General features: G+C 37.0%; 32 protein-coding genes and 1 pseudogene (1 of these 33 running past the window's edge). 5 read left to right on the top strand and 28 right to left on the bottom strand.

The features are described 5' to 3' along the window. The 7 genes and pseudogenes from GGR32_RS10005 to GGR32_RS10035 all read right to left on the bottom strand — a co-directional run. Nucleotides 1-728, bottom strand: a pseudogene (locus tag GGR32_RS10005) (hypothetical protein); the annotation flags it as partial. A 321-nt stretch (nucleotides 729-1,049) separates the two neighbouring features. Further along, nucleotides 1,050-9,380, bottom strand: a complete 8,331-nt coding sequence (locus GGR32_RS10010) for a T9SS type B sorting domain-containing protein (protein WP_183478068.1) — start codon at nucleotides 9,378-9,380, stop codon at nucleotides 1,050-1,052. A gap of 400 nt (nucleotides 9,381-9,780) precedes the next feature. Continuing rightward, nucleotides 9,781-11,679 (bottom strand): OmpA family protein, encoded by a 1,899-nt coding sequence (locus GGR32_RS10015; protein ID WP_183478069.1) that lies wholly within the window; start codon nucleotides 11,677-11,679, stop codon nucleotides 9,781-9,783. 22 nt (nucleotides 11,680-11,701) lie between these two features. Then, nucleotides 11,702-12,616, bottom strand: coding sequence for a PorP/SprF family type IX secretion system membrane protein (locus tag GGR32_RS10020; protein ID WP_183478070.1), 915 nt, complete (start codon nucleotides 12,614-12,616; stop codon nucleotides 11,702-11,704). Between the two features lie 61 nt (nucleotides 12,617-12,677). Beyond that, the gene (locus GGR32_RS10025; RefSeq protein WP_183478071.1) at nucleotides 12,678-15,446 is read right to left on the bottom strand and encodes a T9SS type B sorting domain-containing protein; all 2,769 of its coding nucleotides are present in this window, start codon (nucleotides 15,444-15,446) and stop codon (nucleotides 12,678-12,680) included. 64 nt (nucleotides 15,447-15,510) lie between these two features. Continuing rightward, nucleotides 15,511-19,656, bottom strand: a complete 4,146-nt coding sequence (locus tag GGR32_RS10030; protein ID WP_183478072.1) for an Ig-like domain-containing protein — start codon at nucleotides 19,654-19,656, stop codon at nucleotides 15,511-15,513. A 72-nt stretch (nucleotides 19,657-19,728) separates the two neighbouring features. After that, entirely contained in the window at nucleotides 19,729-26,868 is a 7,140-nt protein-coding gene (locus tag GGR32_RS10035) for an Ig-like domain-containing protein (protein ID WP_183478073.1), read from the bottom strand. Between the two features lie 354 nt (nucleotides 26,869-27,222). Here GGR32_RS10035 and metK point away from each other — a divergent pair, with 354 nt between their 5' ends. From metK to GGR32_RS10055, 4 genes are all read left to right on the top strand, one after another. Further along, on the top strand, nucleotides 27,223-28,482 hold the full coding sequence (gene metK, locus GGR32_RS10040; protein ID WP_183478074.1) for a methionine adenosyltransferase: 1,260 nt from the start codon (nucleotides 27,223-27,225) through the stop codon (nucleotides 28,480-28,482). A 158-nt stretch (nucleotides 28,483-28,640) separates the two neighbouring features. After that, nucleotides 28,641-28,796 carry a C1orf53 family protein gene (locus tag GGR32_RS10045; protein ID WP_183478075.1) on the top strand — a complete coding sequence of 52 codons (156 nt, stop codon included), beginning with the start codon at nucleotides 28,641-28,643 and terminating at the stop codon, nucleotides 28,794-28,796. 23 nt (nucleotides 28,797-28,819) lie between these two features. Then, nucleotides 28,820-30,808 carry a urocanate hydratase gene (locus GGR32_RS10050; RefSeq protein ID WP_183478076.1) on the top strand — a complete coding sequence of 663 codons (1,989 nt, stop codon included), beginning with the start codon at nucleotides 28,820-28,822 and terminating at the stop codon, nucleotides 30,806-30,808. Nucleotides 30,809-30,902: 94 nt separating this feature from the next. Continuing rightward, a complete protein-coding gene (locus GGR32_RS10055) occupies nucleotides 30,903-31,439 on the top strand; it encodes a DUF4136 domain-containing protein (RefSeq protein ID WP_183478077.1) in 537 nt (178 codons plus the stop codon). A 102-nt stretch (nucleotides 31,440-31,541) separates the two neighbouring features. Here GGR32_RS10055 and GGR32_RS10060 read toward each other — a convergent pair whose 3' ends face one another. The 12 genes from GGR32_RS10060 to pcaF all read right to left on the bottom strand — a co-directional run bounded on the left by GGR32_RS10060 (nucleotide 31,542) and on the right by pcaF (nucleotide 47,718). Beyond that, nucleotides 31,542-32,417 (bottom strand): PPK2 family polyphosphate kinase, encoded by an 876-nt coding sequence (locus GGR32_RS10060; RefSeq protein WP_183478078.1) that lies wholly within the window; start codon nucleotides 32,415-32,417, stop codon nucleotides 31,542-31,544. Nucleotides 32,418-32,510: 93 nt separating this feature from the next. After that, nucleotides 32,511-33,323 (bottom strand): mechanosensitive ion channel family protein, encoded by an 813-nt coding sequence (locus tag GGR32_RS10065; RefSeq protein WP_183478079.1) that lies wholly within the window; start codon nucleotides 33,321-33,323, stop codon nucleotides 32,511-32,513. A 69-nt stretch (nucleotides 33,324-33,392) separates the two neighbouring features. Next, complete coding sequence (locus tag GGR32_RS10070; RefSeq protein ID WP_183478080.1) at nucleotides 33,393-35,774, bottom strand: hypothetical protein; 2,382 nt, start codon at nucleotides 35,772-35,774, stop codon at nucleotides 33,393-33,395. Next, nucleotides 35,746-36,795 carry a hypothetical protein gene (locus GGR32_RS10075; RefSeq protein ID WP_183478081.1) on the bottom strand — a complete coding sequence of 350 codons (1,050 nt, stop codon included), beginning with the start codon at nucleotides 36,793-36,795 and terminating at the stop codon, nucleotides 35,746-35,748. Before GGR32_RS10075 ends, GGR32_RS10070 begins: the two co-directional genes overlap by 29 nt. A 63-nt stretch (nucleotides 36,796-36,858) precedes the next feature. Then, complete coding sequence (locus GGR32_RS10080) at nucleotides 36,859-38,961, bottom strand: alpha-ketoacid dehydrogenase subunit alpha/beta (protein ID WP_183478082.1); 2,103 nt, start codon at nucleotides 38,959-38,961, stop codon at nucleotides 36,859-36,861. 30 nt (nucleotides 38,962-38,991) lie between these two features. Further along, on the bottom strand, nucleotides 38,992-40,299 hold the full coding sequence (locus GGR32_RS10085; protein WP_183478083.1) for a dihydrolipoamide acetyltransferase family protein: 1,308 nt from the start codon (nucleotides 40,297-40,299) through the stop codon (nucleotides 38,992-38,994). A gap of 124 nt (nucleotides 40,300-40,423) precedes the next feature. After that, nucleotides 40,424-41,008, bottom strand: a complete 585-nt coding sequence (locus GGR32_RS10090) for a TetR/AcrR family transcriptional regulator (RefSeq protein ID WP_183478084.1) — start codon at nucleotides 41,006-41,008, stop codon at nucleotides 40,424-40,426. Between the two features lie 68 nt (nucleotides 41,009-41,076). Continuing rightward, nucleotides 41,077-42,414: a phenylacetate--CoA ligase family protein gene (locus tag GGR32_RS10095; RefSeq protein ID WP_183478085.1), complete on the bottom strand. Its 1,338-nt coding sequence runs from the start codon at nucleotides 42,412-42,414 to the stop codon at nucleotides 41,077-41,079. Nucleotides 42,415-42,542: 128 nt separating this feature from the next. Beyond that, nucleotides 42,543-43,139: an acyltransferase gene (locus tag GGR32_RS10100; protein WP_183478086.1), complete on the bottom strand. Its 597-nt coding sequence runs from the start codon at nucleotides 43,137-43,139 to the stop codon at nucleotides 42,543-42,545. Nucleotides 43,140-43,189: 50 nt separating this feature from the next. After that, entirely contained in the window at nucleotides 43,190-43,948 is a 759-nt protein-coding gene (locus GGR32_RS10105; RefSeq protein WP_183478087.1) for an enoyl-CoA hydratase/isomerase family protein, read from the bottom strand. Between the two features lie 3 nt (nucleotides 43,949-43,951). Beyond that, on the bottom strand, nucleotides 43,952-46,462 hold the full coding sequence (paaZ, locus tag GGR32_RS10110; RefSeq protein WP_183478088.1) for a phenylacetic acid degradation bifunctional protein PaaZ: 2,511 nt from the start codon (nucleotides 46,460-46,462) through the stop codon (nucleotides 43,952-43,954). 53 nt (nucleotides 46,463-46,515) lie between these two features. Next, complete coding sequence (pcaF, locus tag GGR32_RS10115) at nucleotides 46,516-47,718, bottom strand: 3-oxoadipyl-CoA thiolase (RefSeq protein WP_183478089.1); 1,203 nt, start codon at nucleotides 47,716-47,718, stop codon at nucleotides 46,516-46,518. Nucleotides 47,719-47,830: 112 nt separating this feature from the next. On the opposite strand from pcaF, the gene GGR32_RS10120 reads away from it, so the two are divergent. After that, complete coding sequence (locus GGR32_RS10120; protein WP_221403720.1) at nucleotides 47,831-51,265, top strand: T9SS type B sorting domain-containing protein; 3,435 nt, start codon at nucleotides 47,831-47,833, stop codon at nucleotides 51,263-51,265. A gap of 11 nt (nucleotides 51,266-51,276) precedes the next feature. On the opposite strand, the gene GGR32_RS10125 is transcribed toward GGR32_RS10120, so the two are convergent. The 9 genes from GGR32_RS10125 to GGR32_RS10165 form a co-directional block, all read right to left on the bottom strand. Beyond that, the gene (locus GGR32_RS10125) at nucleotides 51,277-51,708 is read right to left on the bottom strand and encodes a hotdog fold thioesterase (protein ID WP_246415194.1); all 432 of its coding nucleotides are present in this window, start codon (nucleotides 51,706-51,708) and stop codon (nucleotides 51,277-51,279) included. 6 nt (nucleotides 51,709-51,714) lie between these two features. Continuing rightward, nucleotides 51,715-52,872 carry a 3-hydroxyacyl-CoA dehydrogenase NAD-binding domain-containing protein gene (locus GGR32_RS10130; RefSeq protein ID WP_183478091.1) on the bottom strand — a complete coding sequence of 386 codons (1,158 nt, stop codon included), beginning with the start codon at nucleotides 52,870-52,872 and terminating at the stop codon, nucleotides 51,715-51,717. Nucleotides 52,873-52,932: 60 nt separating this feature from the next. After that, complete coding sequence (locus GGR32_RS10135; RefSeq protein ID WP_183478092.1) at nucleotides 52,933-53,715, bottom strand: enoyl-CoA hydratase-related protein; 783 nt, start codon at nucleotides 53,713-53,715, stop codon at nucleotides 52,933-52,935. Nucleotides 53,716-53,778: 63 nt separating this feature from the next. After that, on the bottom strand, nucleotides 53,779-54,279 hold the full coding sequence (gene paaD, locus GGR32_RS10140; RefSeq protein WP_183478093.1) for a 1,2-phenylacetyl-CoA epoxidase subunit PaaD: 501 nt from the start codon (nucleotides 54,277-54,279) through the stop codon (nucleotides 53,779-53,781). Nucleotides 54,280-54,298: 19 nt separating this feature from the next. Then, on the bottom strand, nucleotides 54,299-55,051 hold the full coding sequence (gene paaC, locus GGR32_RS10145; RefSeq protein WP_183478094.1) for a 1,2-phenylacetyl-CoA epoxidase subunit PaaC: 753 nt from the start codon (nucleotides 55,049-55,051) through the stop codon (nucleotides 54,299-54,301). A gap of 50 nt (nucleotides 55,052-55,101) precedes the next feature. Beyond that, nucleotides 55,102-55,404 carry a 1,2-phenylacetyl-CoA epoxidase subunit PaaB gene (gene paaB, locus GGR32_RS10150; protein ID WP_183478095.1) on the bottom strand — a complete coding sequence of 101 codons (303 nt, stop codon included), beginning with the start codon at nucleotides 55,402-55,404 and terminating at the stop codon, nucleotides 55,102-55,104. Nucleotides 55,405-55,455: 51 nt separating this feature from the next. After that, complete coding sequence (gene paaA / locus GGR32_RS10155) at nucleotides 55,456-56,412, bottom strand: 1,2-phenylacetyl-CoA epoxidase subunit PaaA (RefSeq protein ID WP_183478096.1); 957 nt, start codon at nucleotides 56,410-56,412, stop codon at nucleotides 55,456-55,458. Nucleotides 56,413-56,474: 62 nt separating this feature from the next. Continuing rightward, complete coding sequence (locus tag GGR32_RS10160; RefSeq protein ID WP_183478097.1) at nucleotides 56,475-57,548, bottom strand: 2Fe-2S iron-sulfur cluster-binding protein; 1,074 nt, start codon at nucleotides 57,546-57,548, stop codon at nucleotides 56,475-56,477. A gap of 76 nt (nucleotides 57,549-57,624) precedes the next feature. Further along, a protein-coding gene (locus GGR32_RS10165; protein ID WP_183478098.1) for a TetR/AcrR family transcriptional regulator crosses the window boundary here: on the bottom strand, nucleotides 57,625-57,671 show its final stretch. The gene runs 526 nt beyond the window's last position; 47 of the gene's 573 nt are visible here — the last part of the coding sequence; its start codon lies beyond the right edge, outside the window; it ends in the stop codon at nucleotides 57,625-57,627.

The following is a 57,671-nucleotide window of genomic DNA, read 5'->3' on the forward strand; positions in this document are numbered from 1 at the left end:
ATTAAAGTTGTGTCCCCATCTTCGTTTGTATATAAATAGGTACCGTCTGTATTGTCTACTAAGGTAGAAGTGGTTTCTAAATCCTGAATATCGATTACTTGTGTATCGCCATTCGCATCTACATAGTAGAAGTTGTTACCATCGTAAGATACATTCCCTTCTGCTTTGGTCGTCAAATATTCGTTTAAGATGTTTTGAACACTGCTATCGTTGATAATCGTTTGAAACTCATTTACTACATCTGCAGGAACATCGATTAAAGTTGTGTCCCCATCTTCGTTTGTATATAAATAAGTACCGTCGTTGTTAGACACCATAGTTGAAACCAACTGAATATCTTTTAACGGTATAGTTACAGTGTTACCGTCACTATCTGTGATAATAAAATCGGTACCATCTTCAGTTATACTAACATTCGTTGTGTTAATATCACTTATATCAGTATAACTTGCAACCCTATTCCAACTACCATTATACCAATAATAATAGCCTGGGGTCACATCATTCTGCGTACTCACGTTGTACACTAAAAGACTTTCTACGTTACCATTTACAATAGTAACTTGATCTGTCAAATCGGTTAATGCCACCTGCGGTATCAATATACCTCTATCAGATGACACTATTTCCAACTGGGAAGATTCATTTGGAGAACTCGTACCTATTCCAACTTGTGAAAAAGCAGAGTACCCTATCAGAATAAAAAAAACTAGTAATATTCTTCTCATTATATAATTTATTAGAAGTTTAAATATTTATTAATTTTCAAATTAGTTTATACACTTTTTGATTTAGACACAGTAGAAGAACTAAAAGTCACTACATATCATATAAAAAAACAAAATTAACATATTACACCTCAACAAAATCTAATATTTATCAGTACTAACCAATAATTGTTAAATTATAACTTACTTTAACACACATAACCTACATTTTAACATAATTTACCGCGAATAAAGTTTTATTAATAAAAAGCATTTATCAAAGAAAAAAGAGGGCTACCTCAAAGATAGCCCTCTTTTCTTATGTTAACATATTAATAACTTTTACCGCTTCAGTGTAAAATTCTTTTTAAAGGTTTTTACGCTTGTGGTTTCATCTGGATTGATTTGTAAGTACTCTACACTAAACCAGTAATCATTCGACGGCATCGGTTTTCCATTATAGGTTCCGTCCCAACCTTCACTCATAGGACTCAGTTGTTTTAATAACTTACCATACCTATCAAAGATATAAATCTTAGCTTGAGGCTGATCTTGTAAGCCTATAATATTCCAACGGTCATTATATCCATCTTCGTTTGGCGTAAAGAATTTTGGGTAATCGATAAATGATATCGCCTGTACCGTTACTCCACATCCATTTTTGTCTCTACCATAAACAATGTGTTCTCCTGCTGATAAGCCATCAAAAGCTATACTTGTTAACTCTCCTAAACTCATCCATGGCCCGTTGTCTATTCTAAATTCATAGTCGCCTGCGCCTTGAATGTTATAAACTTCGGCACTATGGGTTTCATCGAAAGCTAAACTTAATGGACGTACACTAAACTCTGGCGGGTTGCTCTGAATAAGCGTTGCCATGCTTGAGCTTACACAATTACTCGCTACATGTGTTACTGTTACTTCATAAGTTCCTGCTTGCGTTGCGGCTAAACTTGCGGTGTTTCCACCCACAGGTTGACCGTCTAACGTCCAACTAAATGTATAGGTACCGTCTTCTGGAAGAAGCGTTTCTAAGGTAATCGGATCATAATCGCCACCTTCTACTGGTGTGTTCTGATTTAAATCTACACAAATCACCATACCGTCATACATACTTATATCAACCACTGGACGTGGATTTACATGAATTGTTATCTCCACAACTGCTGCTGATTCACATAATGTATTGGTGTTGATAACTTCCGCAATAAGCGTTTGTGGGTTATCATAAGTGGTATAATTATTTGGTGTGTCTATTGCTTCTCCATTTTCATAGGCTATTTGGTCGGCATAATAAACTACCTGAGTATCCGCTGGTGCTCCTGGGTTTACCGTAGCGTCGTATTGGGTTAAATCTAAACTAACTGTCGACCCTCCTTGTTCATCTGAACAATAATACTCCTCGATACTTGTAGCTGCTATTCCTGGGCGCGGCTCTACCGTGATTTCAATTACACCTATTTCACCTAAGCATCCGCTACTAGTATAAACTACTCGTACATATAAGGTGTCTCCATCGCTAACCATCGTACCGTTACTTATTGCGTTTACTCCTGAATCTGCCTCGGCTGATGTCCAGTGATAAGTAAGGGTATAGTCTGACAAGTCAATGCTTTGACCTTGATTGGTAGCTGGGTCTTCATCTAATAATGTGATAATATTAGTTGGGTCACTATCAGCTACACGGTATAGGTTATACGCAATATCATCGGTATTGATTTGCGCCTGACCTGTAGTTCCTGTTTCACACAATACATAACCAAAAGGATCGCCTAGTGGGTTTAGTACTGGTGCTGGGATTACACGGATAGGGAAACTTACCAATACATAGCATGGGTTGTTAGCCGCTCCACTTACTACACGTACCCATATTACTTGTTCGTTGGTTGGGTTTCCAAATTCATCTAATCGGTTATAAGCTAACTCATTCGTATAAGCTGAAGGAGTGGCAATATACTCTACTACGCTTGTGTCTCCTTCTTCGGCAGCGGTTTGAGTTTTCCAATAGCTCATCTCTACATTTTCTCCACCTGCAATTTGTAGTCCGCTTGTGGTTAAATCAAATGGAGTTGATGCTATTCCATCGTTATCATCATCACATTGTTCTTGTGCCAAGGTCTCAAAGTCTTCTTCCGATGGACTTGGTAAAGCCAACACTTCTAAAGTCATCGTGATTAATCGGCTACATCCTTCTTGGGTACTTGTGTTTTCTACTTCTATATACACCGTTTGTGGTTGTGTCTCGTTGGTATAATCACGTGGGTCACTAATCGCTGTTCCGTTTTGGTAATCGGTAAGATTAGCATAATAGGTAAAGCTATAGTTCGCTGGCGCTGGCATTCCTGGAACGCCTGCCATTTCGCCTTCTTTTTGTGTTAAATCAAACGAAACATTAGCCATAGGTACATTGTCATAATCGTCATCACAAACACGTAATGGACTTGGACTTGTTACCACAGGTAATTCTTCTACATAGATAAAGAAACTGTGTTCTTCTACATCATAGCATCCAGTGGTTTCATTTTCTATATGAACCCAAATCTCTTGTGGGGTATATGGTGCTGTATTTGTGTAATACATTGGTACTGCAATCGCATTATCTCCCGTAGCAGCATCGGCTGCGTTTTCATGGTAAGTAATTGTTACAGAATCTGCATTTTGATTTCCTAAGATATTCACATGATTCTCGGTTAAATCAAATACGGCATAACCTGGAAGTAAGTTTTCATCTTCACATTGATATAAATCTTCTAAAGCAACTACTTCTGGTGAGGCTACCGTAACTAATGTCAGGGTTCGGGTTACATAACATCCGGTTCCGTCTGTTCCGTTTGGCCCAACATTTTCTGCACGTACATGCAATACTTGGGTATTTCCTACAGAGGTCTGATAAGGAGCACTGGTATCGATTGGACTTGTGCCGCTTTCTGCATCAGCTGCAGTTAAGTGGAAGCTGATGGCTACATTAGGCTCTCCATTTAAAATATCAGGAATTAAATCAGCTAGTGGAAATTCTTCTACTCCATCATTATCGGCATCACAAACTTCAACAGGAGCTAACGGGTCTGCTATACTTGGGTTTGGTGTAACCGTTAGGGTTAAAGTAGTTAATTGTTCACATCCGCTAGGGCTTACTACTTTTACTGGAATCGTAACTGGATTCATTCCTGCTGGGTTTTCATAAGCCATATCGTTTACGATTGGGCTGTCTGACATTGGGTCGGCTCCTGGTTCATAATAGTATACCGCCAAACTGTTATCGCCACCTGTAATGGCAGGAGTTCGCTCGGTTAAGTCGAATAAACCTATTTCATCATCAATAGCTTGGGCGCTTGAATCACAGGCGCTAAGCATACTTGGGTGATTGATGCTTGGGGCTTCGTTTACAATTAAATCAAAACTCAATATGCGTTCACAACCCGTAGTTGTATATGAAATACGCATCCATATAGTTGTTGGGCTATTGGCAGTGGTTACTTGGTAATTGCCTAGGTTGTTATTCCCTATAGCATTTTGAGGTACCAAAGCATCTGCTTCACTTTCGTGGTAGGTAATGGTAAAATCTGATGGATTGGCACTTCCTAATATTGCGGTTTCATTTGCTGTTAAATCAAAACGTGCACTTCCTATATTATCTACATCACAGGCATACATATCCGTAGCGGCTGAAAAATCTACTTCTGGTAAGCCAGTTACTTCTAACATAAAGCTTACCACACGGTGACATCCCGTAACATCGTTGGTTGCTCTTGCAAAAATCTCTTGGGTAAAGGCTACTGTATTTTGATAAAGTGGCCCTACTTGATTTTGCGCTAAACCTGCTTCGGCATCTATCGCTGTGGTATAATATGTAATGCTAATTCCTGGTTCTCCGTTTGCGATAAAATCACTTTGAGTACTTAAATCAAATTCTACAAAACCATCGTTATCGTCATCACAAACCACATAGTTTGGAATGCTTGCCTCTGGAGATGGTAACGGATTTACCGTTAGGGTTAAGGTGGTGCTTACCGCACAAGCATTCTCATCGGTAACCAATGCTGTTACAGTTTGGTGACCTGGAATATTATTTTGGAAATTACTTGGATCTTGAATAAGTGTTGCGTTATTCAGTTGAGTTGGATCATCTGTATTGTACCAAGTGAAATTCCAGCTTGTGTTTCCTCCACTTATTTCTGACTCTTTACTGGTCAAATCAAATAATGCTATCTCATCGGTATCACTTCCTCCTGCCATATCATCACAAACTTCTAATGGAGTCGCTTGAATTGGCACTGGTAATGGGTTTACCGTATATTGGAAACTTGTGATTCCAAAACACCCGTGCTGGTTGGTAACACGCACCCAAATCTCTGCTGTTTGGTAATTTCCTGCTGGGGTGATTTCTGGAGTCCCTGCTGTTGCGGTTGACGAGTCAGCATGGAACGTCACCGTATGTGTGGTAGGGTCTAATCCGCTTAACACCTCATTTGCTACTTGCATAAAGTCTACATAAGCAAAGCCATCGCTATCATCATCACAGCCGCTTACATCTGTTGGCGCTGTTATAATAGGTGCTGGACTATTATATACTATTAAAGGTAAGTCTCTATAACTTTCACAACCATTTTGCGTATCTACTATTCGTAAATATAAAGTCTGGTTGTACGCATTTACATTGGTATAATTTGTAGGTAATGCATTTACATTATTTTGCGCATCCGATGGTGTTGGGTGAACACTTACTGCTATTGTTGTATTCCCTCCTTGTATTTGTCCTTTTGCTCCTGCTAAGTTAAAACTTACAAAACCATCATTATCATCATCACACTTTTCTAAGGCTACCGGCTCATTAAAAGCCGCAGATGCCGTTGCTGAAATTTCATAACTAGTTACCACAAAACAATCAGGATAACTGTTATGTTTTACAACTACCCATATTTGTTCTGGATTAGTTGCATTGGTATAAGCCGTTTCATCTAAAGTAGCATCGTTATTAATCGAAGCGGTTATATCTCCTGTCTGAGCCAGAGCAGAATCTGCTTCCTGGAAATAATAAACACTATATGTTGTTGGGCTTTGTCCGTTTAAAGCTTCTGCATCGCTATCTGTTAAATCAAATACAGCAAAACCGCTACCTCCTCCATCACATTCTGATTTATCTGTAATTGTACCTACAGAAACAGTATCTACTATTAAATTAAAACTAGCTGAAGATACACAACCATTCACTCCTTCTACTTCTACATAAATAATTTGTCCTGTACTGCTATAGTTTAAAGCATCGGAATCTGAAATAAGCATTGTTAAGCCTGCATCTTCATAATAACTTACCGCTCCTGTACCTATTAATCCTGTCTCGTTCGCCAAAATATCAGATTCTCTATCTGTTAAGTTAAAGAACACACCTCCTCCTGCTGCGTCACAACTTGCCAATGCAGGAATATTTGTTGGAAGGTTAGGAGATTCCCCTACTTCTATATCTATAGAAACCACATTAAAACATGATTGTGGAGTATTATCTGTAACCCTAGCATAAATGGTAGTCATTCCAACTGGTGCTGAATACGAATTTGGCAATGCAGGCGTACCGCTATTAGCTGCGTTCATATCTGCATGGTAACTTACACTAACTCCTGAAGCTCCTCCTGTAATAGCAGAATCAAAAGAAGATAATATAAACGTTTCGCTTCCCGAGTTATCATTATCACATGAAAACTGTGTAGGAATTGTATTAACCACAGGACGTGGCGCTACATTTAACTGTACCGACTCTACAACACTACAGCCTGTAGAAGTGCTTTCTTCTATACGCGCAAATAGTGTTTCTGCATTTTGGGTACTATTTTGATATGCATTATACGGTTGCGGAACTTCATCTGTAGCTGTTTGGCTATCTGCTCCTGCTTGTGAATAATAATAGGTAACCCCTAAATTAAGATTCCCTCCTGTTATTTGATTAGTAATCTGTGTTAAATCAAATGTAGCAATTCCTTGCGTTGCTCCTTCACACTCCGTAACTGGTAGAGGCGCATTATAGACAACCTCATCAATTGTTAATGTAAACTCCGTAACAGCATGACAACCATCTTCGTTCATTACTCTTACATATACGGTTTCTGTTCCTACACTAGGATAAGCTGTATAATTTGTAATTTGTTGTGAAACATCTTGTGTATCGGCAGCAGTATGACTTGTATAAAACTCTGTAGTATAACTATCTGCATTTAAACCTGCAAAAATGGCTGTATAACTATCTTCTAAATTAAAGTCTGAAGCAACCCCTGCAGATCCACATTCGGTAAGTCCTGCTACTGTTGCTGGAATTTGAGGATAATCTCCCACTAAAATCTCAAGAGGAACCACATCATAGCAGTCATCTATAGAAGAAATCCCTAAAGCTGCATAATCATATTCTAAACGAATATATATCGTTTCAGAAGAAGTAACAGTATAATTTGTTACCTGTGTACCTGTTATCTGTGATGTCCCCGAACCTGCGTGAGCATCATTTTCATCTGTATAATAAGTAATTTTATAATCAGAGGCTGGTAAACCATCTAGAACATCCACTTCAGAGTTTCTTAAATTAATTGGTTGTGGCCCACCTGCAACAGAACAAAAACTAATAGGAGCAGGACATCCTGACGTAGGACACATCTTTATACCAGAGCTAAGTGCCGTAACAACAATCTCATCAAAACCAGATCCTTGACCACAAGGAATCTCAAATGAAACTTCTAGCTCAAAAGTGAATTCACCGTATAAATCACCCGTAATATCTGAAGCATTTACTGTAAAACAAATCTGCCCTCCAGTACCTGTGAAATTCAAAATTTTTCCTACCTCTTGACCATTCTGATTATATATATATAAGGTAATATCTCCAAGCTCTGGAGCACTATCAACTACCACAGGATTTACATAGGTACCGCAAACTTGAAGCGGAAACTGTGGGTTTAAAATAGCTAACTCTGGCTCACACGCAGGGTTTTCTGTAGGAGGCTGAACTAAAGAACAATCTGCATATCCATCTCCATTATCAGCTACAGGTTCCAATGTAGCATATCCAAAAGTAGAATCTTGAGGAGAACCTAACTCTGGCCCCACATATAAATTATCTATATAACCATACCCATAATGCCCAGATGCTCCACAATCTGCTATAGAAACTTCCAAAACAGCCTTCTTTCCTTGAATGGCTGCTGTATTCATTTTTACACTAGACCACTCTGAATAAAGAACCGTTTGACTAGGGTCTTGATCGTTAGGTCCGTTTTGCTCTGACACATCAAAAAATACACACCCCTCTGGATCTGAAACAATACAACGCTCCTGCACCAAATTTCCAAATTCATCAAAAACCCTAACATTCATAAAAGGCTGATCTGTTGAATGCCCTGTTGGATTTTCAAGAACTAGCGCAAAATCAAAAGCTAAAACATCTCCAGCAATAAACTCACTCCTCATCTTAGCCACATAACCTCCAACACTTGTATCGTTTAAACGCAGTGAATATCTTGAACAATTATCTGTATAAGGGTTAGATGTTGGTAATATAATTCCATACTGTGATAAATGGCTATCAAAAGGCTCTGTATTCATATCTACCAGGTTAGCTCCTGTCCAACCATTTACAGGCCCTAATGTTATAGGTGTTGTATTTGTAATAGAGCTCATATCACAATGCTTAAGACCAACATTCGCATCATAAAAAAACTCAAAATCTGATAAAGACACTGTATCTTTCTCGAAACCTGCATTTTTAGTACAAGAACACTCTCTCTCTACTACTGTTATTGCCAATAATCCACTTTCACAACCAAATTCTCCTTGGCTAACATAATAGGTTGTCCCATCTACCAATTCTGTAAAAGAAGGCAACACTATTGTCCCGGCGGCATCACTATACCATGTTAAATTTTCACCACATACAATTAAGTCTGCCAAAGTATCGCCATCTTTTCCTGTATAACCAGCATTTATCCAAGTAGTTTCCGAACAAAACTCTTGTACCGAAGCACCTTCTGGAAGTGGCATAGTATATTCTACATAAACAGGAATTAATGTAGAACATCCTGCTATATCTAAATCTACATAATAAGTATCACCAGGATTAATTGTTGTTGTATCTGGAACTGCGTTTAAAGCAGAAGTATCAGCATACCAAGTAATGGTAGGGTAATTACTTAAAATTGTTAAATCATTTTCTATATCTGTTATTGTTTTTACATCGTTTTTACAGTAATCATTATACGTAAAACCTCCTGTAACTATAGTTATATTTTCTGTTGTTGGCCCGCAACTTGGGTCTCCTATAGTAAACTCTGCTGCATAAGTATAGACTGCATTTGCAGCCATACCCTCTATTGGGTTAGGGTTTAAACTTGGATTGTTATGCGGGTTTCCGTTAAGATACACAGGTGAAGGAACAGCAAATGGAATATCTTTAAGTGCTCCTAACTGAAATTGCTGCATATATAAAAAATCTTCAGGTACCCAATTTACACTTTGTGGGTTTCCACTTTGATCTTCTATAGAAATGGTAACTTCATCTGTGGGATTGATAAAATAAATCCCGTTATCTGGGTCCGAACATATTGTAGGACTCAAACTTATCACTGGGTCACACTGCCCATAACTTTGAATAAGTGATAGTGCGAAAAGTGCAACGAGTAGTAGGTATCTTTTCATAGTTCTCTTAAATAATTTAACATTACATTCTATACCTATAACAACTAAAGCTTAAAAACTCCTACTATAGTATAGAAACAAAATTTAAAAATTTGTTAAAAATAACCTTTTTTAGCAGATATCCCAATAATCCTTTTGCATTTTTTTAAGCTTAAGTGTTTCTTTAAATAAGAATATAGCACAACACAAGTAGCTTAGGTTTTAAATAATTCTATTTCTGCATGTTAAAAAAACACTTCTCTTTTTTTTGCTTAAATTAACTTAAAATTATCATCTCATTAAAATATAAAAAGCCAATGGAAATTTCTCCATTGGCTTTTATCAGCTAAACTTTAAATTATACTTAACTTGTTAACAAACTCTTTTATTGAGAATTATTTTTAAGCTATTTTATACAAGTTTATTCTTGTTCTACAATTTTAAATACCGATCTACGGTTTTCTCCGTGTTGTTCTTCGGTACAATTAGCACCACAGTTTATTTTAGGGTCGGCTTCTCCTACGCCTTTTCCGCTAATACGATCGGCAGAAATACCTTTAGAAACAATATATGCTACGGTACTTTTTGCTCTTCGCTCTGATAACTTCTGGTTGTAAGTTGCCGAACCTCTACTATCGGTATGGCTTTCTGCAAGAATTACCATTTCTGGATGTTTCTTCATTACTCCTACCAATTTATCTAATTCTAATGCTGCTTGTGGTAAAATATCTGCTTTATCAAAATCGAAATAAATAGGATTAAGTACAACCTCTTCTTCTGTAATGATTGGAGCAATTGGCGTAAGTTCTATGGTAACATTTACCTCACCTTCTTGTCCTGCGGCTACTGCTGCAGTATTTGGGTGATAACCTTGAGCTTCTGCTCTTAAGCTATATGGGTCTGCTGCTAATAAATCCATAAATCCAACCGTTCCTTGTGCTGCCGTTAGTTTATGTGCTAATTGCTTTCCGTTTTCATCAAAATGGAATACCTGAGCTTGTTTTATAATCGCTCCTGTTTCTGCATCGATTACTTTTACAAATAAATCGATTTCTGCTGGAGGAATTATTTCTGCTACTTCATAAATATTATCGTTTGCAACAATTGCTTGTAATTCGCCTCGGTTAGAGCTTACGTATCCTTTTTTAGTTTCAGGATTAAAGGTAAATGCAAAATCGTCAGCATTGCTATTTATAGGCATTCCGATATTTTTTACTTGTCCTTTTTTATTAACAGAAAAAACATCTAATCCACCTAAGCCTAAATGACCATCTGAGCTAAAATAAAGTGTTCCTTCTTTATCTATAAAAGGGAAGTTTTCTTTTCCTTCGGTATTAATGGCAGCTCCTAAATTTTGAGGTTCTCCAAAGTTACCTTCTTCATCTATACTTACTTTGTATAAATCGGCTCCTCCAAATCCGCCTGGCATATCGCTAGAAAAGTACAATGTTTTACCATCTGGACTTAATGCAGGATGCGCTACGGTATATTGAGAATCGTTAAACGGTAAGCTTTTAACTGCATCCCATTTTCCGTTTACTTTAGTAGCTTTATAAATTTTCAACCTCCCGATACCTGCTTCATCAGCTTCGTATTTACCATCGGTATAATCATTTCTACTAAAATACATGGTTTCCCCATCTTCTGTAATCGCTACAGTTCCTTCGTTGTACTTGGTATTAATAGCTCCTTCTACAGGTTTAGGGTCTCCAAATACATCGCCATCTTTAGTTACTTTGTAAACGTCTAGCGTTGGTTGATCGTTCCACCCATAAGTTCTTCTCGACTTGTTTCTTGCTGAAACAAAATACAAATCTTCGCCATGTTCTAAGCCTCCAAAGTCTATATAGCTACTGTTTATTCCTAATTGCTCAACTTCAAAACGATGTGGTTGTGCTTCTAAAGCTGCCAAATAGTTTTGGTTTTTTAAGAATTTCTTAGCTCTGCTATCGTTTGGTTGTGCTTGAGCAAACTTTTTAAGGTATAGCTTTGCGTTGGTATAATCTTTAGTTACCAATAAAGTTTGTGCATAACTATAATACATTTCTGCAGATACTTCTTCTGCTGCATCCATGTATAAATTATAATATTTTGCTGCCTGAGCCATGTTAAAAACCTTATGATAAGCTATTGCTAATTGCTTATACACATAAGCATCTGCTTTTCCTTTTTTAACTAGTTTTTCGTAATCTTCAATAGCTTCTACATATTCAAGACGATCAAAATGCTTATCCGCTCTTTTTGTTGCCGAGGTTTGTGCATTTATTTGCAAGCTTAACATTAAAGCTACGGCAGGTATATAATATCGTGTAATTTTCATTATTCTTTAAGCTTTTAAGTGATTAGAAATAACGTGGTGATAAATAAGTTTTCTTATTAAAGATGATATCAAACAAAACGAAAGCTTCGTAAGACGGATCTTTGATATCTGAAACAGTATGGTCGTATGCAAAACCTACCTGAATCCAATCGGTAGCTCTTACGCTTACTAAACCACTTACTGCATCGTCAAAACGATAAGAAGCACCTATCTCAAAACGGTCATAGAATAAAAAGTTTGCATTCACATCGAATGACAATGGCGAATCAAAACTTCCTTTTACCAAGGTAGAAGGCTTAAACTTTGTGTTTTGAGATAAATCAAACACGTATCCTGCTGTGGCAAAAAAGTGTGTTTCTTCATTCCCATATTCTATTCCATTATAATCTAAATGCACTGTTTTTAACATGTTTGGCACCGATAATCCTACGTAATACTTATTGGTATAATACAAGAATCCTGCTCCGAAATTTGCATAGGTATTATTAATATCCTCTGAGAAGGCATCGTCTCCGTTTTGTTGAAGTTTACCATCAAAGTCAGAAAACAATCCTACATCATGAAAAGTAGCTCCTGCTTTTACCCCAAAAGCTAACTTATGCTCTCCTCCTAAACCTATGGTATAAGAGAAATCTGCATAAACATTGGTTTCTTTTACAGGTCCTATTTGGTCGGAAATTGCCGATAAACCTAAACCTGTTTTCTCTCCTATAGGAGAATGTGCGGAAAAGGTAAATGTTTCGGGAGCTCCTGTAAATCCTGACCATTGTTTACGGTAAAGCAAACCAACTTCCATGTGTTCTTTCGACCCTGCATAAGCTGGATTTACCACCTGCATATTATACATGTACTGTGTATATTGAGGATCTTGCTGTGCATTTGTTTTTGCTACTGTAATCAGTAGAAAAAATGCTAAAAATATATATAGTCTTTTCATTAGTTTATATTTTTAAGGTAATTTATGCCTGCCCAAGCGAGTGAGCAGGCTATAAAAATTACTATTTAGATTTACGATTAATATATATCCAGTTCTTCACTACTTTTCCAAACATCGGATCCTCAGCCTTCAACTCTAATACGTAGAAGTAAGTACCTGTTGGTAGTTCGTTCCCATCATTATCTACTCCATTCCATTCGTTACGGTAATTTGTTTTATCGTACACTAATCGTCCATAACGGTTAAAGATTTGGATTTTCTCTATTCCTGTTCTATCGGCAAGAAATGCAAGATCTAATTCATCGTTAATTCCTGGTGAAGTATCTGGAGAGATTCCTTGAGTAATTAAACAGTTTTCGTTTGCATAGTAATCTACCATGATGCTATCTGTACCTACACAGTCGGCTCCTGGCTCATTTACCTCTACCGTATATTCTCCTGCTCCTGTAACCAGAATTGTCTGAGTATTTCCTTGGATTCTAGCTCCATCTCTATACCATTTGTACTCTAACACTTCTGCATTTGCAATATTTTCTATAGCAGCAGTTAATTGTACCTCTTCATTTTTACACGTAAGGATATCTGCACCTAAATCTACAACAGGTAAAGTTTCTAAAAATACAGAAACCACATCTACAAATGTACATCCGTTATAAGTAACCTCTACGGTATAATTTCCTGATTCTGTAATATTGATATCTTTAGTGGTTTCTCCTGTACTCCATTTATAAGTAAGCTGAGACATATCTATTCCTGGAGTACTATTATCGGTGATTTTAGGAGAAAGTGTTGTGTTTACTTCTGTATCACAAATATCTATGGTATTCCCTAAATCTACATCAAAATCTATTTGAGTTACATTTACAGTTTGTGTTACCGAACACTCAAAATTTTTCACGGTAACTTCATAAGTACCTGGTGTATTTACCTGAAGATAACTTCCTGTATTTGGTATACGATTACCGTTCTTTTTCCACACATAAGAAACATCCATTAATTCCGATATATTATTCGGTGTAGCTACAATAGCTTGAGTATCTCCTGAACCACATAATGTAATATCAGTTAATGTTAAATCTGGAGCAACCCCTAAAAGTAAGTCGATTTCTACAACATAATAACAATCGCTACCTGTTGCTCCTGCCGGATTCCAATCTATACGAGCATACACTTTATCTACGCTTGAAGTTGGCATATAACTACTCTCTGAGGTTATTTGATTAGTTTCTGTAATGGCATCATCTTTTGTTGGATAGTACGTGACCATCAAATCATTTTGAGCCCATCTTCCGTATATCTGAGGTGTAGCCACTGTTAAATCAAACTCCCCAAAACTACTTGAAGATGTTTCACAAGCTAAAATTGTAGAAGAACAGCCCGACTCTGGACAAATATCTACCAAACTTCTATCATCAATTGGTACTGTTTGTGGTGCTCCACAATTTAAGCCAAATTCTACATAAGCTTCAAAACTAAATTCTCCGTAAGGAGATACATTTACATCGGTAGCATCAACTGTAAAACAAAAAGTTTCTGAATTTGCATCTATTACAGGATTCGTTACAGTTCCTACAACCGTATTATTCTGAATAATATCTAAGCGTAAATCGTTCATTACAGCAGGATCTCCCGAACTGAATGGTGTTACATAACTACCACAAACTTCTACTGGGAAAGGCAAAGCATTTACTAAACCTGTAGCAGAACAACTTGAAGCCGAAGCCTGCTCTTGAGAGACTATACAACTAGTTGCTCCTGTACCTATAGTTTCTAAAGACTCTATTGCCACATATCCAAAAGAAGGATCATTACAGTCAGAATCTACTTCATCTCCAGCATATAAATCATCAATATACATATATCCATAATGCCCACTTAAAGTACAATCACCAACCGTAATTTCTACTCTTGCTTTTCTACCTATCAAACCTAAAGTATTAAATTTAACACAAGACCACTCACTATATAATAAATCAGAAGTTTCTTGATAAAAAATACAATCGTCTTGTTGCGACACCATACAACGCGTAGCATATAGATTTCCAAATTCGTCGTAAAGTCTTACTTGTACAAAAGGCTGCTCTTCATAAGTGTGCCCATCTGGATTCTCTAAAATCATAGCAAAATTAAAAGAAAACACTTCTCCTGCCACAAACTCTTTAACCACATGGGTTACATCATCTGAACCTGAAGTGCTACTATCATTTAAACGTAAACCAAATTTAGATAATGAATTACTCGGATTGGCAGTCATTAAAATTGTATTTGAAATTTGACCATCAGCAGCCTTTGGTAAAATCATGGCTTCATTCCCACCTGCTTGATAAATACTCATCCCAGCTGTTGTTGCTCCACAAGTTTTATGAAAAGAACGGTAAGAACCACTATAAAAAGTGTAATCGTCATAATTAACATCCCCTTCTTGTGTTTCAAAAGTAGGATTCTCTATACACCCACATTCTTTGTCTGTAAGTACAACCACTAAAGGATCACTTTCACAACCTCCTGCTGGCGTTTGAGTAACGTAATAGGTATCGCCATCTGATGGTTCTTCATTAGCTGGGTCTACAACTTGATTTGTTAAGGCTGCATCGGTGTACCATGTTAAATTTTGACCATAAACTTGTAAATCTGTTAAAACATCTCCTTGTGTTACCGAAAAGCCTGCATTATTCCAACTAGTTTGGGAACAAAAAAATTGCCCAGCCTCTCCTGTTGGTGGAGGTGTTGCACATTGTGCAAAACCAGCAAAAGAAAGACCTAACAAAGCGAATAAAAGAAATAAGCCTTTTAGCTTTGTTTTGGCAGTTGTTAGTATTCTTTTTTTCATAATGTGAAATTTAGTATTAAAAGAGCGAGAACCAATTACAGTTCTTCGCTCTTTTTATAAATATTTATTTTTTAATAATCTTTACAATTTTTGTCGCTTTACTTGTACTAACTTTTGCAAAGTAAGTTCCTTGTGACAAATAAGAAAGATCTACTGTAAGAGTCGTTGTATTTCCTTTAGCAATCTGTACAACTTGCCCTAACATATTTATCACCTCTATCTTTTCTATTGCTAAGTTATTTTCAAAATTTACAACAGAAGTTGTTGGGTTTGGATAGTAACGGAAATCAGCAAAGAATTTATCTACAGACAATCCGTTGGTATCAAAACTATCTTCAAAAACAGAACTACTTACAGGTAAATCGCTATTTCCATCACAAATTGTGTACACCTCATAAGTATAGGTTGTTTCTAAACTTAAGCCTTGTATAATTACAAAGTTTTTCGAGGCTTCTACGATACGTGTTTCTATAACATTAGAATCTCCTTCTTTTAAAACTACACTAAAGTCTACCAGTCCATCTGTATTTGTTGGAATATCCCATGAAATAATTACATCTGCTGTAATTCCATCTGAAGTTACTGTTGCATTTGCTACAATATTTTCAGGGCTAGGGCAATCAAATATTGCAGTAACCTCCGTATAATCACTTTCACAATTATTTTGTGTTTGTGTTACGTAATACTTCTCTCCATGCCCTAATGGGTAATTTCTTGTTACAGGTCTGTATTCTCCTTGATCATTAAGAATGTACCATTTTAAGTTTGTTCCTGTAGCCTCTAAATCAGCTACAATTCCTCCTCCTACAAAAATCTGCTCTGAATCTGCAACTGGAGACGAAGGATCATAGACATTAATATCTATTGTACTCGTAACTTGATTACATCCAAACACATCTAATGTAGCCGTATATTGATATGTCCCCTCTGTAGCGGCATCAAAATATACACTTCCGGTATGTGTTCCATCATAAGGTGTAGATAAATCTTCATCAAAATATAAGCCTGTATTTGGACTCCACATTACTTGAGCATCTGAATAATTTCGTTTAACAACAACATTATCTACAGCCCAGTGCCATCCCCAACCTCCTACGTGTTGAAAACGTATACGGACATCTTGATAACCTGCATATTGACTAATATCAAACGTTTGCTTTTTAAAGTTTTGTTCCGTACCAAAATCTGATATTTGTGCTTCATCCTGGTAACTAACTACCTCTTCCCAAGCACCTTGATTTACAGAGACGGCAACAACAGCCCTAGTTTTCTGATTAGTCATACCACTCAAATAAGGTTTAAAGTAATGGTAAAATTCTAATTCTGCTGTCTCTACACCCACCAAACTTATTATTGGTGATATTAATTGAGCATCTAGCTGTGCTCCTGCTCCTAAAACATCTGCATTTGAAATAAAGAAATCAGACACATCATTACTCACTACACTTAAAGCGTTAATGTTATATGGTGAAGTTACTACCTCCCAACTAGAAGCACTAGGGTCTATAGAAGGATCTATAGTAGTAGATAGGTTTACAATTGTCCAATCATTTACTTCTTGTTGATCTTCGAAATCAAAACTTAATCCTCCTGAATTTAGCCTAACCACTTCTCCTGCACAAACATCAACCATTTCCGGGTCTACTGGCAGCTCTGCTACTCCTCGAGTTTCTATAAAAATTTCTTCAATATATTCACAACCTGTAATGGTATCAACTCCTTTTACTTCATAAGTTGTATTTCCTAATGGATTCACCGTCACTGTAGCCCCTGTATCTGTTTGCAGGGAACCGTTTTCCATCCATGTCCATGTATATTCATAATTACTATTCGCACTAGTTGCAGAAAGATTTACAGGGTCATTTACACAAACTACCATATTATCTGCCGTAGTTGCAATAGGATATATGGTTTCTACCGTAGCATCTACTTGAACCCTTGGGGTTTCACATAAAGGCACTTCTCCTCTAATAGTCCAATTATAAAAATAGTAATAATTAGTACTCGTCGAACCACTTTCTGAAACAGAAGATGTTACCTCCCCTAAATAACTTAATGGATAAGGGAAATTAGCATCTGATGAACTTGTATACAACAATTCTGCTGTTCCTTCTGTCTTAACAAGCCTATAATTACCCGCATTTGGAATCTGCCAATTTAAACTCAGCGTGTTTAATTTAGGCGTTGTACCTCCTATTACCTGAAAAGTATTTCCTCGGATAGGCAAATTATCATCTCCTCTTAATTCTAAGGTAATTGTTCCTGATGTTGCTGCATATACCTGCACATTAACAATCGTTAGCGATTGCCCTACTGTAAATTTAACACCATGGTTAGAAGTACCAAGCATATTATTAACAGGCCCAGGGTTTCCTTGATTAAGAATGGTTTTTTCTCCAACAAAAGTTTCACTTACCCAATAAGAAGTTGTTTCGGTTAAAACTGGGGTTGTAAATGTACCACCATTCCCTACAATATTTCCTCCTGTAGGAGCATCAAACCAATACACCTCATCCATATTTGCAGCTACAGCATTTAAAGTAACTGGTCCAGAACCACATACATAATCTTCGACAGTACTGGTAATTCCGCCTAATTGAGCTAAACAATCAAATTCTTCAAAAGTAACTTGCACTGCAGGACTTTCACAAGAACCTATTTTTTGAGTCACCCAATATACATCTTGATCTGCCAACATCACAGAAGATGGTATCGCTATTGCATTTCCTTTTACTCCAGCATTATCTTCATACCAAGTTATTTCGGCTCCTACAATGGTAACATCGGCTCCTAAAGTGGAATATGAAAAATCATATAAGGTTTGCCCTCCAACAAATTCAATCAACGAACCTGCTGTATTGGGTGCTTCCCATGAATTACAATCAAAACCATCTATATCTATTGTGTATGTTGTATTTTGGGGCGTCCCTGAATTTCCTAATGATGCTATTACTATATAATAACTTTCTCCTTCGTTTACAAATAAACTATTTATGTTAATATCAGAACCATCATTAGAAAACCCTCCTGCTATACATCTGTCTCCTATATCTGCGCAAGATTCATATACAAATACTCCTACATTTACTGAGTTCAAGTTAGAAACATCGATTGTCAAAATATCGTCTTCATCTGACACATAACGATATACTACCTCATAACCACTTAACAAGCTAGTACTTACATTACAACTAACCCCTGGGGTTCCTGAGTAATCACCAGCTCCGTATATATCTGTTTCACTGGAATGTGTATAAGGCAAATCAGTAGGTAAAGGAGCTAAAGGATTAGCATTTACCACTAATGGATTCTCACAATTTGACCCAATAGCTAATGTTTGAAAAACAACAGGGTTACCTTTACCATCTCCCATCCATTCACTATCAGATGATGCACATTTAGCTCTTACATGTATAAAGTAATTTTGACCATCCAATAAACCCGTTAATATAGTTGACGTACTTCCCGTAACAGTTTTCATATTACATATAACTCCATCTGGATTTCCTGAAGGAGGTAAATTTGTAATACAATAATAAACTTCCCATGAATTCACATTAGACGCTGGAGTGTTGATATTCTCCCAAGAAATATTAACAGAACTCGAAGTTATAGAAGACTCATCAATATTCACTCGTATTGGCTGTATACATCCTACCTGCTCTACGATAAGAAAATTATCAAAATAAACATAATAATCTCCTGTAGCCCAAGTAATCTCTGCTTTCCACCCAAAAGTAGAACCTGATGGCACATTAGCCCCTGCAATAGTTGTTGTATAAGTATCACATCCCGAAGCTGGCACATCGGCTTGTCCTATTGTCGCATAACTTACCCAAGTAACTCCTCCGTCAATTGTGTACTTTAAATCAATTGTTCCAAAATTATTTGACACAGCATTCCCGCTGGAGTCTACTATTTTATACTCAAAACTTACGTCTATATCATCCCCTGTAGTTATTTGCGATAAATACTGAAGACTTGCTGACGTATTAGCAGAGAACATATTTACACGCACTCCTTGATCTCCTTGACATACATTATTTCCTGTTAAGCCGAATCTAGCATCATCTACAGACCAACCTACAAAATCAGAAATATTAGTCGCCGTATCATCCTCAAAATCCTCTGGAAGAAGTACTTGAGAATAGCTTTGCATACTTAAAAAAAGTAAGCAAACCATACTTAATGTTATGTATATTTTTTTCATATTAAAATATTATTCTTTTATAAAATAAAATTAATCGTACGGGAAAATATCCCGTACGATTTTTTATTTATGTTATTCTTTAATTAATTTAAATACAGTACTCTTTGTAGCTATATTTACTTTAATAAAGTAAGTTCCACTAGCTAAATGAGAAACATTTATTGTATAGTTATCCGCATTCACCTGCTTCACTTCTATTCGCTGTCCTAATAAACTATACAGTTCGTAAGTATCAATCACACCATTATTGTTTGTAATGGTCAACCTGTCTTTCATTGGGTTTGGATAGTAAGTAACGCCTGCAAAAGTTGGGTCGTCTGTTCCCAGCCCGTCAACATGTACCGTAATCCCTAACAATTCACTTTCACAAAGTCCTGAAATAGTCTGACTTACATAATACGTGGTCTGATCTTCCAACAAGGTAGTGTCTGCAATTGGATTTAATCCATATTCATCTGCATACCATTGTAAGTTAACCCCTTGAACATCTAAATCAGAAACCATTGCACCGCTACCTAACTCAAAACCTTGGTTTATTACCCCTACAGGTATATCTGATTCATCTGTCACAGTAATACTAACAGGTAATCTTGATAAGCTTTCACAAGCTCCTAGGGTTTGAGTTGCATAATACACTTTCCCGTCTTCTAGCACCGTATTTACTGGTAAAGGAGTCTCTGAAGATTCATTCTCATACCATACAATATCTGTTCCTGTTATCTCAATATCTGATAGTCTTGCTCCTCCACAAAACTCTTGATTTGCTAATCCCGTTGGCGTTGCTGTTGGTGTATAATTAACATTTACCACTAGTTCTTCACGCTGCGTCGCACAAAGGGTTGCAGACTCTCGTAAAAATACTTCTGTTACCCAGAAAGAAGTAGTTCTATCAATATTCACGGTTATGCTTGGACCTGTTCCGATAATTATTCCTCCAGTTCCATCGCTATACCATACTACTTCACTTCCTGTTCCACTTGGTGTTGCTGTTAAAACAATATCACCACCAGGTGAACAAACATCGATATCTGAACCTACAGAAACATTTAAGCCTGAACAATCAAACTCAACAGGTGTTATTGCTAACGCATCACCCTCACAAGCAAAAATGGTTTGTGTTACATAATAGGTAGCTCCACTTGAAATAACTTCAGTAGCAGGATCTATAGGCGTTGTTAAGCCTGCATCTGCATACCAGATATAACCTTCATTATATGATGATGATGTTAACTCCAAAATTGGAATTGCTTTGGCTAACACATCTCCTCCTATATAATAAGGTGTTGTACTTACTGCCTCTGGCGCTGGTACATTGCCACATTCCACTTTTGAAATATCTAAAGTATAATTTGTACTCCCTGTGGTCGAAGAAATCACAATAAAGAATTCATCCCCAGCAGTTACATAATAATCTTCAATACTAATCTTGCTAGCTCCATCCTCTGTAGTCACTCCTGCAATACAAGTTACACCTATATCTGCACAACTACTATAAATATACATTGAAGTGTTAGGATGTGTAATCCTTGATAACTCAATAGTTAAGATGTCATCATTTGCAGGGTCTGCTGTATAATGATAAATTACATCATTTCCGTCTAACGATAAAGACCCTGGACACATTGCACCAGCACTGCCACTAAAATTATTCCCATAAGTAGCTGTATTTTCTGTATGCGTATAAGGTAAATCGGTATATGTTACCATTTCATCTCCTGTTTGATTTACCGTTGCAATTACTTCTTCTCTAGGAGATTCACAAATAGAAATTCCTTCTGTAATCTGCCAGTTATAAAAATAATAATAGGCAGTACTACTTGTATATTCATAAGTATTAGAACCTGACGTGTAAGCATACCCCGTTTCAAGTATTTCTCCTACTGTACCTATTGGCATTGGGTATTGAAGATAACTATTCAACCAGTCAGACTCATACTTCATCGCAGGAGCATCATTAGCAACCAGCTTATAATTACCAGGTCCTGGAACTACAAAATTTAAATTCAAAATAACTTTAACAGGGTTAGCACTGCTTCCTCCTCCTGGCAATGTAACTGTTGTTGAAGCCACTAGAGCATCGGTATCTGTATTGTATAGCTCTATATTAGCAGAACCTCCGCCTGAGCTTGCATCATATACATCTACTTTATTAATCGTAAACTGCGAGTCTGCTCTAAAATATAGGCCTCGCCAATAATTAGATGCAGTTGATATACTATAAGCATAAGTCCAGTTTTCTTCTCCTATATTATTAACTAAACTCCCTTCAAGAAGAACTTCACTAGCCCAAAATGATGTTGTTTGGGTTAAATAAGGCGTTTCAAAAGTAGACCCTATTCCTATCACATTTCCTCCTGTAGGTGCATCGTACCAATAAGTTTCACTTCCTGTTCCGCTAGCTGTTGCACTAAGTTCCATTACTCCTGCACAATTTACACTAGCATCAACGGTATTAGTTATCGCTAAGGTACTACAATCTATTTCACTTACTGTAATTGCCAATTGCGCTCCTTCACAACCATTATAAGTCTGGCTTACATAATAAGTTTCTCCATCCACTAAAGTTGCCGTATCAGCTATTGGAGTAACTCCATCAGAAGCATACCAATTTAATGTTACATTATTTTCACGCGTAGCTTCTACTGTTAAATCGGCAATAGTTTGTCCAGTAGTAAACTCTTGAGTTGGTTCTCCCTCAGGTGCTTCAAATGTAGCACAATCAAAAGGTATGATATCTAAAGTAAAGCCAACCGTTGGGTTTAACCAGCTAGATACTACCACATAATATTCCTGACCTGCTTGTACTTCAAACTCTTCAATACGAATATCATTTTGACTCGGTCCTGCGGTAATGCCCGCTACACAATTAGTTCCTATATCTGCACAAGCCTCATAAACAAATAAGCTTGCATAATATCCATCTAAATCAGTTAATGAAAAATCTACTAGCTCTGTAGTTGTTGCAGTAAAAGTATAAACAACTTCATTGCCATCTAAGTAACCTACGTTTGTTCCACAATTACTTCCAGGTGTTCCCCTATAATGATTTTGATAATCTTCGGTATTTCCTGTAAAAGTATATGGTAAAGAAGGAATATCTATAGCTACTTCACATGTTGCCCCTTCCACTAAAGGTGCAAAAGGAATCACAATCCAGTCGGTAGAAGAGGTTGCAGAACATTCTCCCTGAATATATAAATCATATTTTACTCCACTAGTAAGCCCTGTGATAGTATGTGGTAAACTTGTTACCACTTCTGTAGTTCCTGATCCTTGTGTAAAGCCTTGTGGACCATATTCGATTGTCCATTGTCCTATTTGAGGATCGTTAAAATCTAGCCAAGTAACCTCAACCGCATCTAATTGATAATTAGAAAACATCACCTCTTCTGGTGTTAAGCACGGATTAGGCATTTCGTCTACTACTATATCATCAAACACCACGGGATGATTACTTGTATCTCCTGTATTACTTCCTGTTACTTTAAATCTAAATTGCACATCACCGCTTATTGTATAAGTAGATAAATCAAATACAAAACGATGCCAATTATTACCTAATAAACTTGTCTGCGTTAATAATGTATTCCAATTTGTCCCATCATAAAACTCTACTACAATTTCATTCACTGCGGTATCTGCATTATTATAACTGTAGGTATAAAAATCCAATGAAGGTGTTGTTAAAGCTGAAACGTCTATCATTGGAGAAGTAAGAATTGCTTGCTCTCCTGTTTCATTGTTTGCTCCATCTACCCAAGCATAGTTTGTAAGTCCAGAAGTTGTATGGTCATTTATCCATAATCCCGTTTTATCAAAACTCCAAGCAGACGAGTTATCACTATCCAGTACACTCCAACATTCAGGCATTATTACGTCTTCAAATGTTTCTGTATAAGGAGCGACGACAACCTCACATGCAGTTGTAAATGTATAGGGACCTACCCATCTACTTACACCATCGGTACCACAATCTGCTTGTACATAATACTCATAAGTTGTATTTGGCTGTAGCCCCGTTTTCGAATACGGTAAACCTGTTACAACATCTGTAGGTGTCCCTGAAGGATCTGTTCCTTGTGTCACCAACTCTACATTCCATAAAGTTTGATTAGCTTTAGGTGTCCATATAAAGTCTGCTCCGGTTGTAGTCACATTTTGAACTCCTAAAGCAACACCAGACATAGAACACAATAGAGGTGTACGAACTTCAAAATCCCCGACAAAAAAGTCATAATTTTCAGTATCTGCATAAGTTCCATTAGAACCCCAAAAAGCAAACCTTACTGTTTCCCCTGCATACGCTGATAAATCAACTAACTCTAAATCACCTGTATGCGACGGATAAGAACTTTGATTATATGTAACCAACGTTTGCCAAGTAGCACCATCATCTATAGTAATAAGCAACAAAACTTCATCATCGCTACCCATACCATTTCCATCTGGCGGATTAGGATTATATCCATCCGTTAAAGCTACTTTATATTCCAATTCATAATTCCCTCCTGTTAAATCAAAAGAAGGAGATATCAACCATTCTTCTTGCAAGGTATTAAACCAAGAAGAACTATATATATTAATTCTTGCAGATTTATCTTTTGACGAATCATTCGCAAAATCATCCTGATACCAACTAGCGCTACCAAAACCAGAAGGCCCTTCTGTAGGATCTCCACTTCCTGCTTTTTCCCAACAAGTTGGCATAGGAGACCATGAAGAGAAGTTTTGAAGATAATCAGGCACAACAACCGCACACAAAGTAGCAAACTCTACTGGGTTACTCCAGTCGCTTGTTCCATCTACACCACAATCCGCTTGTATATATACCTCATATTTCGTAGAACTCAATAGACCTGTCATGATATATGGATTCGCGGTTACCCCTGCATAAGTTGGTGTTCCTGTTGGTGTACTTCCTTCTGGAACCACTTCTATATTCCAAGAAGTTTCTCCACTATTAACCGTCCAACTTACCTCTGCAGAAGTATCTGTTTCACTCGATACAACAACCCCATTAGGATTTATACAAGCAGGCTTTGCTTCTATACATATATTATCTATATAAAAAGAATCATACGTACCTGTTAAACCGTGTTTCAATCCTACATAACCATCTGTTCCTGCCGGAATAACAACTTGATGGCTTTCATAACTATTCGACGCAAGTGTTATTGTTTGTATAGCCGTAAACGTAGTAGGATCTGCAGGCGATGCCAAAGTCCCAACTATTAGCTCTTGTCCAGTAGACCCATCTACATCAAAAGTTACCCAATTATTACCATCTGACAACGAAGAAACCAATGGACTTACCAAAATATAATCTCCTGAAATATCCGATGAATTACTCATATAGAAAGGCAACTCTGTACGCCATTGATACACATAGCCATACCCCGAACCTGAATCTATAAAAGACCAACAATCTGGCAAAGCAGGATTAGTTGAAGATCCCCCAGGAGAAGAGTCAAAATTCTCACAAACAGGCAGCGGAAAAGCCACACAGGCTGTTCTAAAACGCACAGGCCCTACCCAATTGCTTTGCCCTTCTGCCCCACAATCAGTCTGCAGATACACCTCGTAAGACGTTAAACCTGTTAAACCTGTTAAAGTATAAGGGCTTGTTACTCCTGTATAAGTAGGCGTCCCTGAAGGAGTACTTCCTTGCTCTACCACTTCTATATTCCATGAGCTTCCATTAGGATCTAACCAGCTTATATCAGCCGTAATATCTGTAACATTTGACGCTTTTAAAGCAGCAGGATCTAAACAAGTAGCCCCTTGCAAAACAGAAACTGCATCTATAGCAATATCTCCTTTATCTCCATTTCCACGCTCTGCACGAAAACGCACTTGAATTGTCCCCGTAGCAGCATAATCCGTAAGCATTATTTGAATCTTTTCCCAATTGGCTGAAGCTGAAGCTTGTTGTTGCCCCGTGAACACAAACACATCATCTACCCAAGCAGTACCGTCATGTATATCTACATACAAGCTCCCTACATCTGAACCATACATATGATAATCAAAAGAAAGTACCGGCATTGTTAATAAACTCACATCTATCGGTAAAGTTTCTAACATAGCCTCATCTCCTGGAGCCAATACTCCGCTATCTGCAGTAGCTCCTTGCCCTGCTTCTATATAAAAGTACTTCTGCCCATCACTAGCCCCGCTAGGCCCTGTAGAAGAAGAAGGCGTAGAGCCCGAACCAACATTCCAAGCATAAGCATTAGCTGAAGAGGCCGTCCAACACCTAGAGTTTGTAAAAGCTAAAGACTCCTCATGACCCTCTATATTATCAGACCACGGCGCTTGTTCATTAGTTGCGCAAGCTGTTACAAAAACATACGGACCTTTCCATATACTATATCCATCCACACCACAATCAGCCTGCACATAAAAATCGTAAGCTGTGTTCGGTTGCAACCCTGTTATTGTATAAGGATTTGTCACCCCTGTACTTGTCGCCAAACCTATAGGATCCGTCCCAGAAGGGACTACCTCTATATTCCACAAAGTTTCACTATCACCTGCTATCCAACTTAAGTCTGCCGTTGTTGAAGTAACCGCAGTAACATCTAAATCTGAAGGAGATAAACAAATAGCACTACTTGTTATATTTAACTGTATATCAGAATAATACTTATACCTGCCTGTAGCCGTAGGAGGCGATGCAGGATTAGGGTTGGTAGAGTCACTACGATAATAAATACTTCTGTATTCTGACGTATTAGTCGCACCCCAACGTACACTACAATTCCAGCCTGATTGATTCTCATCTACCGCGATTACCAAGTTACTTGTCCCATCATAAACAAAAGGTGTGTCTAAAGTAATCGTCATCCATGACCCTACACTAGAAAAGGTCACGTTCCCAGAATACACCTCTGTAAAGTTACCATGCGGCACCCAATCAGTAGTTGATGTAAATTCTGTTTTCGTTGTCTGCCCCATATAAATTGTCCAATCTTCGCTACTAGTAGTACTAGAAGGAAGCGAAGACACATAAAAAGACACAGATGTAATATTCCCCGAATCATTTATATCGCTCTGATAAAATATTTGCTGAGAATACGAATACCCATAACAACTATTTATTGGAACAAAACTAGTTGTTGTTGTATTATCCCCTATCGTTATTTGAGCTTGCCCATGATAAGACAAGACAAAAAAGAAAGTGAATAAAATTAAAGTAATTTTTTTCATCATAATTCAATAAGTTTTAAATTATCCATTCGTTAAAGTTTTAGAAAAATTAATCAATAATCATCAAATATATATTTTTTAAGATTATTTAACAAACATTTTTTTAGTTTAGTTTAACTTATTATAACACAATTTTAATTTAAAAAATTTCTTTTATTGTTAACTAAACCTTTACATCTCTTAATTCTCGTTAAAAATCACACCTAACTCTCCTCTTATTATTTTTTTACATACCTTTGTACTTTATTAACAGGGAAAGATTTGACTGATTGCAACCCTCTAAAAATGCTAAAGCAGTAAAACTACTCCTTTGCCATTGGCACGCATCAGCCTTACTTTCTAAGAAAAAGTATATTTATGTCTTATTTATTTACTTCCGAGAGTGTATCGGAAGGACATCCAGATAAAATTGCAGACCAAATTAGCGATGCACTTCTTGATCATTTTCTGGCTTTTGATCCCGAATCTAAAACAGCCTGTGAGACCTTAGTAACTACTGGGCAAGTTGTATTGGCGGGCGAAGTAAAATCCAAAACTTACATCGATGTGCAACAAATTGCCCGAGAAACCATCAATAATATCGGGTACACAAAAGGCGCGTATCAATTTAGTGGCGATTCCTGCGGCGTAATTTCGTTAATCCATGAGCAATCCCCAGATATCAATCAAGGGGTAGACAAAGCCAACAAGGAAGAGCAAGGGGCTGGAGACCAAGGAATGATGTTTGGCTACGCTACAACAGAAACCGAAAATTATATGCCACTCGCTCTGGCTATTTCCCATCAGATTCTACAGGAATTAGCAAAAATTAGAAAAGAAGGTAAACTCATGCCTTACCTTAGACCTGACGCTAAAAGCCAAGTAACCTTAGAGTATGACAATGACAATAATCCTATCCGAATAGATACTATTGTTATTTCTACACAGCACGATGATTTTTCTGCTTCAGAAACAGAAATGCTAACCAAGATAAAAGAAGATATTAAAAACATCTTACTTCCAAACGTCATCAAGCAGTTTCCTGAAAAAATTCAACAACTCTTTGATGAAAACATCACCTTCCACATCAACCCTACCGGGAAATTTGTAATTGGTGGTCCTCACGGAGATTCGGGACTTACGGGAAGAAAAATTATCGTAGATACTTACGGCGGAAAAGGAGCGCATGGCGGAGGCGCCTTCTCTGGGAAAGACCCTAGTAAAGTAGACAGGTCTGCTGCCTATGCTGCCAGACATATTGCTAAAAATATGGCTGCTGCTGGAATTGCCGACGAGATCCTTGTACAAATATCCTATGCCATTGGCGTTGCAGAACCTACCTCTATCTCGGTAAACACGTACAACACTGCTAAAGTAAACATGACAGATGGCGAAATTGCTAAACTTATAAAAAGTATTTTCGACCTACGTCCTGCTGCAATCGAAAAACGCCTTAAACTCCGAAACCCTATCTATTCGGAAACCGCTGCATACGGTCACATGGGAAGAACTCCAAAAACAGTAACCAAAGTATTTGAGAGTCCGTACGCCGGAAAAATCAGCAAAGAAGTAGAATTATTTACTTGGGAAAAATTAGATTATATCGAGCAAATCAAAAATGCTTTTCATATAAATTAAACCTTCCTGAAAATAAAAGTAGGAGTTTTGATTATTAAACTGTTACACTTATAGTATAGGTGCTAATTCTATACAATCCACTCTTTTTAAAAAGCCTTACAACAAAGTTAAGTAAGGCTTTTTTATTTTCTTTACATATAAAATGTATTTTTGTAACTATGAGTACAAAACGAATTCCATTAGAGGAAGGTGACTATTACCTAACCCCCGAAGGTTATCGCTGCTTTACAGAGCAATATCACCTAAAAAGAGGCTATTGCTGCAAAAGCGGTTGTCGCCATTGCCCTTATGGTTACAATAAAAAACAAGAATAAGCCAACACAAAAATTACTTTTTTATGACTTTTAAAGAAGAAATACTGCAAGGCATACCTAAGGTATTGCCACAACCAAAAACATACGACACCTCTATAAATCACGCTCCAAAGCGAAAAGAAATACTTACTGAGGCAGAAAAAAAACTTGCCTTACAAAATGCCCTACGTTATTTTGAACCAAAACACCACGCTACATTACTTCCAGAATTTAAAGAAGAATTAGAAACTTACGGAAGAATTTACATGTACAGGTTTAGACCTGAATATAAAATGTACGCACGCCCTATTGATGAGTATCCTGGAAAAAGCCAACAAGCTAAAGCCATTATGCTCATGATTCAAAACAACCTAGATTATGCCGTTGCCCAACACCCGCACGAATTAATTACCTACGGCGGGAATGGAGCCGTTTTTTCTAACTGGGCACAATACTTGCTTACCATGCAATACTTAGCCGAAATGACAGACGAGCAAACCCTTGTAATGTATAGCGGGCACCCTATGGGCTTGTTTCCTTCTCATCCCGAAGCACCTCGTGTAGTGGTCACAAACGGCATGATGATTCCTAATTATTCTAAACCAGACGATTGGGAAAAATTTAATGCGCTTGGTGTAACACAATACGGACAAATGACCGCAGGAAGTTACATGTATATTGGACCGCAAGGGATTGTACACGGAACCACCATAACCGTATTAAATGGATTTAGAAAAATAGGAAAATCCCCTAAAGGAAATCTATTTGTTACTGCTGGATTAGGCGGAATGAGTGGCGCACAACCAAAAGCAGGAAATATTGCTGGCTGTATCACCGTTTGTGCCGAAGTAAACCCTAAAATAACACAAGTACGTTTAGACCAAGGTTGGATTGATGAAAAAATAACCGACTTAGATAAATTGGTAGCACGCGTGCGTAAAGCTAAAGAAAACAAAGAAGTAATCTCGATAGCTTACCTTGGGAATATTGTTGACGTTTGGGAGAAATTTGCAGAAGAAAATGTCTATATCGATTTAGGTTCCGACCAAACCTCACTACACAATCCTTGGGCTGGCGGGTATTACCCTGTAGGTATTTCGTTTGAAGATGCCAACATCATGATGGCAGAACAACCCGAATTATTTAAAGAAAAAGTACAAGAAACCCTTCGACGCCACGCAAAAGCCATTAATAAACATACCGAAAAAGGTACTTACTTTTTCGATTACGGAAATGCCTTTTTGCTAGAAGCAAGTAGAGCTGGTGCTGATGTAATAAATCCGAATCCAACATTAGGAAGAGAGTTCAAGTATCCTAGCTACGTGCAAGATATTATGGGACCTATGTGTTTCGATTATGGCTTTGGTCCTTTCCGTTGGGTATGTACCTCTGGAAAACCAGAAGATTTAGCCAAAACCGATACCATTGCTTGTAAAGTATTGGAGGAAATCATGGAAAAATCGCCAGCGGAAATTCAGCAACAAATGGCCGATAACATCCAATGGATAAAAGGAGCACAAGAAAACAAACTCGTTGTAGGTTCGCAAGCACGTATATTATATGCCGATGCAGAAGGACGTATGAAAATTGCCCAAGCCTTTAACGAAGCTATAAAAAATGGAGAAATAGGCCCTGTGGTTTTAGGAAGAGATCATCATGATGTTTCTGGTACAGATTCTCCTTATCGTGAAACTTCTAACATTTATGATGGAAGTAGATTTACCGCAGATATGGCCATTCAAAACGTAATTGGCGATAGCTTTAGAGGAGCAACTTGGGTAAGTATCCATAACGGCGGAGGCGTTGGTTGGGGAGAAGTAATTAATGGAGGATTCGGCATGGTTCTTGATGGCTCTAAAGAGGCAGCAAGACGCTTAAAGTCAATGCTTTTCTGGGATGTAAACAACGGAATTGCCAGAAGATCTTGGGCGCGTAACGATGGGGCCGTTTTTGCTATTAAACGCGCTATGGAAACCGAACCACGTTTAAAAGTTACCCTGCCAAATAGTGTAGACGAGAATTTATTAAATTAAACCTGCGTTAGGGATTGAGCGTTTGTTGGAGCTCTTTTACAAATGTAAAAAGCGACTCGCGAAAGCCCGCCCGAACGCCCTAATACTTATACAAATGAAAAAGCTACTTTTTGCGTGTTTGGCAGTAATTACACTAGCTTCGTGTAGCAGTGTGAGAGTTGCCACAGATTATGATCCTCAAGTAAATTTTGCCAGCTATAAGAGCTTTGCTTTTTATAAACCTGGTATTGATAAGGCCGATATTTCTGATTTAGATAAGAAACGTATTTTACGAGCCATAGAACAGGAAATGCAAAAAAAAGGGTTTGTAAAATCGAACAATCCCGATGTGTTGATTAGTATTTTTACAAAAACCAGTAAAAATATCAACATCTATCAAAACAACTGGGGTTATGGCTATAGTTGGGGTTGGAGCCCTTATTATTGGGGAACTGGTTACAACACCGTATCAAGCACTACCGAAGGTACTTTATACATTGATTTGATAGATAAAAACACTATGGAATTGGTATGGCAAGGTATGGGTACAGGTGCTTTGGCACAGGATATGAAAAGAAAAACCGAACATATTAACACTATTGTTGTTAAGATTCTGGAAAAATATCCGCCAGAGATTAAGAAAAAGAAATAAACTAACTTCTTCCTGTTAGCCTTCTTTTTAATGTAAAATTTAGGCTAACGGGAAGAGTTTTTACAGCAATAACCCCCATCCTTTTTAGTTATGGATTTTATTTTATTCGTTTTCTAATTGTTTGATGTAATTTACTAAATTGGCCTTGGTTTTAGGGTCTAAAGTTGGCTCTTTTACATCGTAATCTTTAAGTTCATCATACAAAATGTCTGCTACAATTAAGCGGGCTTCTTTTTTGTTATCAGACGGGATAATATACCAAGGTGCATAGGCTGTGTTTGTTTTATTAATCGCTTCTTGGTAAGCAAGCTGATAATCATCCCAAAGCTTACGCTCTTCGATATCGCTTGCTGAAAATTTCCAGTTTTTTTCTTCTTTATTCAACCTTCTTAATAAACGGTGGCGTTGTTCTTCTTTAGAAATATGTAAGAAAAACTTAAAAATAATGGTTCCGTTTTCTACAAGGTTTTTTTCAAAATTATTTAATTGTTGGTAACGTTTTTCCCAAAAATCATCATCGATATCCGTTAGCGTATTAACCGTTGGCAAATGCTCGTTTAAAATATAGGTTGGATGCACTTTAGTAACCAGTACATTTTCATAATGTGTACGATTAAAAACGCCAAATTTACCACGTTCGGGCAAAGCTATATAATGCCTCCATAAATAATCATGTTTAAGTTCTTTTGAGGTAGGTGTTTTAAAACTATGTACCACTACACCTCTGGCATTTAAATCTTTAAAAACCTCTCGGATAAGGCTATCTTTCCCTGCTGTATCCATCCCTTGAAAACATATTAAAACACTATATTTTGCATGGGCATATAGCTTGTTTTGAAATTTCGCGAGCTTTTTACGTTCCTTTTCTAATTTTTCCTCTAATTGTTTTTCGGAAGCTTCTAAATGCGCATTTGTAGAAATCGTTGAAATTTCGACCCCTTTTTTAGCTTTATAGAAAGAAGATTTTATTTTTTTCATCACTCAGTATCTTTTTATTTTTTTAATGCATAAAAAAACGCCTAAATTAATTATTAGGCGTTTAAGTTAACAAAAATATGTTGTTTAAGCTTATTAAGCTTCGGTTTTATGCATATGTACATCCATTTGTGGAAATGGAATCCCAATACCGTTTTTATCAAATTCTTTTTTAATATGTTCTTGCATGTAGAAATGTACTGTCCAAAAATCTTCGGTTTTACACCAAGGGCGTACCGCAAAATTTACAGAAGAATCGGCCAATTCTGAAACAAGAATATCTACAGGTTGGTCTTTTAATACTTCAGGGCAATTATTTACTACTTGACTGATAATTTGCCTTGCTTTATCGATATCGTCATTGTAACCTATTCCAAAAGTCATAGGTACTTTTCTAATTTCGTTTTTGGTTAAATTCTCTAAAGGTGAAGAAGTAATTGTACCGTTAGGAATAATAATAATTCTGTTATCTAATGTAGTTAGGATAGTATTGAAAATTTGGATTTCTTTTACAGTTCCAGAATACCCATTGGTAATAATAAAATCGCCTACTTTAAAAGGTTTAAAGAATAAGATTAAAATTCCCGCTGCCATGTGCGACAGGTTTCCTTGTAAGGCCATCCCTATTGCTAAACCTAAAGCACCAAAAATTGCTACAAACGAGGTTACTTCTAACCCAAACATAGATGCAGCACTTAATACAATTAAAATTTTAAGCCCTACGCTTATCAATGAGGTTAAGAAAGGTGTAAGAGAAGGATCTATCTCCTTTTTCTCCATTGTTATTCTTACCTTTTTACTTACGATATTGGTTATCCAAAATCCAATAACCAATGTTAACACTGCCCCTAAAACTTTTGGAGCGTAAGAAACTACCATCTCGGCAATTTTAGATAATTCTATTTCCATATATATTGATTAAAAAAGTTAATTTACTACAAAACTAGCTATAATATTTTGGTCTCCAAAATACTACACCTATAAACCTAAATAAACCCGGTACCAACTGCATTCTTTTATTACTTCTTTCTGAAAATTAGTATCGGCATAGGTGGTGCTTAATAATGAAAAATAGTCGCTATGCGCTCCGCTAGTTTCTATACGGTAACCATAAGTATTTGGAATACGAATATGGCTTATATTATAATTTGTTTTTGCCAACATATATACCGTTCTTGCTTTAACTTCTTTACTTCCTGAAAGCGCTAATGCTTTTTTATAAAACTTATTTGCTTGGATTAAAGCTGGGGTTAGGTTGGCTTTTATCTGCTCATCTACATAATTACTATAATCTTTAAACCAATTTCGGCTATCGTTTCCTACATAATTAAATGTGTTAGAAAACCACCCCACTTCGCTCATGTTATAATAAGCATTACCCAGCATGTAATAATAATCGGCTGCGTTTGCAGGGTTTGCCTCTCCTAATTGCTGAAGCTTTAAAAGTACACGAGATAATTTTAATTTATTATCGGAATAATACTCTCTATTTGTACTGGTATTTTTAGACAGGTTATTGGTAAATAATTCGGAATAATTCTCGTAGAATTTATCGGATTGTTTATAAAAATCGGTATCAAAATATTCGTTTATGGCAGCAGAAAATAATTCGGCACGATAAGCTTCGCTATAAAAATCGGAAGGCTTCTTTATTTTCTTAAAACTAACGATTGCTTTTTCTAATTCACCATCTATCAAAAAACGTGTTCCTTCCAATTCATGCAAATAGTCTGTTGGTGAAACCTTAAATAGACTTAGTAAAAATTTTTCGAAACTTGTTTTGTTTTCAGTGGCTAATAATGCCTTATATGCCGAAATAGCTTCTTTCTCATTAAATTTATGTTTATGAGAGGTTAGCCAATAGCTTCCTAAGTTCTTTTTTACATCCTTCCATAAAAAATTGTCCATATCACCATTATAACTGCCATAAAAAGAATAATAAGCTATATTGCTGGCTATTGTATTCCCTTCGTTTTCATACAATTCTGCAGTTTTATTAAAGAATAACGCTACTGCTGGCTCATAAATGTTTAAGTTTTGGGTTTGCTTCAGTTGTTCGTAAAGTCTATTTATTTCTGTCCTATTTATATAAGTTAATGCATCTACATCGACTGCAAAAAGCAGGCGTTCTGCTTGAGCATTATACCTGCTATTACTTTGCACTTGCTGAAAATGCTTTTTTGCTTCTGTATGATTTTTAGCTCCAAAATAACTCATTCCTAACATTATTCTCCAAAAATCTTTATCTATCAACTCTTTAGATTCTAATTGTGTTTCAGCTAAAATTCTTAAATTAACAATTTGTTGACCTTTTCCTTTACAGACAGTTGAGCGTTTGTAAAAAGGAGAATATTCGGCAAAGAGTTCTTCTTGAATCTGATCTAACTCCCGTAATGCTAAAAGCCGCAAAAATTTAGAATTGGGTTTTGTTACGGCTATTTTCATCATCTCTGGTAGTGCTGGAGCCTTGGCATGAAATACTTTAAAAAAACTTTTCATATCCGCATACGGCGCATTTTTATCATAAAACTCGGCAAAACGGATTTTTTTCCAGTTTAAAATACGTAGACTCGTTGCGCTTTTTTCTCGCCTATCGGGAAGCTCTGCAAATACTTCTATAAAAATTTCCGCTGCTTTTTCATCTTCTTTTAACTGATAATAAACTCCTCCCAATTGCTCTAACGCCCGGTAATAAATGTAAGATTTCTCGGTATCTTTTAAGTAATTATCAAAAAAGGTAATGGCCTGGGCTGGCTGTTCTAAATAATTGGCTAAACGTATTAATTGAAAAGCATAACGCTGACGTAAAAAGCTATTGGTTTCCTTTTCGATTAGGCTTAAGCTTTGGGTTAACAACTCAGGTTTTTTGTCTGTTTTATCATTATCATCCTCTCCTTGATACCATGAATAGAAACTCCCTAAGCTTGTGTTGGATGAAATTTTTTCGGTTTGTTTTGCTAAAATCATATAACGCGCAAATGCATTCCCTTTTTCCGTCGCTAATTTTCTAGCTAATGCCGTGGTATTTTTTCGGTTTAACAAGTTTATATACCAAGCTTCATCTTTTTTATAAATTAATGTATTTACCTCTTCTGTTGTAAAATCATCGCCTAAATAAACTTGCCAATCGGCTAAATTTGCATTGTTGTTTTCTCCGCCTAAAAAGGCATTACAAAATATATGCGGACAACGTGTGTAAGGATACAATTCTGGGCTCCCTAAAATTGTCCTGTCGACCATAGGATAATAATCTACCCTAAAAGAATCATACCCACAAAAGCTCATGGAAGAAGAAGAAAACGCAGGCAATACGGCAAAAAGCAGTAAAAAACTACTTGCCAAAGATTTTAAATAATTCATCTGTAGATTGGTTTTGAAAAAGTAAAGCATTAACGTGATACAAAATTACCGAATAATTTTTAGCATACTTACGATCTATAAGCTGTTTTAATTGTTTTAATTCTGACAATTGTACACTTTCGTACCGGATAACATCGTTTGCATAAATAAAATTCCCGTTTAAATAAGCATCCTTAGTGGCTCGATACATAGTTGGCGTTGCTGTTTTTTTAAAATTTTGCACTAGCATTTCTTCTGTAAAATAATTTATAATTCCTGCTAGTTTATCTTCCCTATACAACACAGCCCAATCGTAATACGGAAAAGCCATAGTTAACGGCAACGGATACCTGTTTAAATTTCCTAAATACTTTTTTGTTGTCTCTAGGTTTAGTATAGAGTTGGGTTCGTTTATATCACCTAAATCGCCCATATTATAAAGCATTAAAACACCTATATCTGTAGGCGGAACTCCTGTTTTTTCGGCATATTTTATTTGGTGTAAACGTAAAGTTACCGATAGTTTTCTATTGGGTGCAATAAATACCGATTTTTGCTTTAACCCTTCTAAAAATTTAAAATAAGAAGCCCTTGTGCTTAGAGTCCAGTCACAATCTATTTGAATTTCGGGAACGCTAACTTTAGCAAAGAAATCTTTTGCTAAAAGCCTATTTATTTTATCGGCCACTTGTGTAGCTAAAGCGTTTATCGCGGCAGGAGTTTTGGCATGTTCAAACACGCGATTGGTTATATACACTACAGGAACAACCTCTTGTACAGAAGTAATTTTGGTATCTTCTGGTATTAAAAGTGTTGCCTTAGGAAAAATTTTTGATTGCTTCTCGATATAATCTACATCAAAAAAACGCAAGTACAAACGCTTGCTTTCTGCTCGCTGTAATAATGTTGATGCATCTGCAGGCAAGGAATAGTTAGCTCTCCAATGATAAAAATCTACTTGCTTTACATTGCTCTCTTGCTTACACGAAAACAATGTAAAAGCAATACAAAACAAACTAACTATTCTAATGAAATTCTGCATCTTTAAAAATGTAAAACCACAGCTTAGCCAATTGCTTAAACCGTGGTTTACTTTATCTTTTGGTTAATAAGCTAACAGTTTTTCTATTTTTGCTTTTACCTTTGCAGTAGAAGGTATCATGGTTTCCTCTAGCGTAGCATTTAGCGGAATTGCAGGCATATTTTCAGAACCAATGGTCATTACAGGAGCATCTAAATCGGTAAAACAAACTTCTTGAATCTTACCGCTTAAAGCTCTTGCAAAAGTATTATCAGAAGGCTCTTCGGTAACAACAAGGCATTTTCCTGTCTTTTTTACAGATTTCATAATGCTTTCTTCATCTAACGGATAAAGCGTTCTTAAATCAACTATTTCTACTTGTCCTTGTAAACCTAGTTCTTCTGTTGCATTTAATGCCCAGTGCACGCCCATTCCGTAAGTTATAATACTCATGGTTTCTGCCTCTTCTTGTTTCCAGATTTCTTGTATAAGGTTTGCTTTCCCAAAAGGCAATACATAATCTTCACTTGGCTCTACCGATGTAGCAGCTTTTGTACCTGGAACTTTACTCCAATACAAGCCTTTATGTTCAAAAATAACACACGGATTAGGGTCGTAATACGCCGCTTTCATCAATCCTTTTAAATCGGCTCCATTACTTGGGTAAGCTATTTTTATCCCACGAATGTTCGACACCACACTTTCTACCGAAGATGAATGGTACGGACCGCCACTACCATAAGCCCCAATAGGCACTCGTAACACCATAGAAACCGGCCATTTTCCGTTAGATAAGTAGCAACTTCTACTTACTTCGGTAAACAATTGGTTTAATCCTGGCCAAATGTAATCGGCAAACTGAACTTCTACAATAGGTTTTAGCCCTACGGCAGAAACTCCAACCGTAGAACCTATAATAAAGGCTTCTTGAATTGCGGTATTAAATACTCTGTTATCGCCAAATTTTTGAGCTAAGGTTGCTGCTTCTCTAAAAACACCGCCTAATCTTCCGCCTACATCTTGCCCGTACAACAAACATTCTTTATGTTTTTTCATCAATTCCTCGATGGCAAAAAGAGCACAATCTACCATAACCACTTTATCGGCACCTGCTGGAGAGCGCTCTCCTTTTTCCTCGGTGATGGGTGTTGGTGCAAAATCGTGTGTAAATAAATCGGCTGGTTTAGGGTCTTCTGCCGTTAAGGCTTCTTGGTAATCTTCTTTTACTTTTACACGTGCAAGCGCTTCGATGGCCTCGACCTCATCTGCTGTAAAATTATTTTCTAAAAGCAAAGCTTTCATTTTCGGATACGGGTCGCGCAATTTTGCTTCGTCTAAATCGTCTCGATACCATTCCATACGTACGCCAGAGGTGTGATGATTTAACAACGGAACTTTTGCATGAATTAAAACTGGACGACGTTCTTCTCGGATAATTTTCAAAGCTTTTTGTACAGTGGTATAGGTTTTATTAAAATCTGTACCGTCTATCGTAAAGGCTTCTACGCCTTTAAAACCTTGGATATATTCGTAGGCGTTTTGCGCTCTTGTTTCGGCTTCGCTTGCTGAAATATCCCAACCGTTATCTTGCACCACATACAAAATGGGCAATTGTTTTAAGGCTGCCATTTGGAAAGCTTCTGCAACTTCCCCTTCGGTTACGCAAGCATCACCTAAAGAGCAAACACAAACAGGCATTTGGGTTTTATCTGCTAGGTTAGGCGTATCATAATTTAATAGAAATTTATATTGATCTTCTTTAGGAAATAAATCGCCTGTTTCTCTGTACTTCATTCCTAATGCTACGCCTGTTGCAGGAATTGCTTGCATTCCTGTTGCTGAACTTTGGTGTGGAATTTTGGGTTTATCAGGGTCGTTTAAACTTGGGTGTGCATAATAGGTTCTTCCGCCAGAAAAAGGATCGTCTTTTTTTGCCAAAAGTTGCAGCATTACATCTTTTGGTGTCATGCCCAATCCTAATAAAATAGAATCGTCTCTATAATACGGAAAAACATAATCTTGAGGCAATAGCTGCATTCCTACTGCGGTTTGTATTACTTCGTGCCCACGAGAGGTAGCGTGCACATATTTTGAAGTTACTTTAAAGTTTTCTTCATACAATTCGGCTAGAGATTTTGCTGTACAAAGGTTTGAAAAAGCTTTTTTATATATTTCTTTTGAGATCATAATCGGTTTTAAATTTTCATTTCGACAACTTTAAAAAGTTGGTTTTTCAAAATTTTCGAGGTTATCGGCTATTCTTCTTAAAAAACTTCCTGCTAAAAATCCATCTACTACACGATGGTCGAAAGATAAAGAGAGGTACATCATTTGTCTGATTTCTATTTTATCGCCCTCGGGATATTCTATTACCTCCGCTCGTTTTTTTATGATTCCGGTAGCTAGAATAGCCACTTCTGGTTGGTTGATTATTGGCGTTCCCATTAGGCTCCCAAATGTACCTACATTAGAAATGGTAAACGTGCTTCCGCTGGTATCTTCGTGTTTTAGTTTATTATCTCTAGCTTTAAGGGCTAGCTCGTTTACATTCTCGGCAAGTTGTGCTAGGTTTTTTGTATCGGCATTTTTAACAACCGGAACAATTAAATTCCCCGAAGGTAATGCTGTTGCCATTCCTATATTGATATCGTCTTTTACAATAATATTTTTCCCGTCTAATGAACTATTTATCATTGGGAAATCTTTAATTGCTTTTGTTACCGCCTCGATAAACAATGGGGTAAACGTAAGTTTTTGATTATGCTTTTTAAAGAAAGCTTCTTTGTTTGCATTTCGCCAGATTACCATTTCTGTTAAATCGGCTTCTACATAGGCTGTAACGTGTGGCGAAGTATGTTTAGAAAACACCATGTGGTCGGCAATAAGCTGCCGCATTCTATCCATTGCTACAATACTCCCTTTACCTTTATCAAATTTTAAATCAGGCACTTGGAAATGATTAGCATCTTGCTCGATGCTTTGTGCAAATTGTGCAGGACGTCCTGCTTCTATATAATTAAAAATATCGCTTTTACGAAGTCTCCCATTGCTTCCTGATACAGGAATTCTTCTTAATTCCTCATAGCTAATATGGTATTCTTTTGCTATTTTTTCTACTAAAGGAGAATAAAATGCATTGGTATTTTTGGGAACGGTATAAGTTGCCGCATCTGAAGAAGCTGTTTTAAGCTTTTTAGGTTGCTTTGGCAGTTTGGGTTTTGGGGTTTCGTTGGGAGTTTTAGGCTTTGCCTTTTTTGGGGGCTTAGCCGCTCCAACTTCTGCTTGAGAGGCTTCTATTTTTGCAATAAGGCTTCCTACTTGAACTACTTCATTGGCTTGAACTAAAATCTCGGTAATAACACCTGTACTTGGTGCAGGAACTTCAGAGTCTACTTTATCGGTAGCAACTTCTAGAAGGGTTTGGTCTTGTTCTACAAAATCTCCTTCTTTTACCATCCAATTGATAACGGTAGCCTCGGAAATACTTTCGCCCATTTTAGGCAAGGTAACTTCTATTATAGACATTAATGAACTAAATTTATGAAAATGGTTATAAATACGCCTTTATTCTAGCGGGTATTCATTTTTCTTTTACAATCTTCACAAATGTAGCATTTTTGTGCGTAAAAGCAGGTATTTATCTAAGCTTTTAGCTGGGTAATTTTGATGAAGGAGCTATTCCCGTAAAAATAAAATCTAAAAGTTCTGATTGAAATTTCTCTAAACTAATGTCAAGTTTATTTTCATATAATTCTGGGTTATAAATCCAACGCAATACCGAAAGGATATTATTTAATATTAAATCTGGATTAACGGCTTTTATAACGCCCATATTTACCGCTTCTGAAATAAGCTGTTTGAATGCCTCTTGATAAGATTTCCTGCTGGCTAAAAACTCTTTTTCAACCTCGGGTTGCAAATGTTTGTAATCTTGTAAAATAAGCGCCGTTACATTTTTATTATTAAAGGCAACCTCCGCATGCATTTTTATAGCTTCGATCAACTGATTTTTAGCTGGATATTTCTCTTTTACCCGTGTTAATCCTTCTGAGAATTTACAGGTAATATCTAACAGCAACACCTGTAAAATTTCTTGTTTTGATTGAATATGATTATACAGACTTGCTGCCTCCATTCCCGCTGCTTTAGCGATATCTTTCATCGAGGTTGCTGCATATCCTTTTTGATAGAATAAGCCCGCAGCAATAATTAAGATTTCCTGCCGTTTTCCCATATATTATTTTTAAATTAACGTTTAGCTAAAAAGCTAAACGTTAATTTTTATTTATTGCTATTTTTATTTCAATTTCTCAAATCTAAAACCCTGCTTAATTTACCTCCATTACTCTTTGGTATTGCCCCATATGGATACAGACTAACCTTTATAGATAATCCTATATTGTTTTTTATTTTCCGCTCTAATTGTTTGGTTAATCTGGCTAAATTTTCGTTGGTTGTACAGTCTTCTTTTGTATAATGTTCTCCCAACAAGGTTGCTTTTTGAAAATCTTCACTTGTTTCTACCTTAACCTCTACATTATCCATTACTCCTTTGCGTGTTACTTCTAGCTGATAATTAACCGATAACTCCTCAAAAGCCTTAAAAACCTCCTCTACTTGTGTATGAAAAAGATTTACTCCTCTAATAATTAACATATCATCGGCACGGCCTTTTATTTGTCCCATTTTCACATGAGTTCGTTCCCCACTATCGTCATAATACAAACTGCAAATATCGTTGGTGTAATAACGCAATAACGGCATAGCCTCTTTGGTAAGTGTGGTAAATACCAACACCCCTTCTTCTCCATGAGGGAGTGGTTTCCCGGTATGTTTATCTACAATTTCTGGGTAAAAATGATCCTCCCAAATATAGCTTCCTTTCCCTTGTTCATTAACCGATTCTTGCGAGACTCCTGGTCCTATAATTTCACTTAACCCATAAATATTGGTTGCTTTTACCCCTAGACCTTCCTCTATTTCTGCTCGGATGGCATCCGTCCAAGGTTCTGCACCCAAAACAGCGTACTTTAAGTTTAATTTACTTAACGGAATGCCTTGCTTTTTAAGCTCGAAGGCAATGGTTTGCGCATAGGAAGGTGTACAACAAATTACTTCTGATTGAAAATCGACTAACAATCGAATTTGCCTATCCGTCATTCCTCCTGAAATAGGAATAACACTCATCCCCATTTTTTCTGCACCATAATGCATTCCTATCCCGCCTGTAAAAAGCCCATAACCATACGCGTTATGTAATTTCATACCTGGTTTTGCACCTGCTGCGGTAAGTGAGCGAGCAATTACTTCAGAAAAAATATCTAAATCGTTTTTTGTATAGGCCACTACGGTCGGTTTTCCTGTTGTTCCACTAGAACAATGAATACGGGCTAAATCGGATTCTGGTAAAGTTAAAAAACCAAATGGATATTGGTCTCTTAAATCGGTTTTATACGTAAAAGGTAATTTATGGATATCTTCAATAGAACGTATATCGGCGGGCTCTATGTTATGTTTTTGAAAAGCCTTTTGGTAAAAAGGCACTTTTTTATAAAGCGTATTTACTTGTTTTATTAATCGTTCACTTTGGAGTTTACGCAATTCGTCTATTGGTAAAGTTTCTATTTTTTTATTATACATATCTATTACTAACTAACATTCGTTAGTAAATATATAATGATTTTACCAAATACACAAAGTCACTTCGCAAATAATATGATTTTTATCACATTAAGGTTCTAAAATTATTATATGTATAAGCTTATAAACTAATCTTTTTTAAACTCATTTAAGGTTTTATAGAAATTTTCCTGTGCAGGTCTATTTTTCGGAATTTCTCTTAAAGGCTCTACTGCCTCCAAGCTTTCGTGGCAATCTGATGGTAAACGTTGATAAAGTTTTGTTCCTGCAGTTTTCCAAGCGATCATTTCGTCTGAAACTTGTTTAATAATTTTTGCAGGATTTCCCACAACCAAACTACGTGCTGGAATTTTTGTTTCTGCTTTTACAAAAGCCATGGCTCCTATAATAGATTCCTCACCGATTTCGGCATCGTCCATAATAACGCTATTCATCCCTATCAAACAGTTTTCTCCTAAATTAGCCCCATGAATTACCGCTCCATGCCCCACATGAGCTCCTTTTTTAAGTGTAATTGTTTTTCCAGGAAACATGTGTACGGTACAGTTCTCTTGTACATTTACACCATCTTCCAAAATAATTTCTCCCCAATCTCCTCTAATAGCCGCTCCCGGACCTATATAACAATCTTTTCCTATTATTACATTCCCCGTAACCGCTGCTAAAGGGTGCACAAAACTACTTTCGTGAACTACAGGTGTAAAGCCTTTAAATTTATATATCATCGTTAAAAGAATAAGGAGGATGTAAAATTACATCCTCCTTAATTAAATTTTTACTGGTTATATTTTGCTAATTTCTGTTTTGTAAAATCACTCAATACTAAGCGCCCGCTAATTTTTGCTCGCTCGATGAGTAGCTCGTCCCAATTTTCTGTTCCGCGCCAAAACATTTGCTTCATTTCCTTTACTGCCTCTGGGTTATATTGGCATAAATTCTGAGCAAATTCAGCTATTGCTTGATCTAGTTCTTCTGTAGAATCGTAAACATTTGCATATAAGCCTTTTTGTTTCGCCCATTCTGGCGAATAAAATGTGTTTGCATCTATGGCTATTTGAGACATTCCGCTAACGCCAAGCTTACGCTCTACTGCTGGTCCAACTACAAAAGGACCAATCCCAACATTAAGTTCACTTAATTTTATAGCAGCAAATTTTGTAGCCATACAATAATCCATAGCAGCAGCAAGACCAACACCACCTCCTACGGTTTTACCTTGTACACGTCCTATTATAAATTTAGGACATTTACGCATGGCATTAATGACGTTTGCAAAACCACTAAAAAATTTCTCTCCTGTCTGCTCATCGTTAATCGCTATAAGTTCTGTAAAGCTTGCGCCTGCACAAAATGTGCGATCACCTCCAGATTTCAATACAATAACCAGTACCTTATCATCTTTACCTACTTCGGTAATGGTTGTGGCTAATTTTGCTAAAATCTCTCTGGGCAATGAGTTGTGTGCTGGATGGAAAAACTCTATTGTAGCTACTTTATTTTCTATATGTTTTTTTACGTATGCTTCTTGAGACATAAATTAGATAAGATTAAATTGTTCGAAATGATGATTGATGTGTTTTCTATGAAGTAATTCCCATTCAAAATACGTTAGTTCTCCAAAAACCACATTTTTTGTTACGGCTTTAGGGTTAAGTTGGAAATATTTCTGATATGACACTCTTGCCTCTTTTAATTTTTCTTTAGCTTCTTCTAAACTACTGTGTTTTAAATCGAATAACTTTCCTTCCTCATAAAATGGAAAATTGTAGTTTTTAGGCATTGGCTGATACGTCCATAAAGTTTCTTGTACTTTTTCTATATGTTCCGCTGGGGTTGCTATTTCAAAATCTTGAGTTTCTGCAGCAGCAATACGGTAACTTTCTTCTAAATGCTCTAACATGTGCTGCGGCGTCATTACTCCCCAAGTTGCTTTTGCTTCTGGTGTTAATTTGGTTAACGCCTCATGAAATACCTTATCGGTTATTTCTTTAAATGTAGTTTGCTTTTTTTGCACCATGGTTAAAATGGTTGCAATGGCTACCAATTTATCCTCTTCTTCTATCGCATTTACATCAAAAACCTCCACGTACCACTTCACTATTCCGCTAGGTAACTCTTTCCCTTTTTGATCTCGATCTACTTTTTCTTTACAGGTTAAGCGTACATTTATAGTGGTATTATGATATAACGGACGTAAAAAACGAATTTCTTCTAAACCATAATTGGCCGCTACAGGTCCTTTATTTGGATAAACAAATAATCCTGCTGCTGCAGAAATAATAAAATACCCATGAGCTGTACGTTGCTCAAAAATACTACCGTCTAACGAAGTAATATCGGTATGCGCATAAAAATGATCCCAAGTAAGGTTTCCGAAGTTTACAATATCGGTATCGGTAATGGTTCGGTTGTGTGTTTTTAACGACATTCCCGGTTGAATATCTTCCCAATGGTAAGCAAACGGATGTTTTTCTGCTTCTTTATAAGCTGCTTTAGGTTGATATATTCCTGTGATTTCGGTAAGTGTAGTTGGCGAGCCTTGAATAGCACAACGCTGCATATAGTGTTTTACGCCTCGTTTACCGCCCATTTCTTCTCCACCTCCGGCTCTACCTGGCCCTCCATGAACCAACATTGGTAAAGGCGAACCATGTCCTGTGCTTTGTTTTGCACTCTCGCGGTTAAGCACTAAAATCCTACCGTGATGAGTTGCCGCTTTTATGGTATAATCGCGAGCAATAACATCGTTATTTGTGGTTATCGAACTTACCAAAGAACCTTTCCCCATTTTAGATAATTGTATTGCTTCATCTAAATCCTTATAAGGCATAATGGTACTTACTGGCCCAAAAGCTTCGGTTTCATGTACCGAGGGATTATCAAAAGGAGAGTCTTCCCGAAGAACAATTGGCGACATAAATGCTCCTTTTTTAGCATCGGCACCAATGGTTTTTGTTTCTTCTAAATTACCATAAACCAAGTTAGCGGTTTTTGTTAATTCTTGTACTCGTCCTTGTACTTCCTTCACCTGATCTTTACTCACCAAAGCGCCCATACGCACTTCTTTTAATCGAGGGTCTCCAATACTTACTTTATCCAACGCTTTTCCTAAAGCAAGTTGCACGTCTTCTACCAAGTTTTCAGGAACAATAATACGTCTAATTGCCGTACATTTCTGCCCGCATTTCACGGTCATCTCGTTACGTACTTCTTTGATAAACAAGTTGAATTCTGGCGTACCTGGAAGTGCATCTTCTCCTAAAATAGAGGCATTTAATGAATCTGCTTCCATATTAAAAGGAACAGATTCTTCTATTAATCGTTTATGAGATTTTAGCATTCTACCTGTATCGGCAGAACCGGTAAAAGTTACTACATCTTGCGACTCTACCGTATCTAAAATTGAACGTGCAGAACCCGATATAAGCTGCAATGCTCCTTCTGGTAAAATTCCAGAATTTATAATTTCACGCACTACTGCTTCGGTTAAAAAGGCCGTATTTGTAGCAGGCTTAACCACCGCTGGCATTCCTGCCATCCAGTTTACGGCACATTTTTCTAACATTCCCCATACAGGGAAATTAAACGCATTGATATGGATAGCCACCCCTTCTTTTGGCACAAGAATATGGTGTGCCATAAATTTTCCTCCTCGAGATAAATCTATTGGACTCCCTTCGATGTCAAAAGGTTGATTTGGGAACAATTTACGAAGTGATGCATTGGCAAATAAATTCCCAAAACCTCCTTCGATATCTATCCAACTGTCTACTTTAGTAGCTCCCGTTCTATAACTAATTTCGTAAAATTGTTTTTTTCTTTTGGTTAAATAAAGGGCTAGCTTTTTAAGCATATTACCACGTTCTTGGAACGTCATTTTACGTAAAGCTTCTCCTTTTTTTCTACCGTATTTTAAGGCTTGATCAAAATCTAAACCTGTAGTATCACTCAAGGCAATAGTTTCTCCTGTAACCGCATCTATCATAGGCACTCCCTCTCCAGAACCTACTACCCATTGTCCGTGAATATAACTTTCTAATTTCTGCATAATTATTTTTTAAAACCTTTTATACAAAAGGCTGAAGATTTTTATTGTTAAAATTAAACACGCTCAATTACTGCTGCATAGCCTTGCCCAACTCCAATACACATTGTTACTAGGGCGTATTTTTTTTGGGTTAATTGTAATTCTAAGGCTGCAGAATATGCAATACGTGCTCCTGTTACCCCTAGCGGATGCCCAATAGCAATAGCTCCTCCATTAGGGTTTAATCTTGGGTCATTATCTTTTAATCCCCAAGCTCTTACACAGGCTAATGCTTGTGCAGCAAAGGCTTCATTAAGTTCGATAATATCCATATCATCCATTGTTAAGCCTGCTTTTTTTAAGGCTTTATTTGAGGCTTCTACTGGGCCAATTCCCATTATTCTAGGCTCTACCCCTACTACGGCAGAACTCACAATTTTCGCCATTGGTTTTAGCTGGTATTCTTTTACTGCTTTTTCTGAAGCAATAATCGTTGCGGCCGCTCCGTCATTAAGCCCCGAAGAGTTCCCTGCTGTTACGCTTCCTTCTTGCCTAAATGCTGGACGTAATTTTGCCAAGATTTCTGGCGTTGTTGTAGGTTTTACAAATTCGTCTTGACTAAAAATTATAGGGTCTTTTTTTCGTTGTGGAATTTCTACCGCTAAAATTTCCTTAGCTAAACGTCCGTTTTTTTGTGCTTCAGTAGCTTTTTGCTGACTCCAATAAGCGAAAGCATCTTGATCTTCTCGAGAGATGTTATATTTTTCGACTAGATTCTCTGCAGTCATTCCCATCCCATCAACACCATACATTTCTTTCATTTTTGGGTTGATAAAACGCCATCCAAAGCTTGTATCATACATTTTAGCATCGGTTCCGTATGCCGAAGATACTTTAGATATGGCGTAAGGTCCGCGCGTCATGTGTTCTACTCCACCACTTATAAATAAATCCCCATCACCTGCTTTGATAGCTCTATTGGCATGAATAATGGCAGACAAGCCACTACTACATAATCTATTAACCGTTTCTCCTGGTACGGTATAAGGTAAACCTGCTAATAATGATGACATTCGCGCTACGTTTCTGTTATCTTCGCCTGCTTGGTTTGCACAACCTAAAATAACATCATCGTATGCTTCTTTAGGAATATTAGGATTCCTTTTTACTATTTCCTTAATTACTAGTGCTCCTAAATCGTCTGTACGTACGGGAGCTAATGTTCCTTTATATTTCCCTATAGGAGTTCTTATTCCGTCTATAATATATGCGTGCATAAAAATTTTATATTTAAGGCTTAAAAATAAAGAAAATCATACGAATTGCCTAAGTATTTAAGGCTTTAATCTTAACCTTCTTAGTATCAATAAAAAAATAAAAAATGTATTTTTGAAAAATAAAACATACTGCATGCACAAACTAAGCATCTTTCTTATTGTAATTTGTTTTTCAATATTTTACGCCAATGCACAAAGCATTGTTTATGTTAGCCCTACTGGAACAGGAAATGGTACGTCTTGGGCACAAGCTACAGATATTACCAGCGCACTAGCTAGTGCAAACAACAATACCGATATCTGGCTAAAAGAAGGCAGCTACCTAATTAATTCAACTTTAATAGTAGGAAGTGATAACCTTAGCCTATACGGAGGTTTTGTTGGAACAGAAACCTCCCTTAACCAGCGTAATTGGCAAAACAACCTTACTACTTTTGACGGACAAAATTCAACAAAAATAATGCGTATAAACGCCGACGATTGCATATTGGATGGTATTACTTTTACAAATGGTTTTGTTACAGGAAGCATTAGTACTACTAACGATGGCGGTGGGGCTTTACGATTAGCTGGAGACAACACTTTAGTGATTAATTGTAAATTTACAAACAACACCTCTCAAGCAGAAAGAGGTGGTGGCGCCATTTTTATGTGGCATGGCAATAATCATACTGTTGATAATTGTATTTTTGAAAACAACAGTAACACTAACGCCTCGGGAAATGGTGGTGGTGCCATTCATAATTGGGACGATAATGTAACCTTTAAAAACACCACATTTATCAACAACTCTTCTTCTACTAATGGTGGAGCTCTATATACTTGGACGCAAGATGTTCTTATAGAAAATTGTATTTTTGAAGACAACGAAAGCAACAGTTATGGCGGAGCTATCCACTCAAGATCAACACTTAGCATTTTAAATACAGAATTCACCAACAATACCTCAATGGGGAGAGGCGGTGCAATAGACAACGGAAATGTTCTTTATGTAGTTAATAATTTGTTTGATGGAAATTCTAGCCAAAATAATTATGGAGGTGCAATATTTAATGGAAAAGAAATTCATATCACGAATGCTACTTTTACAAACAACAGCAATACAGCCTTAGCGCACAATGCGAATACAGCATGCTCAACTACCATATACAACTCCATTTTCTACAACAACCAAGCCTACAGTTCTTTCCCTTATTCAGATATCGCACCAACGAATACAACTGACAATAGCGTTAAAGATTTTCAAAACAATATCCTAGAAGGAAACCCCAACGGAACAAATAATTCAATTGGTGTTAACCCTTTGTTCATTGACCCTACAAACAGCAATTACGAACTTCAAAGTAGCAGCCCTGCAATAGATACTGGCAGCAATGCTTTGTACAATAACGTTTCTACTATTGCTATTAACAACGCTACTGATTTAAGTGGGGATACCCGCGTATTCAACACCATAGTTGATCTTGGTGCTTATGAATACAACACGCCCATTACCTGCACCAATATTGCTAGTCCGTTGAATACCGACACCAATGTCGCTATCAACACCAGCATTACTTGGAATGCAGTTGCTGATGCCGATGGGTATTCTATTTCTCTAGGAACTTCGGCAAGTGCTAACGATATTCTAAACAACCTAGATGTTGGTAACACAACTTCTTATACGCCTGCTAATAGTTTTCCGCAGAACACAACGATCTTTGTAAGTATTATTCCTTACAATTCTGCAGGAGATGCTAGTGCGTGTACCGAAGAAAGTTTTACCACCGAAACCATTATCACACCGCCTAATTGCACCACTATTACTAGTCCATTAAATGCCGATACCAATGTCGCTGTCAACACCAGCATTACTTGGAACGCAGTTGCTGATGCCGATGGGTATTCTATTTCTCTAGGAACTTCCGCTGGAGCTAACGATATTCTAAACAACCTAGATGTTGGTAACACAACTTCTTATACGCCTGCTAATAGTTTTCCGCAGAACACAACAATCTTTGTAAGTATTATTCCTTACAATTCTGCAGGAAATGCTAGTGCATGTACCGAAGAAAGCTTTACCACCGAAACCATTATTACACCGCCTAATTGCACCACTATTGCTAGTCCGTTGAATACCGACACTAATGTCGCTGTCAATACCAGCATTACTTGGAACGCAGTTGCTGATGCCGATGGGTATTCTATTTCTCTAGGAACTTCCGCTGGAGCTAACGATATTCTAAACAACCTAGATGTTGGTAACACAACTTCTTATACCCCTGCTAATAGTTTTCCGCAGAACACAACAATCTTTGTAAGTATTATTCCTTACAATTCTGCAGGAGATGCTAGTGCGTGTACCGAAGAAAGTTTTACCACCGAAACCATTATCACACCGCCTAATTGCACCACTATTACTAGTCCATTAAATGCCGATACCAATGTTGCTATCAACACCAGCATTACTTGGAATGCAGTTGCTGATGCCGATGGGTATTCTATTTCTCTAGGAACTTCCGCTGGAGCTAACGATATTCTAAACAACCTAGATGTTGGTAACACAACTTCTTATACCCCTGCTAATAGTTTTCCGCAGAACACAACAATCTTTGTAAGTATTATTCCTTACAACTCTGCAGGAAATGCGAATGCCTGTACCGAAGAAAGTTTTACCACTGAAACTATTATTATACCGCCTAATTGCACCAATATTACTAGTCCGTTGAATGCCGACACTAATGTCGCTGTCAATACCAGCATTACTTGGAATGCAGTTGCTGATGCCGATGGGTATTCTATTTCTCTAGGAACTTCCGCTGGAGCTAACGATATTCTAAACAACCTAGATGTTGGTAACACAACTTCTTATACCCCTGCTAATAGTTTTCCACAGAACACAACAATCTTTGTAAACATTATTCCTTACAATTCTGCAGGAAATGCTAGTGCGTGTACCGAAGAAAGTTTTACCACCGAAACCATTATCACACCGCCTAATTGCACCAATATTACTAGTCCGTTGAATACCGACACTAATGTCGCTGTCAACACCAGTATTACTTGGAATGCAGTTGCTGATGCCGATGGGTATTCTATTTCTCTAGGAACTTCCGCTGGAGCTAACGATATTCTAAACAACCTAGATGTTGGTAACACAACTTCTTATACCCCTGCTAATAGTTTTCCGCAGAACACAACGATTTTTGTAAACATTATTCCTTACAATTCTGCAGGAGATGCTAGTGCGTGTACCGAAGAAAGCTTTACCACCGAAACCATTATTATACCGCCAATAGATAAAAACACACTAATTATTCCCAATTTTTTCACCCCTAATAATGACGGTATAAACGATTTATTCAAAATAATTGATGAAGAGAATATTGTAAAAGAATTTATAATTTTTGACAGGTTCGGAAAAATTCTCTATAGCGGAAAAACTTCGTACAACCTAATTTGGGATGGAAATTATAACGGAAAAAAAATGCCAGCAAACGATTACTGGCTAAAGCTTGTATTAAAATCTGGAGAAGTAATTACTAAAAATATCAGTTTATTACGTTAAGTCATTAATGTTTATTCTTCTAGTACTTGTTTACTACTTCGGTAAACCGTACCGCGAAAATAATAATAAACCTCTCCCTGTTCATTAGAGATTTCTACATCAAAATCGGCGGTTTTATAAGTAACATTTAAGGCTTTAGCCTCAGCATACAGCAGTTCGCCTTCGTGAGCTGCTTTAGAATAAATCATGTTTCCGTTTATAGAAACGGAAACACGACCATAAGAATTTGATGCAAATGCAAATGCACTATCGGCAAAGGTAAAAGCAATTCCACCGTGTAAAATACCATGCCCGTTTAGCATTTCTTTTCTTACCCGCATAGACAATTTACAATAGCCTTCTTTTATTTCTAAAAGAGAAGTATCTAACCATTGTGTACAATAGTCTTTTTCCATCATTTTCTGATAGATTGCTTTGGCGGTTTTGTTTTTATCTTCGCTCATATTTTTTTATTCAATTATAAACTGTTTAGCTTCCTTTTTCATTTTTCGAAGTAACGGACTACAACGGTACCTATCTTCATGGTATTCATTATACAAAGCGTCTAATTTTTCTACACACCAATCTATTCCTAATTCATTTGCCCATTGCAATAAACCTTTAGGATAGTTTACGCCTTTAGTCATGGCTAAATCTATCGCTTTTGCACTTGCTATGTTTAAGAATAAGGCATCTGCTGCTTCATTAATAAGCATCACAATTACGCGTTCGAAAATTGCTTTTTTCAAGGCTTCATCATTAGCTGGTGTAGGTTTTATTTCTGTAGAATAATCATAAAAACCTCTTCCCGATTTTCTTCCTAAATAACCTGCTTCTGAAAGTCGTTTTTGTGTAAACGAAGGTTTATAACGCGGGTCGTAATAGAAAGATTTGAAAACGGTTTCTGTTACGGTATAATTTACATCATTCCCGATAAAGTCCATCAATTCAAAAGGTCCCATTCTAAAACCTCCTATCTCTTTTAAGGCTGTATCTATCGTAATGAAATCGGCTTTACCTTCTTCATATATTCGCAAAGACTCTCCATAAAACGGACGAGCAACACGGTTTACAATAAAACCTGGTGTATCTTTTACCAAGACGCCTACTTTTTTCCAATCGGCTATTATGTTTACTACCTTTTGTTTAACTTCTTCTGAAGTTTGTACTGCAGGAATAATCTCTACTAATGCCATTAATGGCGCTGGATTAAAAAAGTGTATCCCGATTACGCGTGATGGTTTTTTTAAAGCCGAAGCAATAGAGGCAATTGAAAGTGAAGAAGTGTTTGACGCAATAATAGCATCTTCGGTTTGATAGCTTTCTAACTCTTGAAATACTTTTTGCTTTATCGTTAGATCTTCAACAATGGCTTCTATGGTTAATTCTACCGAAGCCAAGGCTTCCAGTTGGTTTACATATGCTATGTTTGCTTGTATACGGTTTTTTTCTGCAACATCTATTCGTCCTTTCTCTACAAGCCTAGTTAGTATTTTATCGAGTTTCGTTTTACTATTTTCTAATGCAGTGGTGTTCGTATCATACACAAGTACATTACAACCTGCAGTGGCTGCTATTTGAGCAATTCCGCTTCCCATTGTTCCGCTTCCTATTATTCCTACTTTCATGGTTTTATTTTTATCTTTTAAGAAAGTTATTTAACATACGTTCAAAATTATTGCTATAATTTATTCGCCTTTAAAGTTTGGTTTACGTTTTTCTACAAAAGCAGTAACTCCCTCTTTATAATCGGCGGTAGCGGCCGATGCTATTTGCAACTTACTCTCTAAAGCAAGTTGATTCTCTAAGTTGTTTGTTAAGGATTCGTTTAAAGCTTGCTTGGTTAAGGCTAATGCTTTGGTGGGCATTTTAGCTAATTTTTCCGCTAAAGTTTTGGTATTGTTTTCAAACTCTTCGGCAGGTACTGCTTTATAAATCATCCCCAGTGTTTCTGCTTCCTTAGCCATTACTTTATCGCCCAACATCATTAAGGCTGATGCCCTTTGAAAACCGATTAAACGCGGCAAGAAAAAAGTTCCTGCACTATCGGGTATTAAACCTATTTTACTAAATGCTTGTATAAATGCAGCATTTTCTGAAGCCACTACAATATCGCAAGCTAAGGCAATGTTTGCTCCTGCACCCGCTGCAACACCGTTTACTGCGGCAACTATTGGTTTTGGAATTTCGCGTAACAGCTTAACAATTGGATTGTAATGCTCTTCTAAAATTGCTTTAAAACCAGGGTTTAATGCAGGATCTGTTACCTCTTTTAAGTCTTGTCCTGCACAAAAAGCCTTCCCTTCGCCAGTTAAATGTATGGCTCTTACTTGGTTATCTTCTGCGCATTTTTTAAGCACCTCTTGAAGTGATAAAGCCATTTCTCTATTAAAGCTGTTAAAAACTTCTGGACGATTTAAGCTAATATAAGCTACTTGATTTTCTATATGTAAACGAATAGGTGTATTCATTAATTTTTAAGTTTTATGGTTACTAAATGATATAAAACGAGATTCCCGCAAAAGCGGGAATTATTATGTTAAACACTTAAAATAATCGAAAGGCTCTTGGCACTCCTTACATTTAAACAATGCTTTACAAGCTGTAGAACCAAACTGACTTAACATTTCTGTATTGGCAGAACCACATTGTGGGCATTTTACCAGTTGTTCTCCTCCTAAAAGTGCTTTTTTATCGGCTGTTGCGGTTAATGGAGGGGCAATCCCATAGGCCAATAAGGCTTTTCTCCCTTCAGGTGTAATCCAATCGGTTGTCCATGCTGGCGAAAGCACTAAATTTACTTTAGCTTGATAGCCTGCATGCGCTAATGCCGCAGTAATATCTTCTCCTATTACATCCATTGCAGGGCAGCCACTATAAGTTGGGGTAATGCTTACTTCTACCACCTCATCAACAACAATAGCTTTACGCACTACTCCCATATCTAAAATAGATAAGACAGGGATTTCTGGGTCAGAAACCTGACGTAATATTGGTATTAACTCCTCATCGATATTTACTTGATCTGTTGTCATTAAAACGAGCCTTACTCACTTACCACTTCATGCCTGGATAAGTACGTTGCATGTATTGCATGTCTGCTAAAAGATACCCCATGTGTTCTGTATGAACACCTTCTTTTCCTCCTTTTTGGAAAAACGCTTGCGTAGGAACTTCCAATGTAGCCTCCTCTAAAATAGCGGCTACATTTTCATAATATTCTTTCTTAAACAAAGTAACATCTACCCCTATGCCTTCTGCAATGGCTTGTTTATCGGCATCGGTAAGCATAAAAAGTTCATTGGTATATCCCCATAAATCATTTACAGCTTGTTGTACACGCTGATTACTTTCTTTTGTACCATCGCCTAAACGCTTCATCCAGTCGGCAGAAAAACGTTTATGATAGCTAACTTCTTTTATGCTTTTTTTAGCAATAGCTGCCATCGTAGCATCGGTGCTTTGCTGTAATGCCGATAGCAATAAGTAATGAAACTGATCGAACAAAAACTGCCTTGTAATTACATAACCAAAATCTGTATTGGGCTGCTCTACCAACAGTACGTTAACGTATTCACGCTCGGTGCGTAAAAAAGCGATATCATCTTCGGTAATATCCTTATCAGAAAGTTGAGCTGCGTATTGAAAATAGCTTCTCACTTGCCCGAAAAGATCTAACGAAATATTAGTAATTGCAATATCTATTTCTGGGGCTGGTCCATGACCTGTAAGCTCTCCTAAGCGTTGCCCAAGAATCAAAGAGTTGTCTGCAATTCCTAAAATATATTGTATTAAATTATCTTTCATTGTAATTGAAATTGGATTCATTAAAAAATGAATAAAAACACATGTTTTAATTACATGTGTTTTACCTCGTCTGGTAAATCGTAAAATGTAGGATGGCGATAAACTTTATCGTTAGCTGGCTCAAATAACTCTCCGTTATGTTCTGGGTTAGAAGCCGTGATGTGTTTAGACTCTACCACCCAAATGCTTACGCCTTCGTTTCTTCTTGTATATACATCGCGTGCATTTTCAAGCGCCATTGCTGCATCTGCTGCGTGCAAACTTCCAAAATGTCTATGTTCTAATCCGTTTTTACTACGAACAAAAACCTCCCACAAAGGCCAATTTTTCTTTTGTTCTTTTTTATCTGACATGTTGTTTTCTTTACTAATCGTTTATTGAATTTTTTATTATCACAAGAAAAACTAAACTGCTTTTTTAATTTTTCTTTCGGCATTTTTTTCGGCATAAGCCATTGCTGCATCACGTACCCAAGCGCCGTTTTCCCATGCGTTAACACGTGTTTGTAAACGTTCTCTATTGCAAGGCCCATGACCTTTTACAACTTGCCAAAATTCATCCCAATTTATCTCGCCAAAATCATAGCTTTTTCTTTCTTCATTCCATTTTAAATCTTTATCAGGAATGCTAAGCCCTAAAATTTCTGCTTGCGGCACGGTTTGATCTATAAATTGCTGGCGTAGCTCGTCGTTTGTTTTTCGTTTTAGTTTCCATTTCATGGATTGAGCTGTATGGGTAGATTTATCATCTGTAGGTCCAAACATCATTAGCGATGGCCACCACCAACGGTTTAAAGCATCTTGTGCCATTTCTTTTTGTGCTTTGGTTCCTTTGCTTAAGGTTAGCATAATTTCATAACCTTGACGCTGGTGAAAGCTTTCCTCTTTACACACACGCACCATTGCTCTGGCATAAGGACCAAAAGAAGTATTACACAGCGGTACTTGGTTAATGATTGCTGCGCCATCTACCAACCATCCTATAGCACCTATATCTGCCCAAGTAACGGTAGGGTAGTTAAAAATACTTGAGTATTTTGCTTTTCCACTATGCAATTGCTCATAAAGCTCTTCGCGAGAAACACCTAAAGTTTCGGTTGCACTATATAAATAAAGCCCGTGTCCTGCTTCATCCTGAACTTTTGCTAATAAAGCTACCTTACGGCGTAAGGATGGAGCTCTGGAAATCCAGTTTCCTTCGGGAAGCATTCCTACAATTTCGGAATGTGCGTGTTGAGACATTTGGCGTATATGGGTTTGCCTGTATTTTTCTGGCATCCAATCTTTAGGCTCTATTTTTTCGTCACGAGCGATTTTTTGATCGAAAATTTCTTCCAAATTTTTTATTTCCTTTTCACTCATTAGTCTATTTTTTAATTCGGTTAATTGGTTTTTACTAAATCGTTGTTTTAATACAACGTTAGTTATACATCAAAATCTAAAACTACTTTCTCTGATGTTGGTACGGCCTGGCAGCTAAGCACATAGTTTTTAGCTACCTCATCTTCTTCTAATGCATAGTTTATTTTCATCTCTACAGCACCTTCTAAAATTTTACATTTACACGTACTGCACACGCCTCCTTTACACGCAAATGGCAAATCTGCTCCTGCACCAAGTGCGGCATCAAGAATATTATCATAATCGTTTGTCATTCCAAAACGAAATTCTTTTCCACCATCTAAGATAGTAACCTCGGTACCTTCAAAACGTTGTTCTAATGCTGCTGCTGCGCGTTTTTTATCGGCTTCGGATAATCCTGTTACAAACAGTTCAAAATGCACTTGCTCGGACGGCAAGCCTGCGTTTATTAAATAGTCGCTTACATAGGTTACCATTTCTTCTGGACCACATAGAAACACATCATCGGTATCAGGAATATCGATAAAATTTTGGGTAAGTACTTGCATTTTTTCGTCATCAAACCTACCGTTAAATAAATCGATATCTCGTTTTTCTTTCGTTAAGAAATAATAAATTTCTAGGCGTCCAAAATACTTGTTTCGCAACTGTTCTAATTCTTCTTTAAAGATAATAGATTTTGCTGTTTTATTTACATAAAACAATTTACAAGTAGCCTTAGGTTCACTGGCCAAGTGTGTTTTTATCATAGAAAGCACAGGTGTTATTCCACTACCTGCAGCAAAGAACAAATAGTTTTTTGACTTTTCGGTATTGGTTTCAACTCCAAAACTACCTCCTGGTTTCATTACCGAAAGCTGGTCGCCTGCTTGCAACTCTTCATTCACATAGGTAGAAAAAATACCGGTAGGAATTTGCTTTACAGCAACTTTCCATACATTTTCTAAAGGACTAGAGCATAACGAATATGAACGGCGTACATCTTGCCCATTAATTATTTTTCTTAAGTTTAAGTGTTGCCCTTGACGAAAAGCAAATTCTTGCTGTAATGCTTCGGGAACATCAAAAGTAATTACGCTACAATCGGAAGTTTCCTTGCATACGTCTTTTACGGTTATATCATAAAATTGAGCCATCTATATAATTGTTTCCTTACAAAACTAACACTTGTTAGTCTAATTTGCAAATGGAAATTTATAAAAATGATAACTTTCAATCTATCAATCCGTCTAATAAAAGTCTCGGCAAGTCTGTTTTTA

This window comes from Mesonia hippocampi, assembly GCF_014197445.1.
Classification (GTDB): Bacteria; Bacteroidota; Bacteroidia; order Flavobacteriales; family Flavobacteriaceae; genus Mesonia; species Mesonia hippocampi.

Coding starts and splice junctions, on each gene's coding strand:
- GGR32_RS10045 (WP_183478075.1), top strand. CDS start 28,641: ATGAGTACAAAACGAATTCCATTAGAGGAAGGTGACTATTACCTAACC.
- GGR32_RS10095 (WP_183478085.1), bottom strand. CDS start 42,414: ATGTATAATAAAAAAATAGAAACTTTACCAATAGACGAATTGCGTAAA.
- paaA (WP_183478096.1), bottom strand. CDS start 56,412: ATGAGTGAAAAGGAAATAAAAAATTTGGAAGAAATTTTCGATCAAAAA.
- GGR32_RS10160 (WP_183478097.1), bottom strand. CDS start 57,548: ATGGCTCAATTTTATGATATAACCGTAAAAGACGTATGCAAGGAAACT.
- GGR32_RS10105 (WP_183478087.1), bottom strand. CDS start 43,948: ATGTCTCAAGAAGCATACGTAAAAAAACATATAGAAAATAAAGTAGCT.
- GGR32_RS10020 (WP_183478070.1), bottom strand. CDS start 12,616: ATGAAAAGACTATATATATTTTTAGCATTTTTTCTACTGATTACAGTA.
- GGR32_RS10060 (WP_183478078.1), bottom strand. CDS start 32,417: ATGAAAAAAATAAAATCTTCTTTCTATAAAGCTAAAAAAGGGGTCGAA.
- GGR32_RS10050 (WP_183478076.1), top strand. CDS start 28,820: ATGACTTTTAAAGAAGAAATACTGCAAGGCATACCTAAGGTATTGCCA.
- GGR32_RS10070 (WP_183478080.1), bottom strand. CDS start 35,774: ATGAATTATTTAAAATCTTTGGCAAGTAGTTTTTTACTGCTTTTTGCC.
- GGR32_RS10030 (WP_183478072.1), bottom strand. CDS start 19,656: ATGAAAAAAATATACATAACATTAAGTATGGTTTGCTTACTTTTTTTA.
- GGR32_RS10130 (WP_183478091.1), bottom strand. CDS start 52,872: ATGAAAGTAGGAATAATAGGAAGCGGAACAATGGGAAGCGGAATTGCT.
- GGR32_RS10085 (WP_183478083.1), bottom strand. CDS start 40,299: ATGTCTATAATAGAAGTTACCTTGCCTAAAATGGGCGAAAGTATTTCC.
- GGR32_RS10090 (WP_183478084.1), bottom strand. CDS start 41,008: ATGGGAAAACGGCAGGAAATCTTAATTATTGCTGCGGGCTTATTCTAT.
- GGR32_RS10055 (WP_183478077.1), top strand. CDS start 30,903: ATGAAAAAGCTACTTTTTGCGTGTTTGGCAGTAATTACACTAGCTTCG.
- GGR32_RS10025 (WP_183478071.1), bottom strand. CDS start 15,446: ATGAAAAAAAGAATACTAACAACTGCCAAAACAAAGCTAAAAGGCTTA.
- GGR32_RS10015 (WP_183478069.1), bottom strand. CDS start 11,679: ATGAAAATTACACGATATTATATACCTGCCGTAGCTTTAATGTTAAGC.
- paaZ (WP_183478088.1), bottom strand. CDS start 46,462: ATGCAGAAATTAGAAAGTTATATTCACGGACAATGGGTAGTAGGTTCT.
- paaB (WP_183478095.1), bottom strand. CDS start 55,404: ATGTCAGATAAAAAAGAACAAAAGAAAAATTGGCCTTTGTGGGAGGTT.
- paaD (WP_183478093.1), bottom strand. CDS start 54,279: ATGACAACAGATCAAGTAAATATCGATGAGGAGTTAATACCAATATTA.
- pcaF (WP_183478089.1), bottom strand. CDS start 47,718: ATGCACGCATATATTATAGACGGAATAAGAACTCCTATAGGGAAATAT.
- GGR32_RS10075 (WP_183478081.1), bottom strand. CDS start 36,795: ATGCAGAATTTCATTAGAATAGTTAGTTTGTTTTGTATTGCTTTTACA.
- GGR32_RS10065 (WP_183478079.1), bottom strand. CDS start 33,323: ATGGAAATAGAATTATCTAAAATTGCCGAGATGGTAGTTTCTTACGCT.
- GGR32_RS10125 (WP_246415194.1), bottom strand. CDS start 51,708: ATGAGCGAAGATAAAAACAAAACCGCCAAAGCAATCTATCAGAAAATG.
- GGR32_RS10010 (WP_183478068.1), bottom strand. CDS start 9,380: ATGAAAAGATACCTACTACTCGTTGCACTTTTCGCACTATCACTTATT.
- GGR32_RS10135 (WP_183478092.1), bottom strand. CDS start 53,715: ATGAATACACCTATTCGTTTACATATAGAAAATCAAGTAGCTTATATT.
- paaC (WP_183478094.1), bottom strand. CDS start 55,051: ATGAAAGATAATTTAATACAATATATTTTAGGAATTGCAGACAACTCT.
- metK (WP_183478074.1), top strand. CDS start 27,223: ATGTCTTATTTATTTACTTCCGAGAGTGTATCGGAAGGACATCCAGAT.
- GGR32_RS10080 (WP_183478082.1), bottom strand. CDS start 38,961: ATGATCTCAAAAGAAATATATAAAAAAGCTTTTTCAAACCTTTGTACA.
- GGR32_RS10100 (WP_183478086.1), bottom strand. CDS start 43,139: ATGATATATAAATTTAAAGGCTTTACACCTGTAGTTCACGAAAGTAGT.
- GGR32_RS10035 (WP_183478073.1), bottom strand. CDS start 26,868: ATGATGAAAAAAATTACTTTAATTTTATTCACTTTCTTTTTTGTCTTG.